At 71.3% G+C, this 55,752-nt stretch carries 53 protein-coding genes and 1 pseudogene (1 of these 54 only partly in view); 25 read left to right on the plus strand and 29 right to left on the minus strand.

The window, feature by feature from the left end:
* Positions 1 to 553: 553 nt before the first annotated feature.
* The 3 genes from ACIBG7_RS30510 (at position 554) to ACIBG7_RS30520 (ending at position 5,481) form a co-directional block, all read left to right on the plus strand.
* The gene (locus ACIBG7_RS30510; RefSeq protein ID WP_357919580.1) at positions 554 to 2,839 is read left to right on the plus strand and encodes a sodium-translocating pyrophosphatase; all 2,286 of its coding nucleotides are present in this window, start codon (positions 554 to 556) and stop codon (positions 2,837 to 2,839) included.
* A gap of 284 nt (positions 2,840 to 3,123) precedes the next feature.
* On the plus strand, positions 3,124 to 3,591 hold the full coding sequence (locus ACIBG7_RS30515) for a histidine phosphatase family protein (protein WP_357919583.1): 468 nt from the start codon (positions 3,124 to 3,126) through the stop codon (positions 3,589 to 3,591).
* A gap of 15 nt (positions 3,592 to 3,606) precedes the next feature.
* Entirely contained in the window at positions 3,607 to 5,481 is a 1,875-nt protein-coding gene (locus tag ACIBG7_RS30520; protein WP_397338452.1) for an FUSC family protein, read from the plus strand.
* A 212-nt stretch (positions 5,482 to 5,693) separates the two neighbouring features.
* Here ACIBG7_RS30520 and serB read toward each other — a convergent pair whose 3' ends face one another.
* The gene (serB, locus tag ACIBG7_RS30525) at positions 5,694 to 6,908 is read right to left on the minus strand and encodes a phosphoserine phosphatase SerB (protein WP_357919588.1); all 1,215 of its coding nucleotides are present in this window, start codon (positions 6,906 to 6,908) and stop codon (positions 5,694 to 5,696) included.
* A gap of 103 nt (positions 6,909 to 7,011) precedes the next feature.
* Between serB and ACIBG7_RS30530 the strand changes: the two genes are divergently transcribed.
* Entirely contained in the window at positions 7,012 to 7,683 is a 672-nt protein-coding gene (locus ACIBG7_RS30530) for a GNAT family N-acyltransferase (RefSeq protein ID WP_357919591.1), read from the plus strand.
* The gene (locus tag ACIBG7_RS30535; RefSeq protein WP_357919594.1) at positions 7,680 to 8,609 is read left to right on the plus strand and encodes a lysophospholipid acyltransferase family protein; all 930 of its coding nucleotides are present in this window, start codon (positions 7,680 to 7,682) and stop codon (positions 8,607 to 8,609) included. Before ACIBG7_RS30530 ends, ACIBG7_RS30535 begins: the two co-directional genes overlap by 4 nt.
* On the opposite strand, the gene ACIBG7_RS30540 is transcribed toward ACIBG7_RS30535, so the two are convergent.
* The 4 genes from ACIBG7_RS30540 to ACIBG7_RS30555 form a co-directional block, all read right to left on the minus strand.
* Positions 8,606 to 9,190 carry a hypothetical protein gene (locus ACIBG7_RS30540; protein WP_357919596.1) on the minus strand — a complete coding sequence of 195 codons (585 nt, stop codon included), beginning with the start codon at positions 9,188 to 9,190 and terminating at the stop codon, positions 8,606 to 8,608. The genes ACIBG7_RS30535 and ACIBG7_RS30540 overlap by 4 nt on opposite strands.
* A gap of 22 nt (positions 9,191 to 9,212) precedes the next feature.
* Positions 9,213 to 9,782 carry a hypothetical protein gene (locus ACIBG7_RS30545; RefSeq protein WP_357919599.1) on the minus strand — a complete coding sequence of 190 codons (570 nt, stop codon included), beginning with the start codon at positions 9,780 to 9,782 and terminating at the stop codon, positions 9,213 to 9,215.
* Between the two features lie 100 nt (positions 9,783 to 9,882).
* Positions 9,883 to 10,875, minus strand: coding sequence for an S-adenosylmethionine:tRNA ribosyltransferase-isomerase (locus ACIBG7_RS30550; protein WP_397338454.1), 993 nt, complete (start codon positions 10,873 to 10,875; stop codon positions 9,883 to 9,885).
* Positions 10,872 to 11,522: an SDR family oxidoreductase gene (locus tag ACIBG7_RS30555; protein WP_357919605.1), complete on the minus strand. Its 651-nt coding sequence runs from the start codon at positions 11,520 to 11,522 to the stop codon at positions 10,872 to 10,874. The genes ACIBG7_RS30550 and ACIBG7_RS30555 overlap by 4 nt, the downstream gene beginning before the upstream one ends.
* 69 nt (positions 11,523 to 11,591) lie before the next feature.
* Between ACIBG7_RS30555 and ACIBG7_RS30560 the strand changes: the two genes are divergently transcribed.
* Both ACIBG7_RS30560 and ACIBG7_RS30565 read left to right on the plus strand, forming a co-directional pair.
* Positions 11,592 to 12,707, plus strand: a complete 1,116-nt coding sequence (locus ACIBG7_RS30560; protein ID WP_397338455.1) for a GAF domain-containing protein — start codon at positions 11,592 to 11,594, stop codon at positions 12,705 to 12,707.
* Positions 12,704 to 13,342: a response regulator transcription factor gene (locus ACIBG7_RS30565; protein WP_357919611.1), complete on the plus strand. Its 639-nt coding sequence runs from the start codon at positions 12,704 to 12,706 to the stop codon at positions 13,340 to 13,342. Before ACIBG7_RS30560 ends, ACIBG7_RS30565 begins: the two co-directional genes overlap by 4 nt.
* Positions 13,343 to 13,366: 24 nt before the next feature.
* Here ACIBG7_RS30565 and ACIBG7_RS30570 read toward each other — a convergent pair whose 3' ends face one another.
* Positions 13,367 to 14,002: a hypothetical protein gene (locus tag ACIBG7_RS30570; RefSeq protein WP_357919613.1), complete on the minus strand. Its 636-nt coding sequence runs from the start codon at positions 14,000 to 14,002 to the stop codon at positions 13,367 to 13,369.
* Between the two features lie 171 nt (positions 14,003 to 14,173).
* Here ACIBG7_RS30570 and ACIBG7_RS30575 point away from each other — a divergent pair, with 171 nt between their 5' ends.
* Positions 14,174 to 16,696, plus strand: a complete 2,523-nt coding sequence (locus ACIBG7_RS30575) for a protein kinase (protein ID WP_397338456.1) — start codon at positions 14,174 to 14,176, stop codon at positions 16,694 to 16,696.
* 3 nt (positions 16,697 to 16,699) lie between these two features.
* Here ACIBG7_RS30575 and ACIBG7_RS30580 read toward each other — a convergent pair whose 3' ends face one another.
* A complete protein-coding gene (locus ACIBG7_RS30580; RefSeq protein WP_357919618.1) occupies positions 16,700 to 17,410 on the minus strand; it encodes a hypothetical protein in 711 nt (236 codons plus the stop codon).
* 62 nt (positions 17,411 to 17,472) lie between these two features.
* On the opposite strand from ACIBG7_RS30580, the gene ACIBG7_RS30585 reads away from it, so the two are divergent.
* The 4 genes from ACIBG7_RS30585 (at position 17,473) to ACIBG7_RS30600 (ending at position 20,276) form a co-directional block, all read left to right on the plus strand.
* The gene (locus ACIBG7_RS30585) at positions 17,473 to 18,261 is read left to right on the plus strand and encodes an ABC transporter ATP-binding protein (protein WP_357919621.1); all 789 of its coding nucleotides are present in this window, start codon (positions 17,473 to 17,475) and stop codon (positions 18,259 to 18,261) included.
* Between the two features lie 86 nt (positions 18,262 to 18,347).
* Positions 18,348 to 19,250: an SPFH domain-containing protein gene (locus tag ACIBG7_RS30590; protein WP_357919624.1), complete on the plus strand. Its 903-nt coding sequence runs from the start codon at positions 18,348 to 18,350 to the stop codon at positions 19,248 to 19,250.
* A 32-nt stretch (positions 19,251 to 19,282) separates the two neighbouring features.
* Complete coding sequence (locus tag ACIBG7_RS30595; protein ID WP_397338457.1) at positions 19,283 to 20,038, plus strand: sulfite exporter TauE/SafE family protein; 756 nt, start codon at positions 19,283 to 19,285, stop codon at positions 20,036 to 20,038.
* Positions 20,039 to 20,048: 10 nt separating this feature from the next.
* Positions 20,049 to 20,276, plus strand: coding sequence for a hypothetical protein (locus ACIBG7_RS30600; RefSeq protein WP_357919630.1), 228 nt, complete (start codon positions 20,049 to 20,051; stop codon positions 20,274 to 20,276).
* Positions 20,277 to 20,408: 132 nt separating this feature from the next.
* On the opposite strand, the gene ACIBG7_RS30605 is transcribed toward ACIBG7_RS30600, so the two are convergent.
* The 6 genes from ACIBG7_RS30605 to ACIBG7_RS30630 all read right to left on the minus strand — a co-directional run bounded on the left by ACIBG7_RS30605 (position 20,409) and on the right by ACIBG7_RS30630 (position 25,811).
* Positions 20,409 to 21,224 carry an SDR family oxidoreductase gene (locus tag ACIBG7_RS30605; protein WP_397338458.1) on the minus strand — a complete coding sequence of 272 codons (816 nt, stop codon included), beginning with the start codon at positions 21,222 to 21,224 and terminating at the stop codon, positions 20,409 to 20,411.
* Positions 21,225 to 21,242: 18 nt separating this feature from the next.
* Positions 21,243 to 22,166 carry a Rieske 2Fe-2S domain-containing protein gene (locus ACIBG7_RS30610; protein WP_357919635.1) on the minus strand — a complete coding sequence of 308 codons (924 nt, stop codon included), beginning with the start codon at positions 22,164 to 22,166 and terminating at the stop codon, positions 21,243 to 21,245.
* Between the two features lie 19 nt (positions 22,167 to 22,185).
* Positions 22,186 to 22,788 (minus strand): HD domain-containing protein, encoded by a 603-nt coding sequence (locus tag ACIBG7_RS30615; protein WP_357919637.1) that lies wholly within the window; start codon positions 22,786 to 22,788, stop codon positions 22,186 to 22,188.
* A 10-nt stretch (positions 22,789 to 22,798) separates the two neighbouring features.
* Positions 22,799 to 24,841, minus strand: coding sequence for a molybdopterin-dependent oxidoreductase (locus ACIBG7_RS30620; RefSeq protein WP_397338459.1), 2,043 nt, complete (start codon positions 24,839 to 24,841; stop codon positions 22,799 to 22,801).
* Positions 24,842 to 24,984: 143 nt separating this feature from the next.
* Complete coding sequence (locus ACIBG7_RS30625; protein ID WP_357919643.1) at positions 24,985 to 25,602, minus strand: hypothetical protein; 618 nt, start codon at positions 25,600 to 25,602, stop codon at positions 24,985 to 24,987.
* Positions 25,602 to 25,811 (minus strand): hypothetical protein, encoded by a 210-nt coding sequence (locus tag ACIBG7_RS30630; protein WP_357919646.1) that lies wholly within the window; start codon positions 25,809 to 25,811, stop codon positions 25,602 to 25,604. Before ACIBG7_RS30630 ends, ACIBG7_RS30625 begins: the two co-directional genes overlap by 1 nt.
* Before the next feature lie 539 nt (positions 25,812 to 26,350).
* Between ACIBG7_RS30630 and ACIBG7_RS30635 the strand changes: the two genes are divergently transcribed.
* From ACIBG7_RS30635 to ACIBG7_RS30655, 5 genes are all read left to right on the plus strand, one after another.
* Positions 26,351 to 27,214 (plus strand): helix-turn-helix domain-containing protein, encoded by an 864-nt coding sequence (locus tag ACIBG7_RS30635; RefSeq protein WP_397338460.1) that lies wholly within the window; start codon positions 26,351 to 26,353, stop codon positions 27,212 to 27,214.
* A gap of 55 nt (positions 27,215 to 27,269) precedes the next feature.
* Entirely contained in the window at positions 27,270 to 27,482 is a 213-nt protein-coding gene (locus ACIBG7_RS30640) for a DUF397 domain-containing protein (protein WP_397338461.1), read from the plus strand.
* Between the two features lie 208 nt (positions 27,483 to 27,690).
* Complete coding sequence (locus ACIBG7_RS30645; protein ID WP_397338462.1) at positions 27,691 to 28,722, plus strand: CapA family protein; 1,032 nt, start codon at positions 27,691 to 27,693, stop codon at positions 28,720 to 28,722.
* Between the two features lie 9 nt (positions 28,723 to 28,731).
* The gene (locus ACIBG7_RS30650) at positions 28,732 to 30,417 is read left to right on the plus strand and encodes an SDR family oxidoreductase (protein WP_397338463.1); all 1,686 of its coding nucleotides are present in this window, start codon (positions 28,732 to 28,734) and stop codon (positions 30,415 to 30,417) included.
* Positions 30,418 to 30,439: 22 nt separating this feature from the next.
* On the plus strand, positions 30,440 to 31,105 hold the full coding sequence (locus ACIBG7_RS30655) for a TetR family transcriptional regulator (RefSeq protein ID WP_357919665.1): 666 nt from the start codon (positions 30,440 to 30,442) through the stop codon (positions 31,103 to 31,105).
* On the opposite strand, the gene ACIBG7_RS30660 is transcribed toward ACIBG7_RS30655, so the two are convergent.
* Positions 31,086 to 31,382 (minus strand): hypothetical protein, encoded by a 297-nt coding sequence (locus tag ACIBG7_RS30660; protein ID WP_357919668.1) that lies wholly within the window; start codon positions 31,380 to 31,382, stop codon positions 31,086 to 31,088. The two genes, ACIBG7_RS30655 and ACIBG7_RS30660, sit on opposite strands and share 20 nt — an antisense overlap.
* Positions 31,383 to 31,541: 159 nt before the next feature.
* Between ACIBG7_RS30660 and ACIBG7_RS30665 the strand changes: the two genes are divergently transcribed.
* Positions 31,542 to 32,072 (plus strand): tetratricopeptide repeat protein, encoded by a 531-nt coding sequence (locus ACIBG7_RS30665; RefSeq protein ID WP_357919671.1) that lies wholly within the window; start codon positions 31,542 to 31,544, stop codon positions 32,070 to 32,072.
* Between the two features lie 53 nt (positions 32,073 to 32,125).
* Here ACIBG7_RS30665 and ACIBG7_RS30670 read toward each other — a convergent pair whose 3' ends face one another.
* The 9 genes and pseudogenes from ACIBG7_RS30670 to ACIBG7_RS30710 form a co-directional block, all read right to left on the minus strand.
* Positions 32,126 to 32,740, minus strand: coding sequence for a hypothetical protein (locus ACIBG7_RS30670; RefSeq protein WP_357919674.1), 615 nt, complete (start codon positions 32,738 to 32,740; stop codon positions 32,126 to 32,128).
* 153 nt (positions 32,741 to 32,893) lie between these two features.
* Positions 32,894 to 35,449: an ATP-dependent chaperone ClpB gene (gene clpB, locus ACIBG7_RS30675; protein WP_357919677.1), complete on the minus strand. Its 2,556-nt coding sequence runs from the start codon at positions 35,447 to 35,449 to the stop codon at positions 32,894 to 32,896.
* Between the two features lie 43 nt (positions 35,450 to 35,492).
* Positions 35,493 to 35,804 (minus strand): annotated as a pseudogene (locus ACIBG7_RS30680) (heat shock protein transcriptional repressor HspR); the annotation flags it as partial.
* 41 nt (positions 35,805 to 35,845) lie between these two features.
* A complete protein-coding gene (gene dnaJ, locus ACIBG7_RS30685) occupies positions 35,846 to 37,036 on the minus strand; it encodes a molecular chaperone DnaJ (protein ID WP_357919679.1) in 1,191 nt (396 codons plus the stop codon).
* Between the two features lie 4 nt (positions 37,037 to 37,040).
* Entirely contained in the window at positions 37,041 to 37,592 is a 552-nt protein-coding gene (gene grpE / locus ACIBG7_RS30690; RefSeq protein WP_397338464.1) for a nucleotide exchange factor GrpE, read from the minus strand.
* Between the two features lie 26 nt (positions 37,593 to 37,618).
* A complete protein-coding gene (dnaK, locus tag ACIBG7_RS30695) occupies positions 37,619 to 39,490 on the minus strand; it encodes a molecular chaperone DnaK (RefSeq protein ID WP_357919685.1) in 1,872 nt (623 codons plus the stop codon).
* A gap of 256 nt (positions 39,491 to 39,746) precedes the next feature.
* Positions 39,747 to 40,160 carry a hypothetical protein gene (locus ACIBG7_RS30700; RefSeq protein WP_397338465.1) on the minus strand — a complete coding sequence of 138 codons (414 nt, stop codon included), beginning with the start codon at positions 40,158 to 40,160 and terminating at the stop codon, positions 39,747 to 39,749.
* Positions 40,161 to 40,235: 75 nt separating this feature from the next.
* Positions 40,236 to 41,465, minus strand: a complete 1,230-nt coding sequence (locus tag ACIBG7_RS30705) for a serine hydrolase domain-containing protein (protein ID WP_397338466.1) — start codon at positions 41,463 to 41,465, stop codon at positions 40,236 to 40,238.
* A gap of 138 nt (positions 41,466 to 41,603) precedes the next feature.
* Positions 41,604 to 42,617, minus strand: coding sequence for a LacI family DNA-binding transcriptional regulator (locus ACIBG7_RS30710; protein WP_357919694.1), 1,014 nt, complete (start codon positions 42,615 to 42,617; stop codon positions 41,604 to 41,606).
* 80 nt (positions 42,618 to 42,697) lie between these two features.
* Between ACIBG7_RS30710 and ACIBG7_RS30715 the strand changes: the two genes are divergently transcribed.
* Positions 42,698 to 45,016, plus strand: coding sequence for a glycoside hydrolase family 2 protein (locus tag ACIBG7_RS30715; RefSeq protein ID WP_397338467.1), 2,319 nt, complete (start codon positions 42,698 to 42,700; stop codon positions 45,014 to 45,016).
* 6 nt (positions 45,017 to 45,022) lie between these two features.
* Here ACIBG7_RS30715 and ACIBG7_RS30720 read toward each other — a convergent pair whose 3' ends face one another.
* Positions 45,023 to 45,475 (minus strand): hypothetical protein, encoded by a 453-nt coding sequence (locus ACIBG7_RS30720; protein WP_397338468.1) that lies wholly within the window; start codon positions 45,473 to 45,475, stop codon positions 45,023 to 45,025.
* Positions 45,476 to 45,582: 107 nt separating this feature from the next.
* Here ACIBG7_RS30720 and ACIBG7_RS30725 point away from each other — a divergent pair, with 107 nt between their 5' ends.
* From ACIBG7_RS30725 to ACIBG7_RS30750, 6 genes are all read left to right on the plus strand, one after another.
* The gene (locus ACIBG7_RS30725) at positions 45,583 to 46,464 is read left to right on the plus strand and encodes a proline dehydrogenase family protein (RefSeq protein WP_397338593.1); all 882 of its coding nucleotides are present in this window, start codon (positions 45,583 to 45,585) and stop codon (positions 46,462 to 46,464) included.
* A 31-nt stretch (positions 46,465 to 46,495) separates the two neighbouring features.
* On the plus strand, positions 46,496 to 47,290 hold the full coding sequence (gene proC, locus ACIBG7_RS30730) for a pyrroline-5-carboxylate reductase (protein ID WP_357919706.1): 795 nt from the start codon (positions 46,496 to 46,498) through the stop codon (positions 47,288 to 47,290).
* Between the two features lie 132 nt (positions 47,291 to 47,422).
* The gene (locus ACIBG7_RS30735) at positions 47,423 to 48,601 is read left to right on the plus strand and encodes an MFS transporter (RefSeq protein ID WP_397338469.1); all 1,179 of its coding nucleotides are present in this window, start codon (positions 47,423 to 47,425) and stop codon (positions 48,599 to 48,601) included.
* Positions 48,602 to 48,638: 37 nt separating this feature from the next.
* Positions 48,639 to 49,958: an efflux RND transporter periplasmic adaptor subunit gene (locus ACIBG7_RS30740; protein WP_397338470.1), complete on the plus strand. Its 1,320-nt coding sequence runs from the start codon at positions 48,639 to 48,641 to the stop codon at positions 49,956 to 49,958.
* Positions 49,955 to 50,704, plus strand: a complete 750-nt coding sequence (locus ACIBG7_RS30745) for an ABC transporter ATP-binding protein (protein WP_357919714.1) — start codon at positions 49,955 to 49,957, stop codon at positions 50,702 to 50,704. Before ACIBG7_RS30740 ends, ACIBG7_RS30745 begins: the two co-directional genes overlap by 4 nt.
* Positions 50,701 to 51,885 (plus strand): ABC transporter permease, encoded by a 1,185-nt coding sequence (locus ACIBG7_RS30750; protein ID WP_357919717.1) that lies wholly within the window; start codon positions 50,701 to 50,703, stop codon positions 51,883 to 51,885. Before ACIBG7_RS30745 ends, ACIBG7_RS30750 begins: the two co-directional genes overlap by 4 nt.
* Positions 51,886 to 51,906: 21 nt before the next feature.
* On the opposite strand, the gene ACIBG7_RS30755 is transcribed toward ACIBG7_RS30750, so the two are convergent.
* The 5 genes from ACIBG7_RS30755 to ACIBG7_RS30775 form a co-directional block, all read right to left on the minus strand.
* Positions 51,907 to 52,659 carry an ABC transporter permease gene (locus ACIBG7_RS30755; RefSeq protein WP_357919720.1) on the minus strand — a complete coding sequence of 251 codons (753 nt, stop codon included), beginning with the start codon at positions 52,657 to 52,659 and terminating at the stop codon, positions 51,907 to 51,909.
* Positions 52,656 to 53,546, minus strand: coding sequence for an ABC transporter ATP-binding protein (locus tag ACIBG7_RS30760; RefSeq protein WP_357919723.1), 891 nt, complete (start codon positions 53,544 to 53,546; stop codon positions 52,656 to 52,658). Before ACIBG7_RS30760 ends, ACIBG7_RS30755 begins: the two co-directional genes overlap by 4 nt.
* An 80-nt stretch (positions 53,547 to 53,626) precedes the next feature.
* Complete coding sequence (locus ACIBG7_RS30765) at positions 53,627 to 54,631, minus strand: sensor histidine kinase (protein ID WP_357919726.1); 1,005 nt, start codon at positions 54,629 to 54,631, stop codon at positions 53,627 to 53,629.
* A gap of 43 nt (positions 54,632 to 54,674) precedes the next feature.
* Positions 54,675 to 55,319: a response regulator transcription factor gene (locus tag ACIBG7_RS30770; protein ID WP_357919729.1), complete on the minus strand. Its 645-nt coding sequence runs from the start codon at positions 55,317 to 55,319 to the stop codon at positions 54,675 to 54,677.
* Positions 55,316 to 55,752, minus strand: partial view of a histidine kinase gene (locus ACIBG7_RS30775; RefSeq protein ID WP_357919732.1) — the 3' portion only. 640 nt of this gene lie beyond the right edge of the window; only the last 437 of its 1,077 coding nucleotides appear in the window; its start codon lies beyond the right edge, outside the window; it ends in the stop codon at positions 55,316 to 55,318. The genes ACIBG7_RS30770 and ACIBG7_RS30775 overlap by 4 nt, the downstream gene beginning before the upstream one ends.

Genomic DNA, 55,752 nt, shown 5'->3' on the forward strand with positions numbered 1-55,752 from the left:
TCGAAGTGGCGGGGGTTCGAAGTGGCGGGGGTTCGAAGTGGCGGGGGTTCGAAGTGGCGGGGGTTCGAAGTGGCGGGGGTTCGAAGTGGCGGGGGTTCGAAGTGGCGGGGGTTTGAAGTGGCGGGGGTTCGAAGTGGCGCCCGCGGCGGGAAGTCCGTTGGTCGGGTGCCGGGGTGAGGCGGCAGCCCTCGGTTACGGGGGGCTGTGAGGAGGGGTGGGGGTCCCAGGGGGTGGGGTGACCGGGGAAGGAGAAAAAGATCACATAGTTTCGGGTAGGACTTTTTTAGTTCGAGTAACGCCCGAAATCGGAGCGCAATAACCGCAAACCCGCCCACTCCCAGGGCGTTAGCAGACGCCCGAGCAATTCGCCGACGAAAGAGCCTTCATATCTGTTGAACCGCTGCGTAGACTCCCGGCACCGGCCAAGGTGATCCGACGCGTAACTGCGGACTCAACCGGAAGCGGCTGCCCATAACCCGGATGGCCGCCGCACCGCCCGCCGAATGATGGCTCGCCATCCGGGCAGGACGTACCCGTCTTGCCGAGGAGAACGATGTCCAGGCTCTATCTGGCCGCCGAGCCAGAATCAACGCTCACACTATCCGGAAGCAACATCACGATCGTCGTCGTGGTCGCCGCGGTGGCGCTCATCGCGCTGGCCGTCGCCGGCGGCCTCGTGCGCGAGGTGCTCAAGGCCGATCAGGGCACCGAGCGGATGCAGAACATCGCACGTGCCGTCCAGGAGGGCGCGGCGGCGTACCTCAACCGGCAGTTCAAGACTCTCGCCGTCTTCGTTGTGCTGATCCCGTTCCTCCTGCTGCTGCTCCCGGGCGGGTGGGACGTCAAGATCGGTCGATCGATCTTCTTCGTGGTCGGTGCGGGCTTCTCCGCGCTGACCGGTTTCATGGGCATGTGGCTTGCCGTACGCGGGAATGTGCGCGTGGCGGCGGCGGCCAGGACCAGCGGGGAGAAGAAGGCGATGCGCATCGCCTTCCGCACCGGTGGCGTGGCGGGCATGTTCACGGTGGGCCTCGGCCTGCTGGGCGCGGCCGTGGTCGTGCTGATCTACAAGGGCAACGCGCCCGGCGTGCTGGAGGGCTTCGGCTTCGGCGCGGCGCTGCTGGCGATGTTCATGCGGGTCGGCGGCGGCATCTTCACCAAGGCGGCCGACGTCGGCGCCGACCTGGTGGGCAAGGTCGAGCAGGGCATCCCCGAGGACGACCCGCGCAACCCGGCGACGATCGCCGACAACGTGGGCGACAACGTGGGTGACTGCGCCGGCATGGCGGCCGACCTGTTCGAGTCGTACGCGGTCATGCTGGTGGCCAGCCTCATCCTGGGCCGGGTGGCCTTCGGCGAGGAGGGCCTGATCTTCCCGCTGATCGTCCCGATGATCGGTGTGCTCACCGCGATCATCGGCATCTTCATCACCGGGATGCGCGACCGCGACCGCAACGGCATGGCGGCGATCAACCGCAGCTTCTTCATCTCGGCCGCGATCTCGGCCGTGCTCGTGGCGGCGGCGGCGTTCTGGTACCTGCCCAGCAGCTTCGACCAGCTCACCGGCACGCAGGTGCAGCTCGACGCCGACCCGCGGATCATCGCGATCGGCGCGGTGCTCATCGGCCTGGTCCTGGCCAGCGCCATCCAGCTCCTCACCGGCTACTTCACCGAGACCAACCGGCGCCCGGTGAAGGAGATCGGCGAGGCCTCGCTGACCGGCGCGGCCACCGTCATCCTGGCCGGCATCAGCGTCGGCCTGGAGTCGGCGGTCTACTCGGCGCTGGTCATCGGCGGCGCGGTGTACGGGGCGTTCCTGCTCGGCTTCGGCGACCCGACCGTCGCGCTGTTCGCGGTGGCGCTGGCCGGCACCGGCCTGCTGACCACCGTGGGCGTCATCGTGTCGATGGACACCTTCGGCCCGGTCTCCGACAACGCGCAGGGCATCGCGGAGATGTCCGGCGACGTCGACGGCGAGGGCGCGCAGGTGCTCACCAGCCTCGACGCGGTCGGCAACACCACCAAGGCGATCACCAAGGGCATCGCGATCGCGACCGCCGTGCTCGCGGCGACGGCGTTGTTCGGCGCGTTCAAGACGGCGGTGGTCGGCGAGTTGCCGTCCGGCGCGGTCTTCGGGCTCGACATCGACCAGCCGAACGTGCTGGTCGGCCTGATCATCGGCGCCTCGGTCGTCTTCCTGTTCTCGGGTCTGGCGATCATGGCGGTGGGGCGCGCGGCGATGCGCGTGGTCTTCGAGGTGCGTGACCAGTTCCGCAAGCACCCCGGGATCATGGACGGCACCGAGCAGCCCGAGTACAGCAGGGTCGTGGACATCTGCACCCGCGACTCGCTGCGCGAGCTGGCCACGCCTGGTCTGCTGGCGGTCATGACGCCGATCGCGGTCGGTTTCGCCCTCGGGTACGCGCCGCTCGGTGCGTTCCTGGCCGGTGCGATCGCGTGCGGCACGCTGATGGCGGTCTTCCTGTCGAACTCGGGCGGCGCCTGGGACAACGCCAAGAAGCTGGTCGAGGACGGTCACCACGGCGGCAAGGGCTCCGAGGCCCACGCGGCCACGGTCATCGGCGACACCGTCGGCGACCCGTTCAAGGACACCGCGGGACCGGCGATCAACCCGCTGATCAAGGTGATGAACCTGGTCGCGCTGCTGGTCGCTCCGGCGGTCGTGCTGTGGGCCGACAACGTCGCGCTGCGGGTGGGTGTGACGGTGGTCGCGCTCGCGGTCGTGGTCGGCGCGATCATCGCGTCGAAGCGGCGGTCGGTGAAGATCGAGCCGAGCACCAGCAACAGCGACCGGGAGAAGGAGCCGGTGGGTTCCTGACCTTCCGAGTCGCGAGAGTTCGACGGTACGGCCCGCGTCCCCTGAACGGCTGGGGGACGCGGGCCGTACCCATGCCTGGGCAGAACCAGAGGGACCGCCTGGCCGGAACAAGGACTCGTGCCTGGTCGGAAAAGCCGTCCTGGGCCAGGGAGGCGTGGGGGTGGCGTGGGAAACTGGGGGGATGAACGAGCAACGGCCCTCCGGTGGGAAGACGCTGGGCCTCATCCTGCTGGCCATGCTGGTGATCCTCGGCGCGATCGCCGGATTGTCGATCTGGGCCTCCAATGGCGGCTGACAAGCGCACGCTCATCCTCCTGCGGCACGCGAAGGCCGCGCAGGTCCTGGGCCTGGCCGACCGCGAACGCCCGCTGACCGACCGGGGCGAGGCCGACGCGCAACGGGCGGGCGAGGCGATCAGGTCCCGCGGCCTGGGGCCCGACCTGGTCGTGTGTTCCCCGGCGGTCCGCACCCGCCGCACCGCCGAGCTGGCCTTCCCCGACGCGGAGATCAGTTTCGAGCGCGAGATCTACGAGGCCTACCCCGACGACCTGGTCGCGGTGATCCGCCGCACCGGCGACGAGGTGCGCACGCTGGTGCTGTGCGGGCACAACCCGGCGATCGAGGAACTGGCCGGCGCCGAGCATCACATGCGACCGGGGGCGTTCGCCGTGATCGAGGTGGATTCGTCCTGGGTAGACCTCTGGCCAGGGGAGGGACGCCTGGTCGAGCGCTGGGATCCCAAGGAGCACTGACCGGGGACACACCGTATGCGGGGGGCGGCCACCAAGGCGTTGCGTGAGGGCTTCGCGGTGTCCGCGCGCCCGCCGTGGGGCTACGGCGTGCTCTGCGCGGTCGCGTTGTCCCTCCCGTTGATCATCGGCACCCTCGCCGGCCACCCGCGCGAGGGCAGCCTGGCCGCCCTCGGCGCCTACTTCACCGCGTTCGGCGACCGGTACGGCAAGCCGTACGGCGAGCGGGCCAAACGCCTGGCCGGCCAGTTGCTACTGGTCCCGGCGAGCTTCGCGCTCGGCTCGCTGCTGTCGCCCCACCCGTGGACGGCCGTGGCCACCGTCGGCCTGCTGGCGGCGGCGGGCGGCCAGTGGCCCGCGTTCGGGATCGTGCCCGCGCTGACCATGGTCATGGGCTACTACGACGCCCTCCCGCTGACCTGGGGCCCGTCGCTGCTGATGGGCGCGGGCGGCGTGCTCTACTGCGTGCTGGCGCTCGGCTCGTGGCCGTGGCGGCGGTTCGACTCGCTGCAGGAAGCTTTGGGAAGCGCCTGTACGGCTGTCGCGGACCTGCTGGAGGCGGTCGAGGCCGACGGCGAGGAGTGGGTACGGCTGCGCGGCTACGCCTTCGACGCGGTGGACGAGGCGGCGACCGCCTCGGCGGCCTACCGCAGCTCGGAGGAGCACGACGAGACCCCCGACGCCTTCGTCCGGACCCTGCAGCGCACCCTGCACGAGGTGGTGGCCCTGCGGGCACTCTGCCCGCCCCCCGAAGCGCGCGAGGCGGTCACCGCGCTGGTCGGGGCGCTGCGCGGAGCGGCGGACGGCAGCGACGCCCGGGTGAAGCACGCCATCGAGGCCGACCGGGCCTTCGGCCGCTGGGCCGAGAAACACGACCGCGACCCGCAGGTCAAGCGGTGCCTCGACCGCATCACCGCGGGAGCCAGGACCGTCGCGACGTTGTCCAAGCGCGGGGTGCAGGCGCCCGAGACCCTGCCGAGTTTCTCCTGGCCCGACCTCAAGGAGCCGCGGCACGCGCTGCGGCTCGGGGTCACGACCGCGGCGGCGATGGCGTTGATGGTCGGGCTGCACGCCGATATCGGGCGGTGGTTCGTGGTCACCGTGCTGATCGCGTTGCGCTCGACCTACGGGGACACCGTGGAGCGGGTGGTGCTGCGGGTGGTCGGCACGATGGCGGGGGCCACGGTCGCGGCGCTGCTGCTGGCGGCGGTGCCGGGGCGGTGGACGATCGTGGTGATCATCCTGGTGTTCGGGGCGCTGGGGTTCGCCCTGCGGGAGGTGAGCTACGGGTTCTGGTCGGCGCTGGCGACGCCGCTGATGCTGATGATGAGCGACTTCTCGGTCACCATCGACTGGGTCACGGCGGCGGTGCGGCTCGGGCTCACCGCGGCGGGTGGGGTGCTGGTGTTGCTGGCGGCCCGGGTGCTGTGGCCTCGGGGGGAGGCGGGGAAGATCCGGGGGCTCGTGGTCGAGGTGCTGAAGGAGCATGCGCGGCTGCTGCGGTGTCTGGCGGATCAGGACCTCGACTCGGTGCCGGAGCGGTTGTTCGAGGCGGGGAGTGCGGGGGATCGGCTGGCGGAGTCGCTGGATCGGGTCGAGCTGGAGCCTGGGCGGGGGTATCGGGCCTCGGCTCATCTTCGGGAGGTGGTGACCACGGCTCGGCGGATTCGGGATGACGCGATGGTGGTGGGGGCCTTGATGCGGGGGACCGGGCGGGGGGTGGGGGTGGGGGTGTTGGACGCTTGTGCGGATCAGCTTGAGGAGCTGGCGGAGGCGGTGCGGGATCGGCGGGATCCGCCGGAGTTTCCCGGGGAGGTGGATGAGCGGGCCGGGCGGGCGCAGAAGGCGCTCTGGCGGCACGTGGGGGAGCTTTCTGGGCAGCTTGTCGGGTAGTCAGGGGTGGGGCGGCGTGCAGGAGCATTTCCCTGGGGTGGGGGTGCTCGCCGCATTGGTGAACTAGGGCGCGCGTGGGTGGCGTTAAGGTGGCGCACGCAGGTCGCCCAAACCGGCCGCCAACCCGCCCCCCCAAACCACGGCCGCCAACCCGGCCGCTCAACCTCGGCCGCTCAACCCGGCTGCCTCGAATGGGTCGCCGTAAGAAGAAGCTAGTTCGGGGTGGGGTCTTCGGCGTCGGCGGCTTCGATTTCGTCGCGGGAGATGCCCAGCAGGTAGAGGATCGAGTCCAGGTAAGGCGTGTTCACCGTGGTGTCGGCGGCCTGCCGTACCACCGGCTTGGCGTTGAAGGCGATGCCCAGCCCGGCGGTGGCGATCATGTCGAGGTCGTTGGCGCCGTCGCCGATGGCGACGGTCTGGCTGATGGGGATGCCGGCGGCACGGGCGAAACGTTCGAGCGCACGGGCCTTGCCGGGGCGGTCGACGATCTCGCCGACGACGCGGCCGGTGAGCTTGCCGTCCACGACCTCCAGCACGTTGGCCGCGGAGTAGTCGATGCCGAGGTCGCTGACCAGCCCGTCGGTGATCTGGGTGAACCCGCCGCTGACGATCGCGAAGCGGTAGTCGAGCCGCTTGAGCGTACGGACCAGGGTGCGCGCGCCGGGCGTGAGGACCACCTCGCGGCGGACCTTGTCGAAGACCTCGGCGGGCAGCCCTTCGAGCAGGGCCACCCGGCGGCGCAGCGACTCGGCGAAGTCGAGTTCGCCGCGCATGGCCTCCTCGGTGACCCGGGCGACCTCGTCGAGACAGCCCGCGTGGGCGGCGAGCAGTTCGATGACCTCGCCCTGGATGAGCGTCGAGTCGACGTCCATGACGATCAGGCGCTTGGCCCGGCGCGAGAGGCTGATCCGCTGCACCGCGACGTCCACCTGCTGCACCGCGGCCTCGGCGGCCAGTTCGATGCGCAGGGTGTCGGGGTCGGCGCCGGAGACCTGGAGTTCGACGCAGGTGACCGGCCACTGGGCGAGCCGGTCGATGCGGTCGATGTTGGCGCCGGCGGCGGCGATGCGCCCGGCGATCCCGGCGACCGCGGCGGGCTGGAGCGGCTGGCCGAGGACGCTGACCGACAGCCGGCCGCGGCGGCGCTTCTCCTTGGGCTGGGTGCCGGTGGACAGTTCGACCTCCATGCCGAGGTCCTCAGCGACCTGCTCGACCGCTGTCCACAGGGCGCCGATGGTGCTGCCGGTGCCGGTGGAGGGCCCGCCGGCGTAGGCCACGAGCACGCCGAGGGTGAGCCGGCCGCGGATGACGACCTGCTCGATGTCGGCGACGGTCACCGGGAAGCCGGACAGGACCGAGAACAGGCGCGAGGTCACGCCCGGTCGGTCGGGGCCGGTCAGAGTGATCAGGAGGGTGCGCTGGTCCACAGCCCTCACGCTACAAGCAGGGCGCCGGGTGGTGGACGGGAGGTTCACCATACGGACGCGTGACCTTGGGCGTCCGGCCATCCAAGGGTGCGTTCATTGGACCATGTACACCGTCGGGCTCGCGCGCACCGCGGCGGACCTCATGGCCGCGCAGCGCCTTCGCCACCACGTCTTCGCCGAGGAGTTCGGCGCGAGGCTCGACTCCCCTGTGAGCGGGCTCGACGTCGACTCCTTCGACGCCTACTGCGACCACCTTCTCGTCCGGGCCGGTGACCAGGTCGTGGGCACCTACCGGCTGCTGCCGCCGGGCCGGCGCGACCGGCTCTACGCCGAGGGCGAGTTCGATCTCGCTCCGCTCAGGCACCTGGCCCTGGTCGAGACCGGCCGGTCCTGCGTGCATCCCGATCATCGCAACGGCACGGTCATCGGCCTGATGTGGGCGGGCATCGCCCGGTACATGGTCGACGGCGGCCACTCCTGGCTGGTCGGCTGCTGTTCGGTGCCGGTCGCCGAGGCCGCCGACGTGGTGGACCGGGTGCCGCTGGGGCCGGATGAGTACCGGGTCAAGCCGCTCAACGCCTGGTCGGATGCCGGGGTGCCGCGCCGGCCCGGGGCCAGGCTGCCGGCGCTGCTGCGCGGCTACCTGCGGCTGGGCGCCTGGGTGTGCGGGCCGCCCGCCTACGATCCCGACTTCGGCACCGCCGACTTCCTGGTGCTGCTGTCGATGTCCCGGATCGACCACCGTTACCTTCGGCACTTCCTGGGGGAGCGGTGAGTCCCTGGTTCCCGTCCTCGCCCTGCACGCCCGAGTTGTGCGTGCACTCGACGGCCCGGCGCGCGGCGTGGTGGCTGCGCCTGGCGCGCGTGCTGGCCGCCGTCGCCGTGGTGCTGGGCGGCGTCGTCGCCGCCCGCCTGGTCCGCGGTACGGCTCGCCGCCGCCGGGTGACCGCGGCCTGGTCGCGGTTGCTGCTGCGGTCGCTGGGCCTCCGCGTGCACGTACGGCGAGGCTTCGCCGCGTACGGCGGAGCCGGCTCCCCCAGGCCGGTCCGGGTGGCCCCCACCACGCTGATCGTCGCCAACCACGTCTCCTGGCTCGACCCCCTGGTGATCGCCGCCGCCCTGGACAGCGTGCCGCTGGCCAAGCGCGAGGTGGCGGCCTGGCCGGTGGTCGGCGGCTTGGTGGCGGGGTCCGGCGCGCTGCTCATCGATCGCGACTCCCTGCACGCCCTGCCCGGCACCGTGGACGGCATCGCCGAGACGTTGCGTGGCGGCCGGAGCGTGGCGGCCTTCCCCGAGGGCACGACGTGGTGCGGCCGGGGCGTGGGCCGGTTCCGGCCGGCGCTCTTCCAGGCGGCGCTGGACGCCGGGGTGCCGGTGCGGCCGGTGGCGCTGAGCTACCAGGAGTCGGGGCGGCCGGGTTCGACCGCGGCGGCCTACGTGGGGGAGGACAGCCTGCTGGCGTCGCTGTGGCGGATCGTGGGGACGCGCCGGCTGTCCGTCGAGGTCACGGTGCTGCCGCCGGTGACCGCGGCCGACCGGCGGCGGCTGGCCCGCGTGGCCGAGGCCGCCGTGCTGTCGGTGACCGGCCTGCCCGCTCTGGAGCACACGGGCTCCACCAGGACGCTGAGCCCGGCAGCGGCCCGGGAACGCGTGAGCGGGCCGCCGGAGAACCGGCGACCCGCCCTGGCGGGAACGTCCTAGCGGACGACCTTGGTCTTGATCTCCTTGCCGAACAGGTAGCCGGGCACGCCCAGCCGCTCCAGTTCCGCCTGGCTGAGGTCTTCCATGCCGGTGTCGACGTTGTAGCTGATGACGTACATCCCGGACTTCAGGGTGCCCTTGGCCGTCTTCTTGACGCGCACGTCGACGGAGAGGCTGAAGCCCTGACCCTTCTTCAGGTCACGGGGCAGGATGCACAGCACGCCCTTGTTGCCGTCGATGTCCTCGTTCGGCACGCAGGCGGAGCCCTTGACGCTGCTCCGGAAGTAGACGCGCTTGCCGAGGTCGGCCGCCGGCGGCAGGGCCGCGTAGACGAACCAGACGTCGGCGTTGTGCGGCCCGGCGTTGACACCCTTGATGGACAGGCGGAGGGTGCCGCCGCGGCGGACCGTCTTGGAACCGCTCACGGTGGTGTCGAAGGCGGCGTACGGCTCGTCCGCCGCCGTCTGCGCGGCCACCGGGGCAGCGGTGGTGGCGGCCGAGGCCGCCGGGGTCAGGAAGAGCGCGCCCGCGAGGGGAGCGGCGATGGCGAAGGCCGCGGCCTTGGCCAGGAGAGAACGCATCGAGGGGTCTCCGGTGGCTTGCTTAGCGGACGATCTTGGTCTTGACGGACTTGCCGTAGAACCAGGAGTTGACGCCGCCGAGCCGGTCGATCTCCTCCTTGTTGAGCTTCTCCATGCCGGTGGGAATGTCGTAGACCAGCGCGCCGAGCTTGGCCGTCGCCACGCCCTTGACCCGCTTGCTGAGCTTGATCTCGATGATCAGCCAGTCCTCGTAGCCCTTGTCCAGGGCGTACGGGCCCCAGCACCAGAAGCCGGTGGAGTCGGAGGTGCAGGCGGTGCCGTCCGGGCCCCAGGCCTTGATCTTGCCGGTGAGGCCCTTGGGGAGCTGGCCGCCGATGTAGTAGTAGTCCGCGTGGTGCGGGCCGGTGTTGACCGCGGAGATCCGGTACTTGATGGTGCCGCCGGCCTTGACCGCCTTGGGCGCGCGCACCTTGACGTCGAAGACGGAGTACGGGTCGTCGGCGGTCTTGGCGACGACTGCGGTGGTGGTGACGGGCGCCGCGGCGGCGGCCGGAGCCGCCGTGAAGAGCAGGCCGCCCGCGAGCGGAGCGAGCAGCGCGAAGGCCCCGGCCTTCGACAGCGAGTTGCGCATTACAACGTCTCCGTGAGGAAGAGGAAACGAGGTCGTCGCGAAGTGTGACCCCCCGTAAATACCGGCTTTTCCTATCATGGAGGTCAAATGTTTGCAAAGCCTATTTGTGCAGGATGAGGTGGGTGTCGCCGAATTCGTGCCACAGATATCCGGCGTCCAAAGCCGCCTCATACGCGCGTTCGAGCTGATCAGACCCGGCGAGCGCGGTCAGCAGGCGCAGATGGCTCGACCGCGGCTCGTGCAATCCCGTGATCAATCCGTTGACTACCCGGACCCCGTTCTCGGGGGTCACCACGTGCGTCGTCCACCCGGAGGTGGCGCCGGTCCAGGCGGTCGTTTCCAGCGCGCGCACCACCGTGGTGCCGACCGCGACCACCCGGCCGCCGGCCTTCCGCGTGAGCTCGACCAGGCGGGCGGTCGCCTCGGGCACCTCGAACCGCTCGGCGTAGGGCGGCTCGTCGCGCTCCGGCGAGGCGACGCCGGTGTGCAGGGTGATCGGCGCCACCGCGATGCCGCGCGAGACCAGCGCGGTGACCACCTCGGCGGTGAACGGCCGGCCGGCGCTGGGCATCTCGGCGCTGCCGGGCACGGTCGCGAAGACCGTCTGGTAGGCGTCGAGCGGCCAGTCCTCGGCCACGTAGGAGTAGCGGATCGGCTTGCCGTACCGGGCGAGGTAGGCGGGGACGTCGCGGTCGAGCAGGGCCCGCCACAGGCGCGGGGTCTCGCGCTCCAGCAGGCGCAGGGTCGCGCGGCCGGGCAGCGGCAGCCACTCGCCCGGTTCGGCGCCGCCGTACGGCTCGGTGGCCCCGCCGGGGGCGGGGCGGCGCAGCTCGACCAGCCACGTGCCGTCCTCGCGCGGGGTGGAGAAGTGCACCGACAGCCGGTCGAGGCGGACCGCGGCGGGCAGGGTGGCGGAGTTGTTGACCACCAGCAGGTCGCCGGGGTCGAGCAGGGCGGGCAGGTCGTGGAAGCGGTGGTGGGCGAGGTCGGGTCCGCGCGAGACCAGCAGGCGCACGCCGTCGCGGGCCAGGCCGCGGGCCTCGGGCGGCTCGTGCGCCTCCAGCGCGGACGGCACGGCGAAGCCGATGCTCATTGCAGGCTCACCCGGCCGCTGGCCGGCCGGCTCCTGATCAGGTCGTGCAGGGTCGCGGCGACCTTCTCCGGGTCGGTCGCGCCCGCCGCCTCCTCGGCGCCGACCGCTTCGGCCAGCATGCGGGTGTTCATCTCGCCGGGATCGACCCACCAGACCGCGAGGGCGGGCTCCTCGGCGGCCAGGACGTTCGAGAGCTGCTCCAGCGCCGCCTTGGTCGCGCCGTAACCGCCCCAGCCGGGATAGCCGCCGGTCGCCGCGTCGGAGGTCACGTTGACCACGGCTCCGCGCCGGGCCCGGAGTGCGGGCAGTACCTCTTGGGTGAGCGCCAGCGGCGCGGTGAGGTTCGTCTCCAGCAGCTCGCGGAAGCCGTCCAGCGGGTAGCCGGCCAGCGGCCGGATGCCGCCGAGCCCGCTGGCGTTGTTCACCAGCAGGTCCAGTTCGGGGACGGCGAGTGCCAGCTCGGCGCGGTGCGCCGGGTCGGCGACGTCGCCGGGCAGCGCGAGCGCGCCGAGCTCGCCCGCGACCGCCCGCAGGTCCTCCTCGCCGCGGGCGGTGAGGACGAGTGTCCAGCCGGCGGCGGCCAGCGACCGGGCCAGGGCGAGGCCGAGTCCCCGGGAGGCGCCGGTGATGAGTGCGGTGTTCGTCATGGCTCGACGGTAGGTTTCCCCCGGTCGCGGCACATCGGGCCTTGGTCCTAGGACCATAGGGTGAAGGGCGTGAGCACTCCCGACCGCGACGCGATCCTGCAGGCCGTCAGCTCAGCCGTGCTGGCCGTGACCCGCCACCTCTCGGTGCGCGAGGTGCTGCAGGTCATCGTCCGCTCCGCGCAGCGGCTGCTCGACGCCCGCTACGCCGCGCTCGGCGTGCCCGACGAGGAGGGCTCGTTCGCCGAGTTCGTGGCGGAGGGCCTGACCGACCGGCAGTGGGAGGCGATCGGCCCGCTGCCGCGCCAGCACGGCATGCTGGGCGCGATGTTGCGCGAGGGCGCCCCGGTGCGCCTGCCCGACCTGCGCCAAGACCCGCGCTTCGAGTGGTGGCCGAAGGCGCACCCGGTGATGCGCGACTTCATCGGCGTGCCGATCAAGAACGCCGAGCAGGTGCTCGGCATCATCTTCCTGGCCAACAAGCAGGCGCCCGGCGGCTTCACCCGCGAGGACGAGGACCTGCTCACGCTCTTCGCCGCGCACGCCGCCATCGCGCTGACCAACGCGCGCCTGTACGAGCGGGGCCGCGAGCTGGCCATGCTGGAGGAACGCAACCGGATGGCCCGCGAGCTGCACGACGCGGTGACCCAGAAGTTGTTCTCGCTCCGGTTGACCGCGCAGGCCGCCGCGCACCTGCTGCCCACCGACCCCGGCAAGGCCGCGGCCGAGCTCGACCGGGTGCAACGCCTGGCCGGCGAGGCGCTGGCCGAGCTGCGCGCGGTGATCGTCGAGCTGCGGCCCGCCGAGCTCGACCGGCACGGCCTGGCCACCACGCTCCGCAAGCACGCCCAGCTCCTCGACCGGCTGCACCCGGCCCGCGTCACCTTCACCTGCGACGAGCTGCCCGAGCTGCCGCCCGAGACCGAGGTCGCCGTGCTGCGCGTCGCCCAGGAGGCGCTGCACAACTCCCTGCGTCACTCCGGGGCCGAGCACGTCGAGGTACGGCTGGCCTACGACAACGGCCGCCTCGCCCTTTCGGTGCGCGACGACGGCGCCGGGTTCGAGGAGCCGGCCGCCTCGCGTGGCCTGGGCCTGGCCTCCATGCGCGACCGGGCCGAGGCGATGGGTGGCAAGCTGGTCGTGTCCTCCGGCGGGGGGACGACCGTGCTGCTGGAGGTGCCCGCTTGATCCGCGTGCTGATCGCCGACGACCACCCGGTCGTCCGACAAGGACTGCGCACCCTGCTCGACCTGCAGGACGACATGACCGTGGTGGGCGAGGCGAAGGACGGGCGCGAGGCGGTCGAGCTGGTGGCCGAGCTCGAGCCGGACGTGTTGCTGCTCGACCTCAAGATGCCGAGGCTCGACGGGCTGGGCGCGCTGGCCGAGCTGACCGGCGCCGCCGTCCGGATCGTGGTGCTGACCTCGATGAGCGACCGGTCGGACGTCGGGCCCGCGATGCGCGCGGGGGCGGCGGGTTTCCTCTACAAGGACATCGACCCGGCCGCGCTGGTGCAGGGCGTGCGGGCGGTCCACGGCGGGCAGGTCCTGCTGGCGCCGGAGGCGGCCGAGGCGGTGATGGCCGGTCAGCGCCCGGCGGCGGCGCCGGTCCCGGCTCCGCTGGTCAAGCCGGTCCCGCTCACCGACCGGGAGCGGGAGGTGCTCAGGCTGATCGCCGAGGGGCGGTCGAACAGGGAAATCGCCCGCGCCCTCGACGTGGCCGAGAAGACCGTCAAGACGCACGTCTCGAACGTGCTGATGAAGCTGGGGGTACAGGACCGCACGCAGGCTGCGCTGTATGCGGTCCGGCACGGTCTGGCCTAGCGGACCCGGTGGGGCCGGCCGGGGTCAGGTGCCCTTCTTCTTGTTCTCCTCGGTCTTGGTGGTCGGCGGGTTCCAGCTCTTGGTGACCGGAGGAGTCCAGTTCTGCTGCGGCCGGTTGGGCCGCGGCCAGATGATCTTGGTGTGCGTGGTCTTCAGGTCGTAGTGCCGGTCGAAGCTCTCGCCGATGCGGTCGAGCTCCTCCTTGTCCACGTTCTCCGCGCCGTTGGGCACGTCGAACGAGAGCACGCCCACCCGGGCGGTCGCCACGCCCTTGGTGGTCTTCTTCAGCTTGAGCTGGAACTGCAGCCAGTCGGTGTCGCCGACGTCAAGGGCGTACGGTCCCCAGCACCAGAACCATTCACCTTCCCAGGTGCACTTGCTGCTCTTCGGGCCGGTCCACGTCAGGCGCGGCTCGACGCCCTTCGGAACCTTGGCCCCGACCCAGTACCAGTTCGCGTAGTAAGGCCCGAGGTTCTTGGCCTTCAGCAGATAAGTGATCTTTCCGCCACGCTTGGTCTGTGTGTCGTACTTCACGGAGATCTTGAACTTGGAGTACGGCGGGCGGCCAGAAGCGGCCTCCGCCTGCGCGGCCGGTGTGAAGACGGCCAGCGGCGCCGCGATCAGGCTGACGCCCAATAGCGTGCCGAGAGTTCTGCGCATGGTGATGGCTCCCCGTACGGTGTAGAAAACGCCGATTCTCTAGGGGATTATTACCTAGGGCAAATATTTCGCAAAAAGTGATGATCTATCGTGATGGGCTGTAGCTTGCACAGCATTGTTCACGGCGGTCACTCTTGCGACGGGGGACACGCAGGACGGGGAGGGTTCAAGGTGCCTGACACGCACCCCTTGCAACCGGGCGATCCAGCCACCTTGGGGCCGTATCGGCTGCTCGGACGGCTGGGCAAGGGGGCCCAGGGGATCGTCTTCAAGGGGGAGAGCCAGAACGGGGAACTGGTAGCGATCAAGCTGCTCAACACCCGGCTGGACAAGCCCGGTGTCGACGCCGAACGCTTCATGCGCGAGGTCGAGGCGGCCCGCCGGGTCGCCCAGTTCTGCACCGCCCAGGTGCTGGACGCCAGCATGGAGGGCGAGAACCCGTACATCGTCAGCGAGCTGGTCGAGGGCGTCTCCCTGCAGCTCGTCGTGCAGAACGAGGGACCGCGCCGCGGCGGCGTGCTCTACCGGCTGGCCGTCGGCACCGTCACCGCGCTGGCCGCCATCCATCGCGCCGGCATCGTGCACCGCGACCTCAAGCCCAGCAACGTGCTCATGGGCCCCGACGGGCCGCGCGTCATCGACTTCGGCATCGCCCGGGCGCTCGACTCGGCGATGACCATCTCCAGCGGCGTGGTCGGCACGCCCGCGTACATGTCGCCCGAGCAGATCGCCGGGGAGCGGGTGGGGCCGCCCAGCGACATGTTCAGCTGGGCGCTGACCATGACCTTCGCCGCGACCGGGCGGCCCGCCTTCGGGCAGGACAGCCTGCCGGCGGTCATCTACCGGGTGATGAACGAGCAGGCCGACCTGTCGGCGTTGCCGGACAACCTGCGGCCGCTGGTGCAGGCCTGCCTCAGCAAGCGGGCCGAGGAGCGGCCCACCGCGGCCGAGGCGCTCTTCGCGTTGCTGGAGAACCAGGGCTCGACGCCGATGGGGGACTCCGACCTCGCGCTCACGACCGGCACCCAGGTCGCGGCGGCCGACGCCCCGGCCGAGCCGTACGTGCCGCCGCAGCCGGGCCCGCCCCTCTACCCCGGCCAGCCGCACCCCGCTCAACCCCACTCCGCTCAACCCCACCCCGCTCAGCCGCAGCCTGGTCAGCCGCACGGGCCCTACGGCGTCCCGCAGCAGGGCGGCCCCTACGGCCCGCCTCCCGGGCACCCGGTCAGCCCCTACAACCAGCCGTCCGGACCGCAGGGCGCCCCCGGCTTCGCACGCCCCGACGGCTACGGCCACCCGGCCTACCCGCAGGCCCACCCCAACCCCTCGGGCTGGACCAGCCCGTCCGGGCCGCAACCGCCCACCCACCCGGCCGGCTCACCACCCCGGCAGGCGGCTCCGCCGTACCCGATGGGTCCCGGGCAGCCCAACGACAACGACGCCTTCTTCCGCGAGGCCGGCCAGGAGGACCGCCAGGCCGGCGGCCGCCGCAAGCGGGCCGCGCTGGTCGGCGGCACCCTCGCGGTGGCGCTGGTGCTCGCCGCCGGCGTGCTGTTCGTCGCGCCCGGCCTGTTCGCCAAGGACCCGCAGACCACCAACGCGGGCGCCACGAGCAACGTGGTCAGCTCGGCGCCGCCCACCCCGACGCCCACGCCCACCCCGACACCCACCCCGACCGTGACGCCGACCCCGACGCCCACGGTCACGCCGGAGCAGCAGACGCTCGTCGCCGCCCTGGAACTCGGCAAGCAGGACGGCAAGGCGCTCAAGGGCCACACCAAGGCGATCCAGTCCTTCTCCGCCGTCACCGTCGACGGCCGCCCGATGCTGCTGTCCGGCGGCCAGGACGGCACGCTGCGGCTGTGGAACGCCGAGAAGCGCTCGCTGAGCAAGCGCCTGCGCGGGCACCGCGGCGAGGTGTACGCGGTCGCGTGCTTCACCATGAACGGCAAGCCGGGCGCGATCTCCGGCGGCTACGACGGCACGATCCGGCTCTGGAACCTGGACAAGGGCACCGGCCGGGCCCTCGGCACGCACGGCGACTCGATCTTCGCCGCCGCGGTCGGCAAGGTGCGCGGGCGCATGATCGCCGTCACCGGCGACGCCAAGGGCTACCTGCGCTTCTGGGACCTCGCCAAGCGCAAGCAGATCGGCAACAGCCTGCGCGCCCACCGCCAGGGCGTGAACTGGCTCAGCGTCGGCCAGATCGACGGCCGCACGGTCGTCATCTCGGCCAGCGAGGACCGGACGCTGCGCGCCTGGGACCTCGACAAGCGCAAGGCCTACAGCAAGAACTACTACCGCGGCCACAAGAAGGGCGTCTACTCCGTCGCCATCGGGGCCGTCGGCGACAGGACCATGGTCGCCTCCGGCAGCGAGGACGGCACGATCCGCTTCTGGGACCCCAAGTCCGGCAAGCAGCTCGGCAAGCCGCTCACCGGGCACAAGAAGATCGTCTACTCGCTCGCCTTCGCCCGCGGCGGCCAGGACGCGCTGCTGGTCTCCGGCGGGACTGACGGCACGATCCGGCTGTGGGACGCGACGGCGCGCAAGGCCACCGGCCCGATCATCAAGGGCAACCGCTCGCCGGTCTACGCCGTTGCGGTGGTGCCCGTCGACGACCAGCCGACGGTGATCTCCGCGGGGAAGGACAAGCAGATCCGGTTCTGGAAGCTGTCCACCCCCGCGTCCTGACCGCTACAGGCCCTGGGGTTCGAGGATCGCGTGGTGGGCGGCGACCTGGGCTCGCCGTACCGCCCGGTCGAGCTCGCGCAGGGCCAGGTCGCGGGTGGCGAGCTGGCCCGCGGTGAGACCGCGCTGCTCGGCCAGGCGCAGCACGACGGCCAGCCGGCCGGCCAGCGCCTGCACCCGGTGCGCGCGGGCCGGGTAGCCGGGGGCGAGCTCGGCGGCGGGCAGCCGCTCTGGCCGCGCGGCCACCGGCCCGTCGACGCCGTCGAAGGCCTGGGTCGCGGTCCGCATCACGCCCGCCAGCTCCCGTTCGGCCTCGGCGACCCCGGCCAGGTCGACCCGCACCGGACCGGCCGGGTGGACCGTGAAGGCCACCCCCCGGTAGGACGAGCCCCGCAGATCGGGCTGGGGGACCAGGCCCTGGTTGCCCTCGGGCAGCACGGCGATCACCGCCTGACCGGCGTCGATGGCCGCGGCGTTGAAGGGCGGCGGACCGGACAGGCCGAGCGGGTCGCCAGGCGCGGGCAACGCCAGCCTGAACTCGCTGAGCCCGGAGAGCCGCAGGTCTGCCAGGTGCGCGCGGAGCGACCGCGCCGCCACCATGACCGGCCCGTGGGCCTGCTCCACCTGGTCGGCCGCCTCGTCCAGGCCGACGTGCCCGGCCAGCCACGCGTTGCCCCAGGCGACAAGTGCCGTAGACACCGGCGATTCAGCATGCACGGATCCACGATATGCGGCGATAGGTTTGTCCCAGACCTCTTGGTCGAAGGGAAGGGTGCGGGATGGGTGGTCAGGTGCTGCGGCTCCAGGACGTCGCCGTGCGGCGGGACGGAGCGGCCCTGCTGCGTGGCATCGACTGGGCCGTCAACGAGGACGAACGCTGGGTCGTGATCGGGCCGAACGGGGCGGGGAAGACCACGCTGCTGCAGGTCGCGGCGACGTTGCTCTACCCGAGCGAGGGCGTGGTCGAGGTGCTCGGCGAGCAGCTCGGCCAGACGGACGTGTTCGACCTGCGGCCGCGGATCGGGCTGGCCAGCGCGGCGCTGGCCGAGCGCATCCCGCCGGACGAGAAGGTCATCGACCTCGTGCTGACCGCCTCGTACGCGATCATCGGGCGCTACTCGGAGGAGTACGACTCCAACGACGTCACCCGCGCGGTCGAGCTGATCGACATGATGGGCGCGGCCCACCTGATCCGGCGGCGCTTCGGCACGCTGTCGGAGGGCGAGCGCAAGCGGGTCCAGATCGCCCGGGCGCTCATGCCCGACCCCGAACTGCTGCTGCTCGACGAGCCCGCCGCCGGGCTCGACCTGGGCGGTCGCGAGGATTTGATGCGCCGGCTGTCGCTGCTGGCCCACGACCACCGCGCGCCGACCATGGTGCTGGTCACCCACCACGTGGAGGAGGTGCCCAGCGGGTTCACCCACGGCCTGCTGCTGCGGCACGGCTCCGTCGTGGCGCAGGGGCCGCTCGACCAGGTCATGACCGCCGACAACCTGTCCAAGACCTTCGGCGTGCCGCTCGTGCTCGAACGCAGTCCCGAGGGGCGTTGGTACGCCAGGGCGTACTAGATCGTAATTGTGGGGTTAGCGGTCCTCGCGGGGGATCAGCGAATATCATTTCGGTGGTCAGCCTCCATCTCCCCCGGAGCGTCGCCATGAACGTCGAACTTCTGGCAGTGGCAGTCGTCGCGATCGGCGTCGTGGGGTTCGTGGTGATCCGGTCGATCCGGGTCATCCCGCAGGGCACGGCGGCCATCGTCGAGCGGCTCGGCGGCTACCACCGCACGCTCAACCCCGGCACCAACCTGGTCGTGCCGTTCATCGACCGGGTGCGCGACACGATCGACATGCGCGAGCGCGCCCAGCCCTTCCCGCCGCAGTCGGTCACCACCGCCGACAACCTGATCGTCTCGGTCGACGTGGTCCTCTTCTACCAGGTGACCAACCCCAAGTCGGCGACGTACGAGATCGCCAACTACCTCGGCGCCATGGAGCAGCTCACCGCGACCACCCTGCGCAACGTGATCGGCGGCATGGACGTCGACACCGCGCTCGCCTCCCGCGAGGAGATCGCCGCCAAGCTGCGCGGCGCGCTCACCGAGACCACCGAGGCGTGGGGCGTGCGCGTCAAGCGCGTCGAGCTCAAGGCGATCGACCCGCCCGCCTCCATCCAGGAGTCGATGGAACGCCACAAGCGCGCCGAACGCGACAAGGAGGCGGCCATCGCCGCCGCCGAGGGCGAGAAGCGCGCGGCCATCCTGTCGGCCGAGGGGGAGAAGCGCGCGGCGCTGCTGCGGGCCGAGGGCGAGGCCGAGGCGATCGTGTTGCGGGCCCAGGCCGAGGCGCGGGCCGAGGGCATGCGGGCCAAGGGCCAGGCCGACGCGATCGGCCTGCTCGCCCGCGCGCTGGAGGAGAACCACGCCGACCAGCGGCTGCTGGCCTACCAGTACCTGATGACCCTGCCCGAGATCGCCAAGGGGCAGGGCAACGCGGTGTGGGTCGTGCCACCCGACCAGGCGACTCTCGGCCTGCTCAGGCGGGAGGGCGACCCCACCTGAGTCCACGATGCGGACGGCTCTAGGCTCACCCCATGACACCCCTGGAAGTCGTCGCCGTGGTCGCCGCGGGCATCGGAGCGGGCGCGATCAACGCCGTCGTCGGCTCCGGCTCGTTGATCACCTTCCCCACGCTGGTCGCGATCGGGGTGCCCCCGGTGGTCGCGAACGTGTCCAACAACATCGGCCTGGTGCCCGGGTCCTTCACCGGGGCGTACGGCTACCGCGCCGAGCTCAAGGGGCAGCGTGACCGGCTCGTCCGGCTGGGGGTCGGGTCGTTGCTCGGCTCGGCGCTGGGCGGGTTGCTGCTGATCAACCTGGATCCGGGTGTGTTCCAGGTGGTCGTGCCGGTGCTGATCGGGGTGGCCTGCGTGCTGGTGGTCATCCAGCCGCAGCTCAACCGGTGGACGGCCGGGTGGCGGGAGAAGGCGCACCCCAACGGCGGACCGTGGTTGTGGCTCGGCGTCTTCGGGGCCGGGGTGTACGGCGGGTATTTCGGGGCGGCCCAGGGCGTGCTGCTGATCGGGATCCTCGGGGCGATGCTCAGCGAGGGGTTGCAGCGGGTCAACGCGGCCAAGAACGTGCTGTCGCTGATCGTCAACTTCACGGCTGCGGCGTTGTTCATCGTCATCGCGGAGATCGACTGGTGGGCGGTGCTGGCGATCGCGGTGGGGTCGACGATCGGGGGGTTCTTGGGGGCCAAGATCGGGCGTAGGATCCCTGCTCCGGTGCTGCGCGGGATCATCGTTTGTGTCGGGATTTTGGCGATTATCAAACTAGTATTCGGGTAGATATCCGGACATGAAGGGTGACCGGGTCGAAATCGTCATTGACGCCGGGGAAGGCGCTCCGCGTACCTACGAAGTCGTCGCCACCAGAGCCGGCCGCCGGGTCGAGGTCAGCAACCGCCGCGGGCTCATCGAGGTCAGCGAAGTCACCAGGACCGGCAGCCCGGTCCGCACCGCCCGCTTCATGTCCAGCCGCATCCTCGCCCTCGTCGAACACCCGGCGGACGGGGAAGCGGACTGAGTTTTCTGCCGGCCCAGTCGGCTCCTCCCCGTGACCCCACCCGCCCGTCCCCGTCCACCCCACCTCTCGGGCTGGGGTGGACTTTGGAGATCCTCGGGGGAGTACGGCCGGCCGCCGGCGGACCGGCTGGGGCTACATGGCCAGCCGGTCGCGAACCCACTGTCGATAACTCAAAGGCGCCCGCCCCAGCAGCCGGGAAACCGTGTCGGTAACCACCTCAGGCGAGGCGACAAACGACCCCCACCCCTCCATGGCCTCCCGAGCCCCCTCATCGGTCCCGAAGATCCCCTTGGCCACCGCAAACCCGGCCGCAGGGTCGAGCTCCTCCCACCGAGCCTCCACCCCCAGCTCCTCCCCGATGATCCGAACCTGCTCAGCCTGGGTGATCGCCTCAGGCCCGGTCAGGACATACGCCTGCCGAGCGTGCCCGGCAGAAACCAGCACGTGCGTGGCCACAGCAGCGATGTCCGCTTCGTGGATCAACGACCGGGCCGCCTCGCCGTACACCCAGGACACCACCCCCGACCCCCGAACCTCGTCGATCCACCCCAAGGTGTTGGTGGCGAAGCCGCCGGGCCGCAGGAAGGTCCAGGCGAGCCCGGAGTCCCGGATGAGCTGCTCGACGGTCACGTGGAACATGGTCGAGCCCGGCACCACGTTGGCCGACAGGTAGACCACCCGCCGAGCCCGCCGCTTGATCACGTCGACGACCGCCGCCGCGGTCTCGGCCGCGAAGCCCGGCCAGACGAGGAACACGTCCTCCACCCCGTCGAGCGCCGGTTCGAGTGAGGCGGGATCGGTGAGGTCGCCGCGCACCACCTCGACCCCGGCCGGGAAGGCCGTTCGGGAAGGGTCACGCACGAGGGCACGGACGGGCACCCCGGCTTCGGCGAGCTGGGTGACGACATGACGACCGACATTTCCGGTGGCACCGGTGACAAGAATCATGTCACCGACGCTACGACCTCAACCTTTGTTGAGGTCAACCCCGGGACGGACCTGGATCACCCCGTCCCCGCGCACCCGAGTCTGGAAGCAGGGTTGCGGAGCCGTCGCGGGCCCGTGTTTGACGCTGCCGTCGGCCAGCCGGAAGGTGCTGCCGTGCCAGGGGCAGACCACGCACGCTTCGCCGTCCTCGAGGGTGAGCCGGCCCTGGTGCAGCGGTCCGGCCAGGTGCGAGCAGCGGTCGGCGAGCACGGACACGCTGTCGCCGTGCCGCAGGACGAAGAGCTGGATGTAGCCGAGCCGGCGCGCCACCGGCCGCCCGTCGGGCAGGTCCTTGATCGGGCACAGGTCGTGCCAGCCGAGCGGGACGAGGTGGGCCACCTGCTCGGCGTGGTTGGCCCCGGCGGCCTGCCGGTAGGCCATGTGGCCGCCGAGGTAGCCGCCGAGTCCGGCCAGGCTCAGCCCGGCCAGGCCGAGCAGCCGCCCGCCGCCTTCACGGCCGCGGAGCCGTACCAGCAGGGAGGCCGAGTAGAGGCCGAGCGCGGCGAGGTTGGCCATCAGGTGCACGAAACCGACGCGTTGCTGCTCGCGGTGGAGCGAGGACCAGTCGGTCAGGCCGGCCGCGGCGGTGGGCAGCGCGGAGACCAGGCCGGTGCCGATCAACACGCGCGAGGCGCGCGGATCGACGCTGGTGAAGTCGAGCGCGGTGGCCGAGGTGAAGCAGCCCAGCGCCACCGAGGCGAGGGGCGGGTGCAGCGGTTTTCCGGTGGGCACGCCGTGCAGCAGGTCGCGCAGCCGCCCTGGGCCCAGCCGGTCTCGTACGGCTTTGGCCAGGAGCTGGATGGGTTTGTCGAGCGCCCTGGTCCGCTCCAGCCGATCCGCGAGGTCGACCGGCCCGACAAAGCGCCGCGAATGCCGCCTTCGTGCCTTAACTGTCTCCTCCACGCCCTCCCCCTACCCACGGTTATGGCGCAAGATGCCCTCTCTTCACCGAGAGCTCCACCAACTCACGCGCATAGGCGCCCAGCGAGGGGCAACCCGCCTCGATGATCTCGACCTTCTCCAGCACCTGGCCGGAGGTGACCGAGTGCAGGCGCCACGTGCCGCCCTCGTTCTGATGGTTGGCGAGGATCGGCGCGAAGCGGTCGAGCGCCTTGGCGAACCGGGCCTCGGGGGTCACCCGGTCCTCGAACTCCTCCCAGAGCGCACGGAGCTGCGGCCCCTGCGGCTCCGGGAGCAGGGCGAAGATGCGGTCGGCGGCGGCGCGCTCGGCGTCGGCCTGCGCGGCCACCGCGTCCGCGTCGTAGATGAAGGTGTCCCCGGCGTCGATCTCCACCAGGTCGTGCACGAGCAGCATCGCGACCACGCGCTGAAGATCGGTGCCGGGCGGGGCGTGCTCGCCCAGCACCATGGCCAGCAGGCTCACGTACCACGAATGCTCAGCGTCGTTCTCGCGCCGGGAGTCGTCCATCAGGTTGTTGCGGCGGATCACGCGCTTCAACTTGTCGATCTCGATGGCGAAGGCGATCTGAGCGTTCAGGCGGTCCTGTTCCGGGGCGATAGTCACGCGCGACACCCTAACGGGCGTTGATCGTGACCGGCACCCCGTTGAAGACCGCGTTTCCGGAAGGCACGTCGATCGCGCTCTCGTTGGTGAGCACGTTCGCGTTGGCCTCCGCCCAGCCGTGCGGCAGGCTGACCACGCCGGGCATGATCGTGTCGGTCGGTTCGAGCGCGACGGTCAGCCGCCCGGCGGCCGAGCTGACCGTGGCCTCGCCGTCCAGGCCCAGCCGGGCCACGTCGGCCGGGTTGATCTGCAGCGTCGCGGTGTTGCTGCCGCCGGTCAGGTGCATCCAGCTGTTGTTCGAGCGCAGGTGGCGCCGCCCGATCAGCACCAGCTCGGGCGGTTCCGTGTCGAGCCCGGCCCGCAGCCGGTCCACGTCCGCCAGGAGCTGCGGCGGGGCCAGCTCGACCCGGCCGGAGGCGGTCTTGAGCAGGCCGGGCAGCCGCGGCTCCAGCGGGCCCAGGTCGAGGCCGTGCGGGTGGTTGAGCAGCTTGCCCAGCGACAACCCGTCGTAGGGGCCCAGCTTGAGCATCATGTCCAGCCGCCGTTCGGCGCCGTTCTCGCCTTCCAGCGTCAGCTCGGCCGCGCCGGGCGTCTGGCTGATGATGAACTCGTCGAAATCGCCCTCCAGGCCGGTGGCCAGCATCGCCAGCCGGGCCAGGATCTGCCCCTCTGTCGGCCGCTCGCCGAGCGGCAGCGCCGGACGCGAGTAGCGGGCGTAGTTGCGTACGGCCAGCCCCAGCAGCGCGAAGTCGAAGTGCCCGGTCTGCAGCACCCGCGGCGGCGGCAGGATCACGTTCGCGTGCCGCGTGGTCTCGTTGAGGTAGGGGTCGACGCTCACCATGAAGTCCAGCGAGCCGAACGCCGCGTCCAGCCGGGCCCCGTTCGGCGCCGACATGACCGGGTTGCCCGCCACCGTGATCAGGAAGCGGATCTGCCCCTCGCCCGGCGTCTCGATCTCGTCGGCCAGCGTCGCCACCGGCAGCTCGCCGTTCACCTCGGGCAGCCCGCGCACGCGACTGGCCCACCTTCCCGTCCGGTACGGCTTGCGCCGCGGCCGCGACTCGGTGGCCGCCATCGGGAACATCGCCCCGCCGGGCCGGTCGAGGTTGCCGGTGAGCACGTTGAGCACCTCGACCAGCCACTGGGCGAGGGTGCCGAACTCCTGGGTGCAGGTGCCGATCCTGGCGTAGACCGCCGCGTGCTCGGCCGCGGCCAGCTCGCGGGCCAGCCGGACGATCACCTCGGCCGGGATGCCGGTACGGCGGGCCACCAGCTCGGGCGGGAAGTGCTTGGCCTGCTCCCGGACCTCCTCCAGCCCCTCGACCTCCAGGGAGACCCGGGTCAGCCCCTCGGCGAACAGCGTGCGCACCAGGCCGAACAGCAGGTAGGCGTCGGTGCCCGGGCGGATGAAGACGTGCTCGTCGGCCTTCTTGGCGGTGCGCGTGACCCGCGGGTCCACCACGACCAGCCGGCCGCCGCGCCGGCGCAACGCCTTGAGCCGGCCGGGGAAGTCGGGGGCGGTGCAGAGGGAGCCGTTGGAGTCGAGCGGGTTGGCGCCGAGCATCAGCAGGTAGCCGGTGCGGTCGAGGTCGGGCACCGGGATGCTGAGCGGGTCGCCGAACATCAGGCCGCAGGCGACGTGCTTGGGCATCTGGTCGGCGGTGCTGGCCGAGTAGATGTGCTTGGTGCCGAGCGACTTGGCCAGCGGGCCTGCGTACAGCGCGCCGGCCATGGTGTGGGCGCTCGGGTTGCCGAGGTAGAGGGCGATCGACTGGCGGTCGGCGTGCCGGGCGAACGCCTGCCGTACCAGGTCGAAGGCCTCGTCCCAGGTGGCCTCGCGCCAGGTCTCGCCCTCGCGCACGACCGGCCTCGACAGCCGGTCCGGGTCCTCGTCGAGCTTGCCGAGGCTGGCGCCCTTGGGGCAGATGAAGCCCTTGCTGAACGGGTCGTCCTTGTCGCCGCGGACACTCGTGACGTGGCCGCCGTCGTCGAGGGTGAGGGTCAGGCCGCAAACGGCCTCGCAGAGGGGGCAGGTCCGGTGGACGGTCGTCATCGCCACTCACTCCTGAGTTCGTCAGATGAACTCATCTTGGCGCGCGGCCGGGCCGTGGGGAAGCCCTCGCCGCGGATCGGCTGATCTTCCGCGGGGCAAGCCCCGGGCCCCCGTGGTCCCGGGGCTCGCCTTTCAGCGGGATCTCACCGGCTCAGCAGGGCCAGATCCCGATCGGGGGGCTCCTCGGCGGCCGTCGGAACCCATGCTGTGCCGTACAGGCGCTCCAGCCCGGGCGAGAACGCCCCGGGCCGCTCGTCGCAGCGGACGATCTCCAGGACGACCCAGCAGGCCCGGTCGCGGTGCCGGTAGACCCGCGCCTCGCGGGCGAAGCAGGCCGCGGCCAGCTCGGGCGCGTACGCCACGAACTCCTCGGCCGAGATCCCCGCCCTGGTCCACAGCAGCGCCTTCTCGCCGGTGCGGGTGGGGGTGATCCACAACACCAGCGGGATGCGCCCGGCGCGGGTGTGCATGGTCGTCTCCAGGCAGGTCCGCTGGACGCGGTGCCGGGAGATCACGCACCAGGCGTGCGCGACCAGCCAGTTGCGTCCGAACCTGGTCGCGGCCGGGACGGAGACCGCCCCGGTCAGCGCCAGGAACGCGCCCCACTCGCCGGCGAGCTGCGCGACGGTCAGGACCAGCGCGGCCAGGAGCCCCAGCTCCGTGCGGAACCGCCACAGAACCGTCACCAGACCGCTCCGCCGGGCCGGCGGCAAGTCCTCGACGCCCGGGTACATCTGGTTGCGCGGGTTGCGGGAGGACATCACGCCACCTCCTCGGGGATCCGCACCCGGCGCTGGTCGAAGCGCGGGTCACGGTAGGTGCGGACGCCGAAGCCCGCCCTGGCGACGGTCCAGCCGCGCCGGTAGGCGAACTCGTCCTCTTCCGCGCACAGCTCTCGATCCGCCCAGGCGATGAGTTCCCGGATCCGGGACTTGATTCGGCTGAGCCCCTTGGTACCTTGTGAGTACATAGAAGACCCCTTTCGCGGCATTACTTAAGGTGGACTTCTGCCGGGCCGTGGATTGATGGCCTGATCGCCGAGGGTGGCAGCCCTTGCATCGGCGCCAGGCGCTCAATCTGCGGCTCGGCCTTTTTCTGGGTGCGTCGGGCTGGTTGCCTCCCAGGTGGTCTCGCGGATGTCCGGGACGGCGCCGTTGCCGGTGTGGCGGCCGTCACGGCCGCGGCTTCTGGGGAGGCCGGGGGTCAACGGCCGCTTCGTCATGACGGCCTCCTCGTCCCCTGTATGCCCTCCTGCGTTGATGGTGCGCCGGAGCTTTCTTTGCGGCAATAGGCAGATCGGGGAAATTTTCTTGAATGTTTCCGTGCGAGCTGCGCTGCGGGTTGCTGTGCAACTTGCACGACCCAGGTAGGGCCTTCTCCAAATCCGGAACATGCGCCAAGCTGATGGCACTCGTCGTGCAAGTTGCGCGTTAAGATGTTGTGCACTGTCCGCGAATTTGAGGCGTCAAACGGACCCTTTCGGCCACATCTTCATGCCTTTGGAGTGCGGTGCCACGAGAGCAGATCAGTCCCACGGTGCGCCGGCTGCGGTTGGGGCAGGAGCTGAAGCTGCTCCGCGAACGCCAGATGATCAACGCGAAAACGCTGGCAGCGGCATTGAAGTGGTCGGCGTCGAAGGTCAGCCGGATCGAGGCGGCCAAGAACCTGCCGAGCCCTGAGGACATCATGGCCTTCGGCGCCTACTTAGGTCTCGACCAGGAGAAGGTGGACGAACTCCTGGTCCTCCTCAAGGAAGCTGATCGGCGAGGCTGGTGGGAGTCCTACGAGAACGCCCTGGCCGCAGAGCTGATCACGCTTCTCGGCCTGGAGGCGGAGGCGGTCGCGCACCGCGTCTGGGGACCCCAGATCGTGCACGGCCTTCTGCAGACCGAGGATTACGCCAGGGAACTGATCCTGGAAGGCAGTGGCGTCGCCCGCATCACGCACAGCGTCATCCAGATGCGGCTCGACGTCCGGCTCAAGCGTCAGGAAGAGCTCCTCAACCGGAGCGCTCCTCCTGAGATCTCCGTGGTGCTCGACGAATCCGTCTTGTTGCGGCGCCTCGGAGAGCCCTCCGTGATGCGCGACCAACTCGGACACCTGCTGGACATGTCCGCGTTGGATCACGTGAGTGTGCAGATTCTCCCGTTGGCGAATGGGTCACAACCCGTCCAAACGGGCGAATTCACCCACCTGAAATTCGTGGATCTTGACGATGCGGTCTACCTGGAGTCACTCTATGGCGGTCGCTTCGTCGACGATCTTCAGTTGGTGCCCAACTACGAAGCGGCCTTCGAGCGGCTTCGGGCAGTGGCCCTTCCTGAGGACGAATCCCGGATTCTCATCCAGCGCACGCTCTCGCATTGGCGTTGACCTGCACCGACGGGGTTGCGGGCGACGCTTTTCACCGATTAGGACAAAGCAAACGATGAACCACCTGGCGTGGAGGAAGAGCGCGCGGTGCAGCGGCTCTTCCTCATGTGTCGAATTCGCCGAGCTCGCCGACGGCAACGTGGCGATCAGGGACAGCAAGCGGGAGGACAGTCCCGTGCTCGTGTTCACCCCTGAGGAGTGGTCGGCCTTCACGGCCGGCGTCCGTGACGGCGAGTTCGACGTGGCGCTCACCGCGAGCGTGGCCTGAGCTCGCTAGCCGGCCCGGAAGGCCCGCGCGAGGAATCGCGCGGGCTTTCTGTTTGCCCGGGGAAGGTTTCCGGTTAGCGAGGGTGCCTGTGGATCTTCTCTGATAGATACGGACATGTCCCGTTCATTGCCTGCTCATGGCATGCTCTGGGACTGTGCCCAAGATGAGACGCTCGCGTGCTTTTGCGTTGGTTGCCCTAGCCGTTGCCGTGTCTGCCTGCAGCACTGCCACGGCCAAGCCGGAGACGACGACCGGGTCGAAGTCGACGATCGGGCCGATCGAGCAGCAGAGGGAGCCGGAACGCGAGCCGTACACGATCGCCTTCGGGGGTGACGTGCACTTCGAAGGGGCGCTACGGGCGCGGCTGGACAGTCCGAAGACGGCGCTGGGGCCGATCGCACGGGTGCTGGGCCGGGCGGACCTGGCGGTGATCAACCTGGAGACGGCGATCACCACGGGCGGGGCGCCGGTGAACAAGCAGTTCACCTTCCGGGCCCCGGCCAGCGCGTTCACCGCGCTGAAGGCGGGCGGCGTGGACGTGGTGAGCATGGCGAACAACCACGGCATGGACTACGGGAGCACGGGACTCGAGGACTCGCTGGCGGCGATCAAGAAGAGCCGCTTCCCGGTGATCGGCATCGGCGAGGACGACGCGGAGGCGTACAAGCCGTTCCGCACCACGCTGAACGGCAACAAGGTGTCGATCATCGGCGCCACGCAGGTGCTGGACGCGGAGTTCATCCAGTCGTGGTCGGCGACGCCCGGCCAGGGCGGGCTGGCCTCGGCGAAGAACGAGCCGCGGCTGATCCAGGCGGTACGGCAGGCCCGCAAGAACTCCGACACGGTCATCGTGTTCCTGCACTGGGGCACCGAGCTGCAGCCCTGCCCGAACGAGGCGCAACGCTCGCTGACGCCCAAGCTGATCAAGGCGGGCGCGGACGTGATCGTGGGCGGGCACGCCCACCAGCTGCTGGGCAGCGGCTACCTGGGCAACGCCTACGTCAACTACGGCCTGGGCAATTTCATCTTCTACAACTGGGGCCCGGTCACCGGCAAGACCGGCGTGCTGACGCTGACGATCAACGGCCGCAAGGTGCTCAAGGACCGCTGGACCCCGGCGACCATCCAGTCGCCCGGCCTGCCCGTGCCGCTGACCGGCCCGGCGGCGACACAGGCGGTCGCGAGCTGGAAGCAGTTGCGCTCGTGCGCGGGTCTATCGGCGAAGCCGGGCGAGTCATAACGTTGGATCATGCGTCCAATAACGTCCGGTGACGGGAAGAGTGGCGTACGGCTGGCGCTCTTCGAGGAGGGTGACGCCGCCAACCCGACGATCGTCCTGGTGCACGGCTATCCCGACACGCACGCGGTGTGGGACGAGGTGGCCGCGTTGCTCCGCGACCGGTTCCACGTGGTGCGCTACGACGTGCGCGGCGCCGGGGCGTCGACCGCGCCGCGCGACCGGCGCGCGTACGGCTTCGACGAGCTGACCGCCGACCTCGCCGCGGTGCTGGATGCGGTGGGCAAGCCCGAGGTGCACCTGGTCGGGCACGACTGGGGTGCGATCCAGTGCTGGGAGGCGCTGGCCCGGCCCGGCCTGCGCGAGCGCATCGCCACCTTCACCACGCTCGGCGTGCCCGGCTACCGGCAGATCGCCCGGTTCATGAGCGACGGCAAGCGCCGCCACGTGCTGGGGCAGAGGGCCCGGTCGTGGTACATCGGGCTGTTCAGGCTCCCGGTGCTGCCGGAACTGGGCTGGCGGGTGCTGGCCGAGCGGTTGCGCACCGGACGGTCGGAGCTCGGGCCCGGCGTGCCGCCCAGGCTGGGGCACCCGGCCGAGACGCTGGCGCGGGACGCGCGGAACGGGTTGCAGCTCTATCGCGTCAACGACGCCGGGCAGTGGCGCGACGCCGAGGCGCGGGTGGACGCGCCGGTGCAGCTCATCGAGGGCACCCGCGACCCGTACGTCTCGCCGCACCTGCTGGCCTCGCTCGGGCGGTGGGTGCCGGAGCTCGCCCACCGCAAGATCGTCGCCGGGCACTGGATGCAACGCACCCATCCCGGGCAGGTGGCCCGGATGATCGCCGAGTTCGCCGGCCGTGACCGGCCCACACGGGAGTTGCGCCGCGCGGCCGATCGGCGGCCGTTCCGGCACACGCTGGTCGTGGTCACCGGCGCGGGCAGCGGCATCGGGCGGGCCACGGCCCGGGCCTTCGCCGCGCACGGGGCGGAGGTGATCTGCGCCGACCTCGACCTCAAGGCCGCGGAGGAGACCGCCGGCTCGTTCGGCGGCGTGCCGTACGAGGTGGATGTCGCGGACGCGGGGCAGATGGCGGCGTTCGCGGAGTGGGTGGCCGACCAGCACGGGGTGCCGGACGTGGTGGTCAACAATGCCGGGGTCGCTGTCTCCGGCCCGTTCCTGGAGCACTCGCTGGGCGACTGGCAGCGGGTGCTGGACGTGAACCTGTGGGGCGTGATCCACGGCTGCCGGCTGTTCGCCCGGCAGATGGTGGAGCGCGGCGAGGGCGGGCACATCGTGAACGTCGCCTCGGTGGCGGCGTTCCTGCCGTCGCGGTCGCTGCCGGCCTACTCGGTGTCCAAGGCGGCGGTGAAGTCGCTGAGCGACTGCCTGCGGGCCGAACTCGCCGGGCACGGCATCGGCGTGAGCACGATCTGCCCCGGTTTCGTGTCCACGGCCATCGCGCGGAACGCCACCTTCGTCGGCCCCGACGTGCGCGAAGCCGCCATCACCGCGCTGGAGCGCCGCGCGTATCCGCCCGAGCGGGTCGCCGCGCACATTCTGCGGGCCGTCCACCGCAACCAGGCGCTCGTGCCGGTCAACGCCGAGGGCCGGCTCGGCTACGTGCTCTCCCGGCTGTCCCCGGCCGCCACCCGTGCCGTCGCCCGAGTCCTCAGAAATCCCGCGATTGACGGGTAGTTGGCGACCAGATGGGGGGAAGATGTCACTCGTGCCTACCCCGCAGACCGACACCGGCGACTGCAGCGAGCCGACTCCGCTCCGTCGTCAACCCACTCAGCGCCGTAGTGCCCGCAGGGTCGAGCGCATGCTCGACGCCTGCGCCGACCTGCTGGACGAGATCGGCTACGAGGCTCTGTCCACCACCCGCATCGCCGACCGCGCCGGCGTCGCGATCGGCTCGGTCTACCAGTTCTTCCCCGACAAGCGGGCCATCACCCAGGAGGTGACCAGGCGCAACGTGGAGCAGTTCGTCTCCCGGGTCGGCGCCCGCTTCCTGGAGGAGGACTACCGCGGCTGGTGGGAGGCGGTCGACGCGATCATCGACGAGTACGTCGACATGCACCGCACCGTCCCCGGCTTCAAGAGCCTGCACTTCGGCGACGTGGTCGACCTCAACCTGCTGGACAGCGACAGCGACAACAACACCGTCATCGCCGGCCGGCTGCGCGGCCTGCTGCTCAAGGAGTACGGCCTGGCCGACAGCCATGAGCTCGACGTGGCCGTCCTGGTCGCGGTCGAGGCCGGCGACGCCGTGCTCAAACTGGCCTTCCGCCGCGACCCCGACGGCGACACCGAGATCATCTCGGCCGCCAAGCAGCTCATCCGCGGGTTCCTGCCCCGCCAGCTCAGTCCCTTCCGGGGCTGAGACGTTTCTTCACCTTGAACTCCGGCGCGGGCACGAAGGCCGCCGCGGCCGGGGGCTCGGTGGGCAACGGCGAGGCCATCTCGCAGGGTCTCGGGAAGGAGACCGGTCTGACCTGCTGGGTACTGCCGCGCTGCAGCCGGATCTCCATCGTCTGCAGCCTCAGTTCTGCCGCCTCGATCGCCTCCATGCGGGCCGAGAGATATCCGGCCGCTCCGGGGAGGAGCGCGGACATCACAGCGGCACAGGCGAGGGAGAAGGTCAACTGCTTGCCCATCACAGCTCCCTTCGGTCGCGGTCATGCGACGGAGATATGCCCGACAAGCAGGGATAACACGCGGAGAGTACGCAGGGTTGCACGAAACGTTGCCAAACCTGTAGCCAGGCCGACATCGTCATTGGCCCGGCATGAGCGCAGGTCGCTCGGTAGTCTCGCGGTGTGGCGCATGTGACCCGTGAGCACCTTGATCGCCTGCTGGAGCAGGCACTTCTGGCCGACGACCACGGCTCGCTGGCCAGGAAACTCGACGATCTCGCCGGGGGATACACCTCCGGCGACGTTTCCAGGGCGGCCATCCTGGTCCTGGCGGCAGAGGAGTGGCGCGCGGCCGGACAGCCCGCCCGCGCGCTCGACTGCTACCAGCGGGCGGCCGACGACGGCGGCGATCCGGGCATCGACCCGCGCGCCGGCATCGCCGACACGCTCTTCGAGCTCGACCGGCCGGACGAGGCCAGGCAGCTCATCGCGGCGCTCAGCGCCGAGGGCGAGGTGGACGCGACGACCGCGCACAGCATCGCCGAGACCCTCGTGGCCTACGGCGACCTGGCCACCGGCCACGAGTGGGCCACCCAGGCCGTCCTGGCGTGCGCCAGCGACGACCCCGAGCACGTGGCGATGCTGCGCACCCGCTACCGCATCCGGCTCGACCTCGGCCTGCCCGAGGACGACCTCGACGCGCTGATCTCCTGAACGCGCGAAGGGGGGCCACCGCACCGGTGGCCCCCCTCACGCCGTTCGGGCGGTCAGTCGAGCTCGAGGTTCTCCAGCAGCTCGGCCAGGTCCTCGACCGCCGCCTGCTCGGTCAGCGGCAGGCTCTGCACCAGGCCGGGAGCCTGCTCCGGCAGCAGCGGGGCGACCTTGTCCTCGACCTCGGCCACCCGCTCAGGCAGCTTGTCCGCGCCGGTGGTCTCGGCCAGGTCGGGCAACTGCGGCACCATCCGCGCCGCCTCCGGCAGCCGCTCGCCGGGGTTGCCCGGCAGGCCCGGCACGTCGGGGAACTCGGCCAGCTGGGAGACGTCGGCCAGGCCGCTGGGCACGCGGGCGGCGTTCGCCAGGCTGGTCGGCACCTCGGACGGCAGGGCCGGCGCGCCGGCGCCCGCGGCCACGCCGCCCAGGTCGGCCACGCTCAGCACCGCGCTGCTGCGCGCCAGGCCGGGCAGGCCCGCCCGCTGCGCCAGCACCTCGGCCGTACGGAACACGGGGCTGTTGGCGGGCGCCGACATCTTCCCGCCGTAGGTGCCCGCCGCGCGGACGTCGGTGACGTCCTCGCAGAGCGAGACGACCGTGGTGGGCGCCTGCAGCAGGGCCGCGCGGCCGGGCTTGCACTCGTCGGTGGCGAAGGCGGCGCCCGTGACCATGCACGTCACTCCCGCCGTCAACGTGGCAACTGCGAGAATGCTACGGATCTTCACTGCACGTCCCCCTGATCGTGTTCGGCGATCTGACGAACGTTGAAGCTAGTGACGACACACGGGGTGCGGGGCCGCCTTGCCCGAAGGCTGGGCGAGTCCTTACCGAACAGGCCGGACGGTCAACTCGTCATCACCCAGATCGACCAGAATGCGGTCGCCGTCGATGATCTCGCCGGAGAGCACCGCGCGGGCCAACTGGTCGCCGATCGCCGACTGCACGAGCCGCCGCAGCGGGCGCGCGCCGTAGAGCGGGTCGTAGCCGGTGAGCACGAGCCAGTCGCGGGCGGCCGGGGTGACCTCCATCGTGAGCCGCCGGTCGGCCAGCCGCTTGGCCAGCCGCTCCACCTGCAGGTCGACGATCCTGGTGAGCTCCTCGGTGCCGAGCGCGTCGAAGATCAGCACGTCGTCGAGCCGGTTGAGGAACTCGGGCTTGAAGGTCTTGCGCACCACGCCCATCACCGCGTCGCGGTCGGGCAGGAGCTGCGAGCCCAGGTTGGAGGTGAGGATCAGGATCGTGTTGCGGAAGTCGACCGTACGGCCCTGCCCGTCGGTCAGCCGCCCGTCGTCGAGCACCTGGAGCAGGATGTCGAAGACCTCAGGATGGGCCTTCTCCACCTCGTCCAGCAGCACCACGGTGTACGGCCGGCGGCGCACGGCCTCGGTGAGCTGGCCGCCCTCCTCGTAGCCGACGTAGCCGGGAGGCGCGCCGACCAGCCGGGCGACGCTGTGCTTCTCGGAGTACTCGCTCATGTCGATGCGGGTCATCGCCCGCTCGTCGTCGAACAGGAACTCCGCCAGCGCCTTGGCCAGCTCGGTCTTGCCGACACCGGTGGGGCCGAGGAACAGGAACGAGCCGGTGGGACGGTCGGGGTCGGCGATGCCGGCGCGGCTGCGCCGTACCGCGTCGGAGACCGCGCGCACGGCCTCGCGCTGCCCGATGAGGCGGCGGCCGAGCTCGTCCTCCATGCGGAGCAGCTTGGTCGTCTCGGCCTCCAGCAGCCGGCCGGCCGGGATGCCGGTCCAGGAGGAGATGACCTCGGCGATGTCGTCGGCGCCGACCTCCTCCTTGACCATCGGCGCGGACTCGGCCTCCTGGGCGGCGCGGGTGGCCGCCTCCAGCTCCTTCTCCAGGCGCGGGACCTCGTCGTAGAGCAGCCGGGAGGCCTCGCCGTAGTTGCCGTCGCGCTGGAAGCGCTCGGCGGTGCTGCGCGCCTCGTCGAGCTGCTTCTTCAGGTCGCCGACCCGGTTGAGGCCGGCCTTCTCCCGCTCCCAGCGGCCGACCAGGCCGTTGAGCTCCTCCTGGCGGTCGGCCAGCTCCTTGCGCAGGCGCTCCAGCCGGTGCAGGGAGCCCTCGTCGGTCTCCTTAGCGAGCGCGAGCTCCTCCATCTTGAGCCGGTCGACGTTCCGCTGGAGCTGGTCGATCTCGACCGGGCGGGAGTCGATCTCCATGCGCAGCCGGCTGGCCGCCTCGTCGACGAGGTCGATGGCCTTGTCCGGCAGGAAGCGGTTGGTGATGTAGCGGTCGGACAGCGCCGCGGCGGCCACCAGCGCGCTGTCGGCGATCTGGACCTGGTGGTGCGCCTCGTAGCGGCCCTTGAGGCCACGCAGGATCGCGATGGTGTCCTCGACCGTCGGCTCGCCCACGTACACCTGCTGGAAGCGGCGCTCCAGCGCCGGGTCCTTCTCGATGCGCTCGCGGTACTCGTCGAGCGTGGTCGCGCCGATCATGCGCAGCTCGCCGCGGGCCAGCATCGGCTTGAGCATGTTGCCCGCGTCCATCGCGCCCTCGGCCGCGCCGGCGCCCACGACGGTGTGGAGCTCGTCGATGAAGGTGACGATCTGGCCGTTGCTCTCCTTGATCTCGGAGAGCACCGCCTTGAGCCGCTCCTCGAACTCGCCGCGGTATTTCGCGCCCGCGACCATCGCGCCCAGGTCGAGCGACATCAGCCGCTTGCCGCGCAGCGACTCGGGCACGTCACCGGCCACGATCCGCTGGGCCAGGCCCTCGACCACGGCGGTCTTGCCCACGCCGGGCTCACCGATCAGGACCGGGTTGTTCTTGGTACGGCGGGACAGAACCTGCACCACGCGGCGGATCTCGCCGTCCCGGCCGATCACCGGGTCGAGCTTGCCGGACCTGGCCCGCTCGGTCAGGTCGACGGCGAACTTCTCCAGCGCCTTGTAGGTGTCCTCGGGGGTCTCGCTGGTCACCCGGGCGTTGCCGCGGACCTTCTCGAAGGCGTCGAGCAGCGCGTCACGGGTGGCGCCGACGCCCTTCAGCAGGTCGGCCACCTGGCCGCCGTCGGTGGCCAGGCCGACCAGCAGGTGCTCGGTGGAGACGTACTCGTCCTCCAGGCGCTTGGCGGTGTGGGCCGCGGTGTTGAGCACCGTCAGGAGCTGGCGGGAGCTGCTCGGCGCGGCGACGGTGGCGCCCTGCGCCTTCGGCAGCGCGGCCAGGAGCTGCTCGCTGCGGGAGCGGACGGCCTTCCAGTCGGCGCCCACCGCGTCGAGCAGGGGCACCGCCGTACCGCCGGTCTGGGTCAGCAGCGTGGAGAGCAGGTGCGCCGGTGAGATCTCGGGATTGCCCTCGGCCGCGGCCCGGCGCATCGCGCCGGACAGGGCTTCCTGGCTCTTCTGGGTGAGCTTGTAGTCCATATGTCTATGCCCCCGGAGGCAGCTCGTATCTGATCAAAGCCTTGATCATCGAGATCTCGGCGCGCAGGCGATGCACCTCCTCGCGCAGGCGCAACCCCTCGTTCTCCAGCTCCAGGATGCGCTTGATCCCGGCGAGATTGATGCCCTCCTCCTGGGACAGGCGCTGCACCTCGCGGAGCTGGAGGATGTCGCGAGTGGAGTACAGGCGCCCGCGGCCTGCGGCCCGCCCGGGGCTGACCAGCCCCAGGCGGTCGTACTGCCGCAGCGTCTGCGGGTGCAGACCGGAGAGCTGGGCCGCCACCGAGATCACGTAGACGGGTGTGTCGTCGGAGAGATCGAAGTATCTGGCGTCCATGGCTCTGGGTTCCTTCGGTTGGCAGGCAGGCGGGCCTGCACTTACTCGCTTCTGGCCTTCTCGATGAGATCTGCCCGCGGGTCGTCGCCCGCGGTCGCCTCGCGGAACTCGGTCAGGAGCTCGCGAGCCTTGTCGTCCAGTTGCTTCGGCACGACGACCTCGAAGGTGACCAGCAGGTCGCCCTTGGTGCCGTCCTTGCGTGCCACACCCCGCCCGCGCGCCCGCTGGACCTGGCCGTTGCGCGTGCCCGGCGCGATGCGCACGGTCACCGGCATGCCCTTGAGCGTCGGCACCTTGATCTCCGCGCCCAGCGCCGCCTCGGTGAAGGTGACGGGGACGGTGATCGTCAGGTTGTCACCCGACCGGCCGAACACCGGGTGCGGCTTGACGTGGGTCAGGATGTACAGATCGCCGGCCGGCCCGCCGTTCTCGCCCGGCGCGCCCTTGGCCTTCAGCTTGACCCGCTTGCCGTCGTCGACCCCGGCCGGGATGCGCGCCTGGATCGTCCGGGTGCTCTTGGCCCGCCCGCTGCCCTCGCACACCGGGCACGGGTCGTCCACCAGCAGCCCGCGGCCCTTGCAGTCGCGGCACGGCTCGGAGAAGGCGAAGTTGCCCAGGTTGCGGCTGGCCGCGCCGGTCCCCTCGCACGTGGGGCAGACCCGCGGCGTGGTGCCGGCCTTCGCCCCGGTGCCCGAGCAGGCCCCGCAGGCGTTGGAACTGGTCAGCCGGAGCGAGACCGTGGTGCCCAGCACCGCCTCGGTGAAGGACAGGCTCACCTCGGACTCGATGTCCTGCCCGCGCCGCGCGCGGGTCGTGCCCGTGCCCGTGGTACGGCCGGCGCCGCCGCCCCGGTTGAACAACCCGCCGAACAGGTCGCCGAACCGGTCGGAGGCGCTGCCGCCCTGCTGCTGTCCCGAGCCGCCGAACAGGTCACCGAGGTCGAAGGGGAAGCCCCCGCCGGCCGCACCGCCCGGCCGGGCGCCACCCACGCCCGAGCCGAACAACGTGCGAGCCTCGTCGTACTCCTTGCGCCGCTTGGTGTCGGAGAGCACGTCGTACGCCTCGGAGATCTCCTTGAACTTGGCCTCTTTCTCCGTGCTGCCCTGGTTGGCGTCGGGGTGGTTCTCCCGGGCCAGCTTCCGGTAGGCCTTCTTGATCTCTTCGGCGGTGGCGGACTTGGGCACACCAAGGACCTTGTAGTAGTCCTTTTCCAGGTAGTCCTTGGTGCTCATAACCTCATTCCTCGGTTTCTGGCTCTGCCACGGCGACCCGCGCCGGGCGCAGCACGCGCTCGCCCATCCGGTAGCCCGGCTGGAGGACCTCGATGCAGGTCGGCTCGGTGACGTCCGGCGAGTAGCTGTGCATCAGCGCCTCGTGGACGGTCGGGTCGAAGGGGTCGCCCTTCTGCCCGAAGGAGCTCAGCCCCAGCTTGGCGACGGCGGCCTCCAGCGACTCGGCGACCTTGGCGAAACCGCCGGTCAGCTCGCCGTGGTCGCGGGCGCGGCCGATGTCGTCGAGCACGGGCAGCAGTTCGGTGAGCGCGCCGGCCACGGCCTGCTCCTTCACCACCACCCGGTCACGCTCGACGCGCCGCCGGTAGTTGGTGTACTCCGCCTGGACCCGCTGCAGGTCGGCGGTCCGCTCCAGCAGGAGGTCCGCCTCGGCGCCGCTGAGGATCTGGCTCACCTGCTCCTGCTCCTCCTGCGCCTGCTCCTGCTGCGGCTCCTCCGGCTCGGGGCGCCGGACCTCGCCCGTCTCCGGGTCGATCTTGCGGTTGTCTCGGATCACTGGTTCCTCAGCGTTTTCCGCCACGGTCAGGAGTCCTTCTTCGGCTGCTCGTCGTCCACGATCTCGGCCTCGACGACGTCGTCGTCCGCCTTGGCCTGCTGCTGGCCGTCACCCGCGGGGCCGCCGTCCTCCGGCTGCTGGGCCGCGCCCTGCGACTGGGCGTAGATCGCGGAACCCATCTGCTGGCTGACCGTGGCGAGCTTCTCCGCGCTGTTGCGGATGGCGTCGGTGTCGGTGCCCTCCAGGGCCTTGCGCACGTCGGCGACCGCGTCGTTGACCTGCTGCTTGATGTCGTCCGGGATCTTGTCCTCGTTCTCGCGGACGAACTTCTCGGTCTGGTACACCAGGCCGTCGGCGTTGTTGCGGACCTCGGCCTCGTCGCGGCGCTTGCGGTCCTCCTCGGCGTAGGACTCGGCCTCGCGCATCATGCGCTCGATGTCGTCCTTGCCCAGCGCGGAGCCGCCGGTGATGGTCATCGTCTGCTCCTTGCCGGTGCCGAGGTCCTTGGCGGAGACGTTGACGATGCCGTTGGCGTCGATGTCGAAGGTGACCTCGATCTGCGGGATGCCGCGCGGCGCCGGCGCGATGCCGGTCAGCTCGAAGGTGGCCAGCTTCTTGTTGTAGGCCGCGATCTCGCGCTCGCCCTGGTAGACCTGGATCTGCACCGACGGCTGGTTGTCCTCGGCCGTGGTGAAGACCTCGGAGCGCTTGGTCGGGATCGTGGTGTTGCGCTCGATGATCTTGGTGAAGATGCCGCCCTTGGTCTCGATGCCCAGCGACAGCGGGGTCACGTCGAGCAGCAGGACGTCCTTGACCTCGCCCTTGAGCACGCCGGCCTGGAGCGCCGCGCCGATGGCGACGACCTCGTCCGGGTTCACGCCCTTGTTGGGCTCCTGGCCGCCGGTGAGCTCCTTGACCAGCTCGGAGACGGCGGGCATCCGGGTCGAGCCGCCGACGAGCACCACGTGGGCGATGTCGGAGACCTTGATGCCGGCGTCCTTGATGACCTGGTTGAACGGGCCCTTGGTCCGCTCGAGCAGGTCGGCGGTCAGCCGCTGGAACTCGCTGCGGGTGAGCTTCTCGTCCAGGTGGAGCGGGCCCTCGGAGGAGGCGGTGATGTAGGGCAGGTTGATGGAGGTCTCCATCTGGCTGGAGAGCTCGATCTTGGCCTTCTCGGCCGCCTCGCGCAGGCGCTGCAGGGCCATCTTGTCCTTGGCCAGGTCCACGCCGTGCGCGTTCTGGAAGCGCTTGACCAGCTCGTCCACGACGCGCTGGTCCCAGTCGTCGCCGCCGAGGTGGTTGTCACCGGAGGTCGCCTTGACCTCGACGAAGCCGTGGCCGTCCTCCTGGCCGACGTCGAGCAGGGACACGTCGAAGGTGCCGCCGCCGAGGTCGAAGACCAGGATCGTCTGGTCCTTGTCCTTGTCGAGGCCGTAGGCCAGGGCGGCCGCGGTCGGCTCGTTGATGATCCGGAGCACGTTGAGGCCCGCGATGGTGCCGGCTTCCTTGGTGGCCTGACGCTGGGCGTCGTTGAAGTAGGCCGGGACGGTGATCACCGCGTCGGTGATCTTCTCACCCAGGTACGCCTCGGCGTCCTGCTTGAGCTTCTGCAGGACGAAGGCGCTGATCTGCTGCGGCGAGAACTTCTTGCCGTCGATCTCCTGCGACCAGTTGGTGCCCATCTCGCGCTTGACCGAGCGGATCGTCCGGTCCACGTTGGTGACGGCCTGCCGCTTGGCGACCTCACCGACGAGAACCTCGCCGTTCTTCGCGAAGGCCACCACGGACGGGGTCGTCCGCGAGCCCTGCGCGTTGGCGATGACCGTGGGCTCGCCGCCCTCGAGAATCGAGACGACAGAGTTGGTCGTCCCCAGGTCGATACCTACCGCACGTGCCATGAGTTCGTCCTTGTGGTCAAAGTTGAGTTGGCTTGACTCAACCTATGAATGCCTGGCGTCTTTGTCAAACGTCTTGAGCCTACCCCACTCAACCTTCTTTGCTCGGGGAGCATTCCCGGCTCCGCGCGAGCGACTGCGTGGAGACCGCCGGGGTGGGCGGCGTCGGGCGTGGCGCTCCTTCGAGAGGTCCGCACATGGGTGTGTCACCGAGGTCCGGGGTGGACCTCGGTGACACGGTGGAGTCTCGTCGGCGGGTTCACGCGGCGTCGAGCGCTCCGGTGATCTTGCGGATCATGTCGGCCACGACGGGGCCGGGGCGGTCGTGGTGGGTGCCGGCGGCGGCCTCGACGGCGGTCAGGACGGTGGCCCGGTAGTCGGCGGCCAGGGTCGGGTCCTGGGTGTCGAGGAGGCGGACGGCCTGGGTGAGGGCGGGCAGGACGTGGTCGGCGAGGGCGGCGGCCGATCGGCCGGACAGGTCGAGGTCGTTGGTCTTCGCGGCGAGCACGTGCCCGATCGGGCCGGTGGCGGCGGCCAGGGTGAGCGAGCCGCGGGTGGCGGCCTTGTGCGGCTTGCCCACGGCGTCCGCGGCGGCGATCAGGGAGACGGCGCCGTAGGCGGCGCTGCGGAGGGTGCTCTTGTCCTGGGCGGTGAGGGCGAGGGTGACGGACATGGTGGTGGCTCCTGTCGGGTTCAAGGGGGTCTGAATAGGAGGGGGCGAGTTACAGGGGTCTGGAGGGAGTGGGGGTCAGGCGTGGAGGGACTGGTAGACGGTGGTCCAGAAGTCGTGGATCAGGCGGGTCGAGTCCGGCACGGTCATGCCGACCTGGGTGAGCAGGAAACCGGTGAGCTGGTTGGCGGGGTCGGCGTGGGCGGTGGTGCCGCTGCCGCCGTCCCAGCCGAACTGGCCGACCGGGGCGTAGTCGCCGCGGTAGGTGCGGACGGCCATGCCCAGGCCCCAGCCGCCGTGCTGGCCCTGGCCGAAGGACAGGTGAACGTTCTGGGTGGCCATGGCGTTGCGGGCGGCGTTCTGCTCGGGGGTGAGGCGGTTGGTGGTCATGAGCTCGACGGCCGGCCGGGACAGGATCCGCTCGCCCTGGTGCACCCCGCCGTTGAGCAGCATGCGGAAGTAGGCGTTGAAGTCGTCCACGGTCGAGACCAGTCCGCCGCCACCGCCCTGGAACGCCGGGGGCTTGCTGTGCCGTCCGCCCTCGGCCTCGTCCCAGATGTGGAACTCGCCGGTCGCGGCGTCGGGGGCGTAGAGCGGGGGCAGCCGGTCGATCTTGTCGGCGGGCACGTCGAAGCCGGTGTCCCGCATGCCCAGCGGCTCGAAGAGGCGCTCGCGCAGGAAGGACTCGAACGACTGCCCGGTCACCCGGGCGACCAGCACGCCGAGCAGGTCGTTGCTGATGTGGTACTGCCAGCGCTCGCCCGGCTGGGCCATCAGCGGCAGCTCGCCGAGGCGGCGCATCCACTCGTCGGGCTCGGGCATCGGCGTCGGCCCGTCGGGGGTGAGGCCGCGCTCGAAGATCGCGCCCATGATCGGGGCGCCCAGCGAGGTGATGTCCATGCCGAGGCCGAAGGTGGAGGTCAGCACGTCCCGGACGGTGATCGGCCGGCGGGCCGGGACGGTGTCGTCCAGCGGGCTGTCGATCCGGCGCAGCACCTGGCGGTCGGCGAGCTCGGGCAGCCACGGGTCGACCGGGTCGTCCAGGCGCAGCCGGCACTCGTCGAGCAGGATCATCCCCGCCGCCATCGTCACCGGCTTGGAGGTCGAGGCCATACGGAAGATGGTGTCGCGGCTCATCGGGGCGCCGCCCTCGTGGCGCATGGTGCCGAGCGCGGCCACGTGGGTCTGGTCGCCGCGGCCGACCAGGGCGACCACTCCGGGGATCTTGCCGGAGTCGACGGCGCGGGCCAGCACGTCGTACACCTTGTCGAGGCCGTTGCCGGTGAAGTCGTTCACGTTCTGTCGCATGAGGAAAGCTCCTGAGTAGTCGGTTCGCCGGCCGCTTCGTCGCCGGCCGGTGCTGCATGTCGACTACTGTCGCCGCCCGTCCTGACACCGGGCCGTCGCCGGGCTGACACGGCGCCTGATACGGGGCCTGACACGGGATCAGGCGGGGCGGGCGGTGCTTCCGCGGGAGGTCAGGCGGGCGGCGGGGGCCTCGACGTGCGTGGCGTGCTCGCCGGAGACGAGGGCCAGGAGGGTGCGGGCGGCTTGCATGCCGTACGCGGGGATGTCGCGGCTGAGGGCGGTCAGCGGAGGGCGGACGACCCGGCACAGCGGCGAGTCGTCCCAGGCGACGAGGGACAGCTCGCCGGGCACGTCGAGCGGGATCTCCTGGGCCACGGAGAGCCCGGCGACGGCCATGATGTCGTTGTCGTACACGATCGCGGTCGGCCGCCGGGGCGTGGTGAGCAGGCGGCGGGTGGCGCGCGCGCCTTCCTCGCCGGTGTAGTCGGTGTGGACGACGACGGGCTCGTCGAGGCCCAGCGCCGCGCAGGTCTCGGCGAAGGCGCGGTCGCGCTGCCGGGTGTGGACGAGCAGGGGCAGCCCGGCCACCCGGCCGAGGCGGCGATGGCCGAGGGCGGCGAGATGGTGGACGGTCTCGCGGATGGCGGCGCGGTCGTCGGACCAGACGGCGGTGAGGGAGCCGGAGGCCGACGGGTGGCCGATGACGACCGCGGGCAGGTGCAGCGCCTCGACGACCGGGACGCGCGGGTCGTCCGCGCTGAGGTCGACGAGGATCGCGCCGTCGATGCGGCCCTCGCCCCACCAGCGGCGATACAGCTCGATCTCCTCGTCGTGGTCGCGGGCGACCTGGAGGAGCAGCGCGTGGGAGCGGGCGGAGAGCTCGTCCTCGATGCCGCTGATCAGCTCCATGAAGAACGGCTCCACGCCGAGCGTGCGCGCCGGGCGGCGCAGGACCAGGCCGAGGGCGCCGGCGCGGTTGTCGTTGAGCGCGCGGGCGGCGCTGTTGGGCCGCCAGCCGATCTCGCCGGCGATGGCGAGGATGCGGGCGCGGGTCGACGCGGAGACGCCCGGCCGCCCGTTGAGCGCGTAGGAGACCGCCACCTTGGACACGCCGGCGTGCCGGGCGATGTCGGCGATCGTGGGTCGCTTCACCTGGCCCCTCCGTCGAGTCGAGCGTGGCCTTATCGTAGGGGCTACTCGCTTATCCGGTTAAGTAACGTAGGAGAGCCACGTTGAGCACTCACCGTCCGCTGCACGACGGCTGGACCCTCTCGGCCGTCTCGGAGGACGTCCGGATCACCGGCGTGCCCGCCGCCGTACCCGGCTGCGTGCACACCGACCTGCTGGCCGCGGGGCTGATCGAGGACCCCTACCTCGACGACAACGAGAGCCGGCTGGGCTGGATCGGCCGCACGGACTGGCTCTACCGGACCGAGTTCACCTGGACCGGCGACGAGCACGAGCACACCGACCTGGTCTGCGCCGGGCTCGACACCGTGGCCACGATCACGCTCAACGGCGTCGAGGTGGGCGGCACGGCCAACCAGCACCGCTCCTACCGCTTCCCGGTGCGGCACCTGCTCGCCGAGGGGGTCAACACGCTTGAGGTGCGGTTCGCCTCGCCGTACGGCTATGCCGAGGCGAGGCGGGCCGAGCTGGGCGAGCGGCCGGGTGCGTATGCCGAGCCGTACCAGTTCATCAGGAAGATGGCCTGCAACTTCGGCTGGGACTGGGGACCCACGCTGGTCACCTCGGGCATCTGGCAGCCGATCGGGCTGGAGAGCTGGAGCGGGGCGCGGCTGGCGCAGGTCCGGCCGCTGGTGCACGGCGACGGCCGGGTCGAGGTGCACGTCGTCGTGGCGGGCACGGGCACGGTCACCGCCGAGGTGGCCGGGGTCACGGTCGCCGCCGAGGTCGCGGGGGAGGGCGTGCTCCGGCTCCAGGTGCCCGAGCCGCGGCTGTGGTGGCCCCGCGGGTACGGCGAGCCGTACCGCTACGACCTGACCGTGCGCCTGGGCGAGCAGGTCGAGCACCGGCGGATCGGCTTCCGCGACGTGCGCGTCGACCAGACCGGCGGCGCGTTCACGATCGTGGTCAACGGCACGCCGGTCGCGGTGCGCGGCGTCAACTGGATCCCCGACGACTGCTTCCCCTCCCGGCTGACCCGCGAGCGGCTGGCGACCCGGCTGTCCCAGGCCACCGAGGCCAACGTCAACCTGGTGCGCGTCTGGGGCGGCGGCCGTTACGAGAGCGACGACTTCTACGACCTGACCGACGAGCTCGGCCTGCTGGTCTGGCAGGACTTCCCGTTCGCCTGCGCGGCCTACCCGGAGGAGGAGCCGTTCGCGAGCGAGGTCGAGGCCGAGGCGCGCGAGCAGGTGGCGCGGCTCAGCGCCCGGCCCAGCCTGGTGCTGTGGTGCGGCAACAACGAGAACATCGAGGGCCACGCGGACTGGGGCTGGAAGGAGACGCTGGGCGAGCGGTCCTGGGGCGCAGGCTTCTACTTCGACCTGCTGCCCAAGGTGGTCGCCGAGCTCGACCCGACCCGCCCGTACTGGCCGGGCAGCCCCTACTCGGGTGCGCCGGACCTGCCGCCGAACGACCCGGCGCGCGGAACGATCCACATCTGGGACGTCTGGAACTGCGAGGACTACACCCGCTACGCCGCCTACCGGCCGCGCTTCGTCGCCGAGTTCGGCTTCCAGGGCCCGCCCACGCACGCGACCCTGCGCGAGGGCAGCTCGCAGGAGCCGCCGGTAGGACACCAGAAGGCGGTCGACGGCGAGCAGAAGTTGCTGCGCGGCCTGGGCGAGCACCTGCCGCAGCCGCGCGACTTCGACGACTGGCACTACCTCACCCAGGTCAACCAGGCGCGCGCGGTCGCCTTCGGCATCGAGCACTTCCGCGCCCAGTCGCCCGCCTGCACGGGCACGATCGTGTGGCAGCTCAACGACTGCTGGCCGGTCGTGTCGTGGGCGGCGGTGGACGGCGGCGGGCGGCGCAAGCCGCTGTGGTACGCGTTGCGCCGCGTCTACGCCGAGCGGCTGCTCACCGTGCGTGAGGGCGAGGTCGTCGTGGTCAACGACTCGCCCGAGGTGTGGTCCGGCGAGCTGGAGCAGCGAAGGCTGACCGTCGACGGCGAGACGCTGGCCGAGGACAGGGTGGCCGTCGAGGTGCCGGCGCGCTCCACGGCCGTCGTCCCGCTGCTCGACGGGCCGGACGCCGGCCTGGTGGCGATCACCCTGGGTGAGCACCGCCGGTTGCACTTCCTCGCCGAGGACCCCCAGGCGGGCCTGCCGGTCGCCGCCTACGACACGCGCGTGACGGCGGAGCCGGGCGGGGTGGCGGTCACCGTCACCGCCCGGACCCTGCTGCGGGAGCTGGCGCTCTTCCCCGACCGGCTCGACCCGGCGGCCACCGTGGACGAGCAGCTCGTCACGCTGCTGCCCGGCGAGTCGGTCACCTTCCACGTGGTCACAGAACGCGAGCTGGACGCGGCCGCCCTGATCGGCCACCCGGTCCTGCGCTGCGTCAACGAAGCCCGGCCGTGACGGGGCTCAGGGCTTGGCGCCGTCCACGATCTTCCGGTTCCCGAGCGGCTTCTTGAGCTTCACGGTGTAGGTCTTCTCCACCGCGATCATGATGCAGCTCGTGTTCTTCGCCTTGCGGGCCGGTCCCTCGTAGAGGGTGATCGTCACCCGCTTGGCCGTCTCCTTGACCGTCACCCGGTCGAGCACGGAACAGGGCGCGACGCCCGACCACCACACCAGCCGCACCGCCTTGCCGCCCGAGACGGGCTTGGCGGTGGTGAAGGGGATCTTGCGGGGGTTGATCGTGTCGCCCACGGGCTTGACCGGTTCCGGTTTGCCGGTCGGGACCTGGCCGCTGGCCCCGGCGGTGGTGCTCACCGCGGTGTCGGGCGAGGTGGGCGATCCGGTGTCGGCGGCGGAGGTGGCCGGCGCCGCGGAGGAGGCGCCCCCGGGCGTCGTGCCGCATCCGACGGCCAGCATCAGACATCCGGCGAGAAGCGTTGCTCTGCGCATATCTCCTAGGACGGATCCGGATGTCGCCCGGTTCATCGGCCAGAACCGCCGGTTATGGTGAGCCTGTGTCCTCTGTGCTGCGGCAGGTCCTGCTGGCCGTCTCGCGCGACGAGCGGGCCGAGCGGATGCTCAAGAGCTCGCCCCTGACCCGCGGCGTGGTGCGCCGCTACGTGGCCGACGACGTCGGCGCCGTGGTGCGCGAGCTGATGGACCGCGGCCTGGAGGTCACCGTCGACCACCTGGGCGAGGAGGTGCGCGACCGGGTCGAGGCCGAGCGCGAGGTCCGCGCCTACCTGACCCTGCTGGAGCGGCTGGAGCCCGGCTCCGACGTGTCGGTCAAGCTCACCGCCCTCGGCCTGCGGCTGTCCGAGCAGCTCGCGCTCGACAACGCCGCCTCCGTCTGCGAGGCCGCCGCCGCGCACGGCATCACCGTCACCCTCGACGCCGAGGAGCACGACACCATCGAGGCCCAGGCGTCGGTGCACTCGACCCTGCGCAAGGAGCACCCGTCGGTCGGCATCGTCGTCCAGGCGTACCTGCCGGGCGCGGCCGAGCTGTGCGCGCGGGTCGAAGGGGCGCGGGTACGGCTCTGCAAGGGCGCCTACGAGGCCCCCGGCGGCCTCCGCAGGCCCGCCGACATCGACCGCTCCTTCGTGCGCTGCATGCGCGTGCTCATGGCCGGGTCCGGCTACCCCATGATCGCCACGCACGACCCGCGCCTCATCGAACTGGCCGCGACGCTCGCCGTCCTGCACGGCCGCGACCAGACCGGCTTCGAGTACCAGATGTTGTACGGCGTGCGTCCCGACGAGCAGGTACGGCTCGCGCGCCAGGGCGCGAAGATGCGCGTCTACGTCCCCTACGGCGACGACTGGTACGCCTACCTCATGCGCAGGATCGCCGAACGCCCCGCCAACCTGCGCTTCTTCCTCCGCTCCCTGCTGACGCGCGGCTGAGCGCCGCACACGCCGCCGCTATGCTGCGGACATGATTGCGATCCTCGGAACCGGCAAGATGGGCGAGGCCCTGCTCTCCGGTCTGCTGCGCGCGGGGTTCAAGCCGGGCGACATCCTGGCCACGGCCCGCCGGCAGGAACGGGCGCAGGCGCTGCACGAGACGTACGGCGTGCGCGTGGTGCCCAACACCGAGGCGGCCAAGAGCGCCGACACGCTGATCCTGGCGGTCAAGCCGCAGGACATGGCGGCCCTGCTGGCCGAGATCGCGCCCTACGTCCCCGCCGGCCGGCTGGTCGTCTCCGCGGCGGCGGGCATCACCACCGCCTTCGTCGAGCAGGCGCTCGGCGCGGAGGTGCCGGTGGTGCGGGTCATGTCGAACACGCCGATCCGCTTCGACGAGGCGATGAGCGTCATCTCGGCGGGGGCGCACGCCGGGGAGGAGCACCTGCGGCTCACCGAGGCGCTGCTCAAGCCGGTGGGCAAGGTGCTGCGGATCCCCGAGTCGCAGCAGGACGCGGCGACGGCGTTGTCGGGGAGTGGGCCGGCGTACTTCTTCTACCTGGTCGAGGCCATGGTCGACGCGGGGATCCTGTTGGGGATGCCGCGGGCGGCGGCGTTGGACATGGTCACGCAGTCGATCGTGGGGGCGGCGATTATGCTTCGGGACTCGGGGGAGCATCCGGTCATCCTTCGGGAGGCGGTCACCTCGCCTGGGGGGACGACCATCGCGGCCATTGCCGAGCTTGAGCGGCACAGCGTTCGGGCGGCGTTTCTGGCGGCCATCGAGGCGGCTCGGGATCGGGGGCGGGAGCTCGCCAGCGGGTGAGCCGGCGTCTGGGCAGAGGCATGGTCCGCCGTAGGGGGTGCTCGTCGCATGGTGAGGGGGGCGCTGTCCACCGTGGCTCCCGCTAGCCGCTGGTAGGGGCGGGACTTTTAGTAAGGTTTACTATCAGTCCCCATGTGGACCAGGGATTTCCGGCTGTTCTTCGCCGCCCGGACCGTCTCCATGCTGGGCAGTGCGATGGTCCCGGTGGCGACGGCGCTGGGGATGGACGCGGCGGGGTACGGCGCGACCGGGGTGGGGCTGGCGCTGGCGGCGTGGATGCTGCCGGTGGCCGGGCTGATCCTGTTCGGCGGGGTCTTCGCCGACCGGTTCACCCCGCGCAGGATGATGGTCGGCGCGGACGTGGCCCGGACGCTGACCCAGGCGGCGATCGCCACCCTGTTCCTGACCGGCCACCCGGTGCTGTGGCAGGTCCTGGTGCTCACCGCGATCTCGGGAGCCGCCGCCGCGATGTTCACCCCGGGCGTGGCTGGAACGATCCCGCGCATCACCGGCGACGTGCAACGCGCCAACGCCGCGCTCAAGGTCGCCGAGTCGATCATGCAGCTCGCCGGACCGGGTCTGGCCGGGTTGCTGGTGAGCCTGGCGGGCGCGGGCGTGGTGTTCGGCATCGAGGCGGCCGGGTTCGCGGCCAGCGCGCTGTGCCTGCTGCTCATGCGCGCCCGCGTGCGGGTCACCGGCGAGGAGCCGGTGCTGGTACGGCTGCGCGAGGGCTGGCAGGAGTTCAAGTCACGCACCTGGATGTGGGCCGTCATCCTGATCTGGGCGATCTTCGGGATCACCCTGTTCGGCCCGCTCATCCCGCTCGGCGTCGAGCTGGTCAAGGGCGCCTACGGGCAGACGGCCTATGGCCTGGTGCTGTCCGCGGGCGGCGCCGGGACGATCATCGGCGGCCTGATCGCGCTCCGGGTGCGGCCGGCCCGGCCCCTGGCGGCGGGGGCCGCCGGGATGTTGCTGTTCGCGCTGCAACCGCTGAGCATGGCCGTGCAGGCGCCGCTGTGGGTCATCATGGCCGGGCACGTGCTCGGCGGGGTGGGCTGGGCGTTCTGGTCGGTGATGTGGGCGACCAGCATCCAGACGCAGGTGCCGCCTGAGGCGCTCAACCGGGTCAGCGCCTTCGAGATCGCCGGCTCGATCGTGTCGATGCCGATCGGGCAGGCGCTGGCGGGTCCGGTGGGCGGGATCTTCGGGGCCGCGCAGGTCATGGCCTTCTCCTCGGCCGTGGCGCTCGTGGGGTGCGTGGTGCTGCTGGCCGTACCGCAGATCCGGCGGCTGGCGCGAGTGCCCGCCTGAACGGGCGACCGGCGAACCGGGCTCCTACGATGAGGTCGTGATCCGACGCCGGGTGTTGACCGCCGTGTTGTTAGCCGCGCTGGCCGGTTGCTCCGCGGAGGAGCAGCCGCAGATCCAGGTGGCGGAGGTGGGCCGGGGCGACGTGCTGGAGGTGGTCGAGGCGCCGGCCACCATCGGCGCCCGGGCGACGGCGGCCTTACGCTCGCCGGCGCAGGGCACGCTCACCAAGCTGTACGTCCAGGAGGGCGACCGCGTCCGCAAGGGCCAGATCCTGGCGAAGATCAGCTCTCCGCAGGCCACCGAGGAGCTCAAGCAGGCCCGCCGCGCGGCCAGGCCGCCCCGCGTGCCGTCCGTGGCCGCACCCGCGGCGATCAAGGTGCCTTCCTTCGGCGGGCACGTCTCCCGGCACTTCGCCAAGGCCCGCGCCGAGGCGGGCAAGATCAAGGACACCCGGGTGCGCCGCCAGCTCCTGGCCGCGATCCGGCTGGCCGAGGCGCAGCACCGGGCCCAGACCCGGGCGCTCGACCGCATCATGGCCGATCTCAACCGCAGCATCGGCGGCCTCGTCACCCAGGTCAGCGGCGGGTTCGCCACCTCGATGCGCTCGTTGCAGGCCGCCTCGACCGCGCAGGCCAGGTCCGCGGTGAAGCTGGCCGAGCAGACCGTCGCGGGGCTGACCATCAAGGCGCCCTTCTCCGGCGTGGTCACGCTGGGCAGCAGCTCCGGTGGCTCGTCGGGGGCGCCGAGCGCGCTCAGCAGCCTGCTCGGCCAGCAACTGCCCGCCGTACCGTCCAGCGGGGGCGGCGGGGTGCCGGTGGCGACCGGGGTCCCGGTGTCGGCGGGCGACACGATCGTCACGGTCACCGACATCTCCGAGCTGACCCTGGCCGCCGACATCGACGAGACCGACGTGCTGCTGGTGAAGCCGGGCGTGCGGGCCGAGGTCGAGCTCGACGCGGTGCAGGGGGCGACCTACACCGCGCAGGTGCAGGCCGTGGGGGTCACGCCCGAGCAGAACACCACCGGCGGGGTGAGCTACCCGGTCCGGCTCGCCCTGGGTGAGGGCGTCTTCGACGACGGCTCGGCCGCGCCGGTCCCCAAGCCGGGGATGAGCGCGGTGACGCAGATCCCGGTGCGGGAGGCGCGCGGCGCGGTCGCCGTCCCGGCCTCCGCGATCGTCACCAGCGGGCGGGACAGCGTGGTCTGGGCCGTGCGCGACGGCCGGGCCGAGCGCCGGGTCGTCAAGCTGGGCGCGCAGGGGGACACCCTGGTCGAGGTGATCAGCGGGCTGACCGCGGGCGAGCGCGTGGTGGTCAAGGGCGCGGACTCGGTACGGCAAGGCCAGACCCTCTCATGACCCCCGACCCCGAGCCCACCCCGGCGCCCGCGGTTCCGGCACCTGACGAGGCCGGTCTGGCGGCGATCGAGGCGGTGGATCTCGCCCGCTCCTACCAACTGGACGGCGTCTCGGTGGAGGCCCTGCGCGGGGTGAGCCTGCGCATCGCCCGGGGCGAGTTCGTGGCGATCGTCGGCCCCTCGGGCTCGGGCAAATCCACCCTGATGCACCTGCTGGGCTGCCTGGACCGCCCGACCACGGGCTCGCTGCGGATCAACGGGGTCGAGGTGGCCGCCCTGACCGACACCGAGATGGCCGAGCTCCGCAACCGGACCATCGGCTTCGTCTTCCAGTCCTTCCATCTGCTGGGCCGTACCTCCGCCCTGGAGAACGTGGCCCTGCCACTGGTCTACCGAGGCGTCCCCAAGGCCGAGCGGCTGCGGCGCTCACGGGCGGCGCTGGAGTCGGTGGGGCTGGGACACCGGCTGGAGCACCGCCCCTCGCAGATGTCCGGCGGCGAGCAACAGCGCGTGGCCATCGCCCGCGCCCTGGTGGGGGAGCCCGCCGTCCTGCTGGCCGACGAACCGACCGGCAACCTGGACACCCGCAACGGCGCCGAGGTGATGCGCATCCTCGACGAGCTCAACGGCGAGCGCGGCGTCGCCGTCGTCCTGGTGACGCACGAGGCCGAGGTGGCCGCGCACGCCCGCCGCCAGATCCACGTGCGCGACGGGCTGATCGAGCTCGACACCGGGGAGCCGGCGTGAGGTCGCGCGAGGCGTTCCTGATGGCGCTGGAGGCGCTGCGGGTCAACCGGATGCGCTCGCTGCTGACCATGCTCGGCGTGATCATCGGCGTGTTGTCGGTGGTGATCCTGGTCTCCATCGGCACGGGCGCGAAGAACGCCGTCGAGCGGGAGATCGCCGGGCTGGGCAGCAACATCATCCTGGTCGTGCCCGGCCAGCTCACCACCGGCGCCGCGCCCACGCAGAGCCGGCTCGACCTGACCGACGTGGCCTACGTGCGCCGCGTCGTGGGCAATCCGGCCAAGGTCACCGTCTCCCTGCAGTCCGGGGAGACCGTGCGGGCCGGCCGCGCCGAGCGGTTCGCCACCGTGGTGGGCACCGACGAGAACCTGCCGAACATCTTCGACCGCCCGCTCGCCCGTGGCCGCCACCTGAGCGGGACCGACGTGGACACCAGGCGGCGGGTGACCGTCCTCGGCTCGGAGGTGGCCGACAGACTCTTCGGCGACCTCGACCCGATCGGCCGCCAGGTCTCGATCTCGGGGGCGCGCTTTCGCGTGGTGGGCGTCTACGCCACCGTCGGCGCGACCTTCGGGGTGGCCCGCGACGCCGAGGTGCACATGCCGGTGACCACCGCCCAGCGGCTGCTGGGGCTGTCCAGGATCAACGGCATGGCGGTCGGCGCCAGCGGCCCGGACGAGATCGCGCCGCTGCAGGAGCGGGTTTTGAGCGCGCTGCGCGAGCGGCATCCGGGCGAGCAGTTCTCGGCGGTCACCCAGACCCAGTTGCTCGGCACCATCGGCAGCATCCTCGGCATGCTCACCGGGGTGCTGGCCGCCATCGCCGGGATCTCCCTGCTGGTGGGCGGGGTCGGGGTGTCGAACATCATGCTGGTCAGCGTCCGGGAGCGCACCCGCGAGATCGGGTTGCGCAAGGCGCTGGGCGCCCGGCAGCGTGACATCCTGGCGCAGTTCCTGATCGAGGCGGTGTTGCTGACCACGATCGGCGGGCTGGCGGGGATCGCGCTCGGGGTGGGCGGCTCGCTGGCCATCCAGGCGCTCACCCCGGTGCCCGCCTCGATCACCTGGTGGTCGATCGTGCTCGCCTTCGGGGTGTCGGCGGCGGTCGGCGTCTTCTTCGGGGTCGCCCCCGCCCGCCGCGCCGGCCGCCTCGACCCCGTGGTCGCGCTCAGGGCCGAGTGACGCCCGTGATCCACCTGAGGCTCACGCGTCGCGCTTCTTGAGCAGGACCGCCCCGGCGATGGCGACCGCCGCGATCCAGGCCAGGTAGACGGCGAACCCCTCCCACGGCCCCATCGCGCCGGCCCGCGGCTCCACGAGCGCGACCAGGTTGCCGGCGTTGGTCGTCATGTACTCGTTGACCGTGCGCCCCCACTCGCCGGGCAGCAGGTTGGTGAGCTGCGGCACGATGAGGATCATGCTGATCGCGGTGACGATGGCACCGGGGCTGTGCCGGATGAGCGAGCCGAGCGCCAGCCCGAACAGGCCGCTGGCGGTGAGCAGCAGGGCCGTGCCGATCAGCGCGCGCAGCACGCCTGGAGCGCCGAGCGTGGTCTCCATGTTCTCCCGCGCCAGGATCGCCATGCCGGTGAAGAAGCTGGCGAAGCTGAGGATCACGCTGTAGACCAGGGTGACCGCGGTGAACACGAGCACCTTGCCCGCCAGCAGGCTGAGCCGCTGCGGCACCGCCTGGAGCGAGGTGCGGATCATCCCGGTGCGGTACTCGCTGGAGACGCTCAGCACGCCCAGCGTCGCCAGCGCGATCGAGGCGAACACCGAGCCGCCCATGCTGGAGTCGAAGGCGTCGAAGCCGTCCAGGGGCTCGTTCGTGGACAGCGCGGCGATGGAGATCAGCACGCAGAACCCGATCATGAGCACGGCCGCCACGATGAAGGTCCACATGGTGGAGCGCACCGAGCGCAGCTTGGTCCATTCGGAACGCAGGATGTCGATCATGACGTGAACTCCAGACTGTCCTTGGTCAGCTCCATGTAGGCCGCCTCCAGCGTGGGCTGCACGAAGGTCAGCTCCTCCAGCTCCAAGCCGCGTTGCGCGGCCAGGCGGCCGATCTCCAGCGCCGGCGTGCCGGTCACCCGCAGGTGGTCGTGGTACGGCTCGGCCTGCGGCAGCAACGCGGCGAACTCCGCCAGCCGGGGCGACCGCACCCGCACGTACCCCTGCGAGCTGCGCCCGATGAACTCCTCGACGCTGGTGTCGGCGATCAGCGACCCGCGGCCGATCACGATCAGATGGTCGGCGGTCTGCGCCATCTCGCTCATCAGGTGCGAGGAGACGAACACCGCCCGCCCCTCGGCGGCCAGCTTCCGCATCAGCGTGCGGATCCACAGGATGCCGTCGGGGTCGAGCCCGTTGACCGGCTCGTCGAAGATGAGGATCTCCGGGTCGCCCAGCAGCGCGGCGGCGATGCCGAGCCGCTGCGACATGCCCAGCGAGAAGCCGCCCACGCGCCGCTTGGCGACCTCGGTGAGGCCGACGACGCCCAGCACCTCCTCGACCCGCTGCCTCGGCAGGCCGTTGCTCTGGGCCAGCGCCAGCAGGTGGTTGCGGGCGGTCCGGCCGCCGTGCACCGCCTTGGCGTCCAGGAGCGCGCCCACCTTGCGCAGCGGGTGCCTCAGCTTCTCGTACGGCCGGCCGTCGACCACGACGGAGCCCTCGCTGGGGCGGTCGAGGCCGAGGATCATGCGCATGGTGGTGGACTTGCCCGCGCCGTTCGGTCCGAGGAACCCGGTGACCTGACCGGGTTCGACGCTGAACGACAGGCCGTTCACCGCGGTGGTCTGACCGTACCTTTTGGTCAGGTTGGTTGCCTGGATCGACGTCATGGCACCAGGTTCGCGGTTTCGCGGCGTTCGCGACTCCTGCCGGGGAACTGTTCCGCGCGCCGATTCCTGGGACCCTGCTCCTACTCCAGGGGCAGGAGCGCGTGCACGCGGAAGCCGCCTTTGGACGCGCGCGGCCCCGCCTCCAGGCGGCCCCCGCACAGGCTGACCCGCTCGGCCATGCCGTCCAGCCCGTAGCCCTCCGCTCCCGGGCTGCTGCCCGGGCCGTCGTCGAGCACCTCGACCTCGACCTCGCCGGCGCGGTACTCCAGCCGCACGCTGACCCGCGCGCCGGGCGCGTGCTTGCGCGTGTTGGTGAGCGCCTCCTGCACGATCCGGTAGACCGCGTGGTCGACCTCGGCCGGCAGCGGCACCGGTTCGCCGTGCTGTTCCAGCGAGGCGTTGCCGGACTGGGCGACCAGCGCGGGCAGGTCGCCGGCCCCGATGCCGGACAGGTCCGACTCGGTCTGCCCGTCGGCGCGCAGGACGTGCAGCAGCTTGCGCATCTCGGCCAGCGCCTGCCGCGAGGTCTGCTCGGCCGCCAGGAGTGCCTCACGCGCCTCGCCGGGGTCGGGCGGCAGGACGGCCCGCGCCCCGCCCACGAGCGCGTTGATGACGCTGATGTGGTGCGCCACGACGTCGTGCAGCTCCCGCGCGATCCGCCTGCGCTCGGTGCGCACCGCGTTGTCGAGGAGTTCGCGCTTGCGCCGGGCGGTGAGCTCGGCCCGTACCCGGACGAGCTGCCCCAGGCCGGTCAGCGCGAACAGGACGATCACGCTCAGCAGGTCCTCGACCCTGAGGATGACGATGAACTGCACCACCGCGGTCAGCACGGTGGCGATCAGCGTGGTCCGGCCGGAGGTGTAGCGGCCCACGCTGTAGAGCGCGATGAGGAGCTGGATGCTGGTCGCGCCGGTGCCCAGCCACACCTGCGCGGCCAGGTCGAGGGCGACGCTGAGGGCGAGCACCACGAGCGGGTGGCTGCGCCGTACCAGCAGCGGGATCGAGGCCGCGGCCATCATCGCGGCGATCGGCACCGCGTCGCGCACGCCCACCTGCGAGCCGACCACGCCCAGCCCCACCGCCATGGCCACGAGCAGGCCGGTGAGGACGGCGTCCTGGATCCTGCGGTCAATCGCCAGGGCTGATCAGTCCCGCCTCGTAGGCCACGATCACGGCCTGCGCCCGGTCCCGCACTTCGATCTTGGCGAACAGGCTGGTCACGTGGTTCTTGACGGTGCTGGGGGAGACGTCGAGCGCGCCGGCGATCTCGGTGTTGGACAGGCCGCGCCCGATCAGCACGAGCACCTCCTGCTCCCGGCCGGTGAGGCCGTGCACGTCGGCGCGCGGGCGGCTGCCGCGCACGTAGGTGCCGATCAGCCGGGTGAGCAACCGCGGCGCGACGGCGGCCTCACCGCGGTGCACGATGCGGACCGCCTCGATGAGCTCCTCGGGGGAGATGTCCTTGGGCAGGAAGCCGTCGGCCCCGGCGCGCAGCGCGGCGACCACGTTCTCGTCGAGGTCGAAGGTGCTCAGCGCGAGCACCCGGATCTCGGGGAAGTCCGCGGTGATGCGCTCGGTGGCGGCGACGCCGTCCAGTCGCGGCATGTGCAAGTCCATGATCACGATGGTCGGGCGCAGCTCGCCGCAGAGCGCGTGGGCCTCCTCGCCGTCGCCCGCCTCGCCCACCACGGTGATGTCCGGCTGGGCGTTCAGCATCAGCCGGTAGCCCGTGCGCACCAGGGCGTGGTCGTCGGCCAGCAGTACTCTGATCATGTCAGGGGCAGCCTAGCGAGCACCCGGAAGCCGCCCGACGCCGGAGAGCCGGTCTCGAGGCTGCCGCCGCACAGCGCCACCCGCTCGGCCATGCCGCGCAGCCCGTAGCCGGACACGCCCGGCTCGGCTCCGCGCCCGTCGTCGAGCACCTCGACCTCCACCGCGTCCTCCAGGTAGCTCAGCCGCACCCGCGCGCGGGCGCCGGGGGCGTGCTTGCGCGTGTTGGTGAGCGCCTCCTGCACGATGCGGTAGACCGCCAGGTCCACCGGGGCGGGCAGCGGCACCGGCTCGCCGCGGACCTCCACGCCGGCGCTCAGCCCGGCCGCCCGCGCCTGCTCGACCAGCGTACCGAGCCCGGCGGCGCCGGCGGGGGGCCCGTTCTCATCGGCCCGCAGCACGTGCAGCAGCTTGCGCATCTCGGCCAGCGCCTGGC

This window comes from Nonomuraea sp. NPDC050328, from assembly GCF_044459405.1.
Classification (GTDB): domain Bacteria; phylum Actinomycetota; class Actinomycetes; order Streptosporangiales; family Streptosporangiaceae; genus Nonomuraea.

Coding starts and splice junctions, on each gene's coding strand:
- ACIBG7_RS30510 (WP_357919580.1), top strand. CDS start 554: ATGTCCAGGCTCTATCTGGCCGCCGAGCCAGAATCAACGCTCACACTA.
- ACIBG7_RS30515 (WP_357919583.1), top strand. CDS start 3,124: ATGGCGGCTGACAAGCGCACGCTCATCCTCCTGCGGCACGCGAAGGCC.
- ACIBG7_RS30520 (WP_397338452.1), top strand. CDS start 3,607: ATGCGGGGGGCGGCCACCAAGGCGTTGCGTGAGGGCTTCGCGGTGTCC.
- ACIBG7_RS30530 (WP_357919591.1), top strand. CDS start 7,012: ATGTACACCGTCGGGCTCGCGCGCACCGCGGCGGACCTCATGGCCGCG.
- ACIBG7_RS30540 (WP_357919596.1), bottom strand. CDS start 9,190: ATGCGTTCTCTCCTGGCCAAGGCCGCGGCCTTCGCCATCGCCGCTCCC.
- ACIBG7_RS30545 (WP_357919599.1), bottom strand. CDS start 9,782: ATGCGCAACTCGCTGTCGAAGGCCGGGGCCTTCGCGCTGCTCGCTCCG.
- ACIBG7_RS30550 (WP_397338454.1), bottom strand. CDS start 10,875: ATGAGCATCGGCTTCGCCGTGCCGTCCGCGCTGGAGGCGCACGAGCCG.
- ACIBG7_RS30555 (WP_357919605.1), bottom strand. CDS start 11,522: ATGACGAACACCGCACTCATCACCGGCGCCTCCCGGGGACTCGGCCTC.
- ACIBG7_RS30570 (WP_357919613.1), bottom strand. CDS start 14,002: ATGCGCAGAACTCTCGGCACGCTATTGGGCGTCAGCCTGATCGCGGCG.
- ACIBG7_RS30585 (WP_357919621.1), top strand. CDS start 17,473: ATGGGTGGTCAGGTGCTGCGGCTCCAGGACGTCGCCGTGCGGCGGGAC.
- ACIBG7_RS30590 (WP_357919624.1), top strand. CDS start 18,348: ATGAACGTCGAACTTCTGGCAGTGGCAGTCGTCGCGATCGGCGTCGTG.
- ACIBG7_RS30595 (WP_397338457.1), top strand. CDS start 19,283: ATGACACCCCTGGAAGTCGTCGCCGTGGTCGCCGCGGGCATCGGAGCG.
- ACIBG7_RS30600 (WP_357919630.1), top strand. CDS start 20,049: ATGAAGGGTGACCGGGTCGAAATCGTCATTGACGCCGGGGAAGGCGCT.
- ACIBG7_RS30605 (WP_397338458.1), bottom strand. CDS start 21,224: ATGATTCTTGTCACCGGTGCCACCGGAAATGTCGGTCGTCATGTCGTC.
- ACIBG7_RS30620 (WP_397338459.1), bottom strand. CDS start 24,841: ATGACGACCGTCCACCGGACCTGCCCCCTCTGCGAGGCCGTTTGCGGC.
- ACIBG7_RS30625 (WP_357919643.1), bottom strand. CDS start 25,602: ATGTCCTCCCGCAACCCGCGCAACCAGATGTACCCGGGCGTCGAGGAC.
- ACIBG7_RS30630 (WP_357919646.1), bottom strand. CDS start 25,811: ATGTACTCACAAGGTACCAAGGGGCTCAGCCGAATCAAGTCCCGGATC.
- ACIBG7_RS30640 (WP_397338461.1), top strand. CDS start 27,270: ATGAACCACCTGGCGTGGAGGAAGAGCGCGCGGTGCAGCGGCTCTTCC.
- ACIBG7_RS30650 (WP_397338463.1), top strand. CDS start 28,732: ATGCGTCCAATAACGTCCGGTGACGGGAAGAGTGGCGTACGGCTGGCG.
- ACIBG7_RS30655 (WP_357919665.1), top strand. CDS start 30,440: ATGTCACTCGTGCCTACCCCGCAGACCGACACCGGCGACTGCAGCGAG.
- ACIBG7_RS30670 (WP_357919674.1), bottom strand. CDS start 32,740: ATGGTCACGGGCGCCGCCTTCGCCACCGACGAGTGCAAGCCCGGCCGC.
- clpB (WP_357919677.1), bottom strand. CDS start 35,449: ATGGACTACAAGCTCACCCAGAAGAGCCAGGAAGCCCTGTCCGGCGCG.
- dnaJ (WP_357919679.1), bottom strand. CDS start 37,036: ATGAGCACCAAGGACTACCTGGAAAAGGACTACTACAAGGTCCTTGGT.
- dnaK (WP_357919685.1), bottom strand. CDS start 39,490: ATGGCACGTGCGGTAGGTATCGACCTGGGGACGACCAACTCTGTCGTC.
- ACIBG7_RS30700 (WP_397338465.1), bottom strand. CDS start 40,160: ATGTCCGTCACCCTCGCCCTCACCGCCCAGGACAAGAGCACCCTCCGC.
- ACIBG7_RS30705 (WP_397338466.1), bottom strand. CDS start 41,465: ATGCGACAGAACGTGAACGACTTCACCGGCAACGGCCTCGACAAGGTG.
- ACIBG7_RS30720 (WP_397338468.1), bottom strand. CDS start 45,475: ATGCTGGCCGTCGGATGCGGCACGACGCCCGGGGGCGCCTCCTCCGCG.
- proC (WP_357919706.1), top strand. CDS start 46,496: ATGATTGCGATCCTCGGAACCGGCAAGATGGGCGAGGCCCTGCTCTCC.
- ACIBG7_RS30735 (WP_397338469.1), top strand. CDS start 47,423: ATGTGGACCAGGGATTTCCGGCTGTTCTTCGCCGCCCGGACCGTCTCC.
- ACIBG7_RS30745 (WP_357919714.1), top strand. CDS start 49,955: ATGACCCCCGACCCCGAGCCCACCCCGGCGCCCGCGGTTCCGGCACCT.
- ACIBG7_RS30755 (WP_357919720.1), bottom strand. CDS start 52,659: ATGATCGACATCCTGCGTTCCGAATGGACCAAGCTGCGCTCGGTGCGC.
- ACIBG7_RS30760 (WP_357919723.1), bottom strand. CDS start 53,546: ATGACGTCGATCCAGGCAACCAACCTGACCAAAAGGTACGGTCAGACC.
- ACIBG7_RS30765 (WP_357919726.1), bottom strand. CDS start 54,631: ATGGCGGTGGGGCTGGGCGTGGTCGGCTCGCAGGTGGGCGTGCGCGAC.
- ACIBG7_RS30770 (WP_357919729.1), bottom strand. CDS start 55,319: ATGATCAGAGTACTGCTGGCCGACGACCACGCCCTGGTGCGCACGGGC.